The organism is Massilia sp. (assembly GCF_031995545.1).
GTDB lineage: Bacteria > Pseudomonadota > Gammaproteobacteria > Burkholderiales > Burkholderiaceae_D > Telluria.
Genome location: NZ_DAMAGA010000014.1, coordinates 65,961 through 117,575 on the forward strand (window position 1 = coordinate 65,961; position 51,615 = coordinate 117,575).

At 65.5% G+C, this 51,615-nt stretch carries 46 protein-coding genes and 1 riboswitch (1 of these 47 cut by a window edge); of the genes, 27 read left to right on the forward strand and 19 right to left on the reverse strand.

Annotation, left to right across the window (positions count from 1 at the left end):
• Positions 1-578, forward strand: partial view of an MBL fold metallo-hydrolase gene (locus RTQ83_RS12400; protein ID WP_312514808.1) — the 3' portion only. The gene continues 448 nt to the left of window position 1, outside the view; the window shows 578 of its 1,026 coding nt (coding positions 449-1,026); the start codon falls outside the window, past its left edge; its stop codon occupies positions 576-578.
• Between the two features lie 10 nt (positions 579-588).
• Here the strand turns inward: RTQ83_RS12400 and RTQ83_RS12405 are convergent, their stop codons facing one another.
• The 3 genes from RTQ83_RS12405 to RTQ83_RS12415 all read right to left on the reverse strand — a co-directional run bounded on the left by RTQ83_RS12405 (position 589) and on the right by RTQ83_RS12415 (position 4,577).
• Positions 589-999: a response regulator gene (locus tag RTQ83_RS12405; protein WP_312514810.1), complete on the reverse strand. Its 411-nt coding sequence runs from the start codon at positions 997-999 to the stop codon at positions 589-591.
• Positions 992-1,495, reverse strand: a complete 504-nt coding sequence (locus tag RTQ83_RS12410) for a GAF domain-containing protein (protein WP_312514812.1) — start codon at positions 1,493-1,495, stop codon at positions 992-994. Before RTQ83_RS12410 ends, RTQ83_RS12405 begins: the two co-directional genes overlap by 8 nt.
• A gap of 283 nt (positions 1,496-1,778) precedes the next feature.
• Positions 1,779-4,577, reverse strand: coding sequence for a valine--tRNA ligase (locus RTQ83_RS12415; protein WP_312514814.1), 2,799 nt, complete (start codon positions 4,575-4,577; stop codon positions 1,779-1,781).
• 350 nt (positions 4,578-4,927) lie between these two features.
• Here RTQ83_RS12415 and RTQ83_RS12420 point away from each other — a divergent pair, with 350 nt between their 5' ends.
• Entirely contained in the window at positions 4,928-7,114 is a 2,187-nt protein-coding gene (locus RTQ83_RS12420; protein ID WP_312514816.1) for a hypothetical protein, read from the forward strand.
• Here the strand turns inward: RTQ83_RS12420 and RTQ83_RS12425 are convergent.
• Positions 7,094-7,249, reverse strand: coding sequence for a hypothetical protein (locus RTQ83_RS12425; protein ID WP_312514818.1), 156 nt, complete (start codon positions 7,247-7,249; stop codon positions 7,094-7,096). The two genes, RTQ83_RS12420 and RTQ83_RS12425, sit on opposite strands and share 21 nt — an antisense overlap.
• Between RTQ83_RS12425 and RTQ83_RS12430 the strand changes: the two genes are divergently transcribed.
• From RTQ83_RS12430 to RTQ83_RS12465, 8 genes are all read left to right on the forward strand, one after another.
• Positions 7,248-7,541, forward strand: coding sequence for a hypothetical protein (locus RTQ83_RS12430; RefSeq protein ID WP_312514819.1), 294 nt, complete (start codon positions 7,248-7,250; stop codon positions 7,539-7,541). The genes RTQ83_RS12425 and RTQ83_RS12430 overlap by 2 nt on opposite strands.
• A 70-nt stretch (positions 7,542-7,611) precedes the next feature.
• Positions 7,612-7,713: riboswitch (TPP riboswitch) on the forward strand.
• 88 nt (positions 7,714-7,801) lie between these two features.
• The gene (thiC, locus tag RTQ83_RS12435) at positions 7,802-9,715 is read left to right on the forward strand and encodes a phosphomethylpyrimidine synthase ThiC (RefSeq protein ID WP_312514821.1); all 1,914 of its coding nucleotides are present in this window, start codon (positions 7,802-7,804) and stop codon (positions 9,713-9,715) included.
• The gene (thiS, locus tag RTQ83_RS12440) at positions 9,716-9,919 is read left to right on the forward strand and encodes a sulfur carrier protein ThiS (protein WP_312514823.1); all 204 of its coding nucleotides are present in this window, start codon (positions 9,716-9,718) and stop codon (positions 9,917-9,919) included.
• A gap of 15 nt (positions 9,920-9,934) precedes the next feature.
• On the forward strand, positions 9,935-10,741 hold the full coding sequence (locus tag RTQ83_RS12445; RefSeq protein WP_312514824.1) for a thiazole synthase: 807 nt from the start codon (positions 9,935-9,937) through the stop codon (positions 10,739-10,741).
• The gene (locus RTQ83_RS12450) at positions 10,738-11,496 is read left to right on the forward strand and encodes a bifunctional hydroxymethylpyrimidine kinase/phosphomethylpyrimidine kinase (protein WP_312514826.1); all 759 of its coding nucleotides are present in this window, start codon (positions 10,738-10,740) and stop codon (positions 11,494-11,496) included. Before RTQ83_RS12445 ends, RTQ83_RS12450 begins: the two co-directional genes overlap by 4 nt.
• Positions 11,497-11,507: 11 nt before the next feature.
• On the forward strand, positions 11,508-12,122 hold the full coding sequence (thiE, locus tag RTQ83_RS12455) for a thiamine phosphate synthase (protein WP_312514828.1): 615 nt from the start codon (positions 11,508-11,510) through the stop codon (positions 12,120-12,122).
• Between the two features lie 36 nt (positions 12,123-12,158).
• Entirely contained in the window at positions 12,159-12,875 is a 717-nt protein-coding gene (locus RTQ83_RS12460) for an ion channel (protein ID WP_312514830.1), read from the forward strand.
• Between the two features lie 56 nt (positions 12,876-12,931).
• The gene (locus tag RTQ83_RS12465; protein WP_312514832.1) at positions 12,932-13,459 is read left to right on the forward strand and encodes a GNAT family N-acetyltransferase; all 528 of its coding nucleotides are present in this window, start codon (positions 12,932-12,934) and stop codon (positions 13,457-13,459) included.
• Between the two features lie 16 nt (positions 13,460-13,475).
• Here RTQ83_RS12465 and RTQ83_RS12470 read toward each other — a convergent pair whose 3' ends face one another.
• Positions 13,476-14,093: a hypothetical protein gene (locus RTQ83_RS12470; RefSeq protein WP_312514834.1), complete on the reverse strand. Its 618-nt coding sequence runs from the start codon at positions 14,091-14,093 to the stop codon at positions 13,476-13,478.
• 210 nt (positions 14,094-14,303) lie between these two features.
• On the opposite strand from RTQ83_RS12470, the gene RTQ83_RS12475 reads away from it, so the two are divergent.
• The 3 genes from RTQ83_RS12475 to RTQ83_RS12485 all read left to right on the forward strand — a co-directional run bounded on the left by RTQ83_RS12475 (position 14,304) and on the right by RTQ83_RS12485 (position 17,171).
• Positions 14,304-14,951 (forward strand): response regulator, encoded by a 648-nt coding sequence (locus RTQ83_RS12475; protein WP_312514836.1) that lies wholly within the window; start codon positions 14,304-14,306, stop codon positions 14,949-14,951.
• Positions 14,952-15,040: 89 nt separating this feature from the next.
• Positions 15,041-16,147: an S-(hydroxymethyl)glutathione dehydrogenase/class III alcohol dehydrogenase gene (locus RTQ83_RS12480; protein WP_312514838.1), complete on the forward strand. Its 1,107-nt coding sequence runs from the start codon at positions 15,041-15,043 to the stop codon at positions 16,145-16,147.
• A gap of 178 nt (positions 16,148-16,325) precedes the next feature.
• The gene (locus RTQ83_RS12485; RefSeq protein ID WP_312514840.1) at positions 16,326-17,171 is read left to right on the forward strand and encodes a hypothetical protein; all 846 of its coding nucleotides are present in this window, start codon (positions 16,326-16,328) and stop codon (positions 17,169-17,171) included.
• Positions 17,172-17,174: 3 nt separating this feature from the next.
• Here RTQ83_RS12485 and RTQ83_RS12490 read toward each other — a convergent pair whose 3' ends face one another.
• Together RTQ83_RS12490 and RTQ83_RS12495 are read right to left on the reverse strand one after the other, a co-directional pair.
• Positions 17,175-18,686, reverse strand: a complete 1,512-nt coding sequence (locus tag RTQ83_RS12490; protein WP_312514842.1) for an acetyl-CoA hydrolase/transferase family protein — start codon at positions 18,684-18,686, stop codon at positions 17,175-17,177.
• Positions 18,687-18,697: 11 nt separating this feature from the next.
• On the reverse strand, positions 18,698-19,639 hold the full coding sequence (locus RTQ83_RS12495) for a bestrophin family protein (RefSeq protein WP_312514844.1): 942 nt from the start codon (positions 19,637-19,639) through the stop codon (positions 18,698-18,700).
• Between the two features lie 162 nt (positions 19,640-19,801).
• On the opposite strand from RTQ83_RS12495, the gene hpaR reads away from it, so the two are divergent.
• The 4 genes from hpaR to RTQ83_RS12515 all read left to right on the forward strand — a co-directional run bounded on the left by hpaR (position 19,802) and on the right by RTQ83_RS12515 (position 25,367).
• Positions 19,802-20,311 (forward strand): homoprotocatechuate degradation operon regulator HpaR, encoded by a 510-nt coding sequence (gene hpaR / locus RTQ83_RS12500; RefSeq protein WP_312514846.1) that lies wholly within the window; start codon positions 19,802-19,804, stop codon positions 20,309-20,311.
• A 210-nt stretch (positions 20,312-20,521) separates the two neighbouring features.
• The gene (locus RTQ83_RS12505; protein ID WP_312514848.1) at positions 20,522-22,774 is read left to right on the forward strand and encodes a trehalose-6-phosphate synthase; all 2,253 of its coding nucleotides are present in this window, start codon (positions 20,522-20,524) and stop codon (positions 22,772-22,774) included.
• On the forward strand, positions 22,771-23,529 hold the full coding sequence (gene otsB, locus RTQ83_RS12510; protein ID WP_312514850.1) for a trehalose-phosphatase: 759 nt from the start codon (positions 22,771-22,773) through the stop codon (positions 23,527-23,529). Before RTQ83_RS12505 ends, otsB begins: the two co-directional genes overlap by 4 nt.
• Before the next feature lie 11 nt (positions 23,530-23,540).
• Complete coding sequence (locus RTQ83_RS12515; RefSeq protein WP_312514852.1) at positions 23,541-25,367, forward strand: glycoside hydrolase family 15 protein; 1,827 nt, start codon at positions 23,541-23,543, stop codon at positions 25,365-25,367.
• A 69-nt stretch (positions 25,368-25,436) separates the two neighbouring features.
• Here the strand turns inward: RTQ83_RS12515 and RTQ83_RS12520 are convergent, their stop codons facing one another.
• Together RTQ83_RS12520 and RTQ83_RS12525 are read right to left on the reverse strand one after the other, a co-directional pair.
• Complete coding sequence (locus RTQ83_RS12520) at positions 25,437-26,525, reverse strand: S41 family peptidase (RefSeq protein ID WP_312514854.1); 1,089 nt, start codon at positions 26,523-26,525, stop codon at positions 25,437-25,439.
• A 327-nt stretch (positions 26,526-26,852) separates the two neighbouring features.
• Complete coding sequence (locus tag RTQ83_RS12525; RefSeq protein ID WP_312514856.1) at positions 26,853-27,398, reverse strand: SRPBCC family protein; 546 nt, start codon at positions 27,396-27,398, stop codon at positions 26,853-26,855.
• A gap of 273 nt (positions 27,399-27,671) precedes the next feature.
• Here RTQ83_RS12525 and RTQ83_RS12530 point away from each other — a divergent pair, with 273 nt between their 5' ends.
• Together RTQ83_RS12530 and RTQ83_RS12535 are read left to right on the forward strand one after the other, a co-directional pair.
• Positions 27,672-28,073, forward strand: coding sequence for a GFA family protein (locus RTQ83_RS12530; RefSeq protein WP_312514858.1), 402 nt, complete (start codon positions 27,672-27,674; stop codon positions 28,071-28,073).
• A gap of 286 nt (positions 28,074-28,359) precedes the next feature.
• Positions 28,360-30,672: a UvrD-helicase domain-containing protein gene (locus RTQ83_RS12535; protein WP_312514860.1), complete on the forward strand. Its 2,313-nt coding sequence runs from the start codon at positions 28,360-28,362 to the stop codon at positions 30,670-30,672.
• Positions 30,673-30,782: 110 nt separating this feature from the next.
• Here RTQ83_RS12535 and RTQ83_RS12540 read toward each other — a convergent pair whose 3' ends face one another.
• From RTQ83_RS12540 to pbpG, 4 genes are all read right to left on the reverse strand, one after another.
• Positions 30,783-31,568, reverse strand: coding sequence for a BPSS1780 family membrane protein (locus RTQ83_RS12540; protein WP_312514862.1), 786 nt, complete (start codon positions 31,566-31,568; stop codon positions 30,783-30,785).
• Positions 31,565-32,536, reverse strand: coding sequence for a homoserine kinase (locus tag RTQ83_RS12545; protein ID WP_312514864.1), 972 nt, complete (start codon positions 32,534-32,536; stop codon positions 31,565-31,567). The genes RTQ83_RS12540 and RTQ83_RS12545 overlap by 4 nt, the downstream gene beginning before the upstream one ends.
• Before the next feature lie 64 nt (positions 32,537-32,600).
• Entirely contained in the window at positions 32,601-33,143 is a 543-nt protein-coding gene (locus RTQ83_RS12550) for a hypothetical protein (protein ID WP_312514866.1), read from the reverse strand.
• Positions 33,144-33,237: 94 nt separating this feature from the next.
• Positions 33,238-34,089 carry a D-alanyl-D-alanine endopeptidase gene (gene pbpG, locus RTQ83_RS12555; protein WP_312514868.1) on the reverse strand — a complete coding sequence of 284 codons (852 nt, stop codon included), beginning with the start codon at positions 34,087-34,089 and terminating at the stop codon, positions 33,238-33,240.
• A 206-nt stretch (positions 34,090-34,295) separates the two neighbouring features.
• Here pbpG and RTQ83_RS12560 point away from each other — a divergent pair, with 206 nt between their 5' ends.
• From RTQ83_RS12560 to RTQ83_RS12575, 4 genes are all read left to right on the forward strand, one after another.
• Complete coding sequence (locus RTQ83_RS12560) at positions 34,296-34,958, forward strand: response regulator transcription factor (protein ID WP_312514869.1); 663 nt, start codon at positions 34,296-34,298, stop codon at positions 34,956-34,958.
• A complete protein-coding gene (locus RTQ83_RS12565; RefSeq protein ID WP_312514871.1) occupies positions 34,955-36,307 on the forward strand; it encodes a HAMP domain-containing sensor histidine kinase in 1,353 nt (450 codons plus the stop codon). The genes RTQ83_RS12560 and RTQ83_RS12565 overlap by 4 nt, the downstream gene beginning before the upstream one ends.
• 166 nt (positions 36,308-36,473) lie before the next feature.
• Entirely contained in the window at positions 36,474-39,248 is a 2,775-nt protein-coding gene (polA, locus tag RTQ83_RS12570; RefSeq protein WP_312514873.1) for a DNA polymerase I, read from the forward strand.
• Positions 39,249-39,742: 494 nt separating this feature from the next.
• Complete coding sequence (locus RTQ83_RS12575; RefSeq protein ID WP_312514875.1) at positions 39,743-41,221, forward strand: SulP family inorganic anion transporter; 1,479 nt, start codon at positions 39,743-39,745, stop codon at positions 41,219-41,221.
• 188 nt (positions 41,222-41,409) lie between these two features.
• On the opposite strand, the gene RTQ83_RS12580 is transcribed toward RTQ83_RS12575, so the two are convergent.
• Positions 41,410-42,138, reverse strand: a complete 729-nt coding sequence (locus RTQ83_RS12580; RefSeq protein ID WP_312514877.1) for an SDR family oxidoreductase — start codon at positions 42,136-42,138, stop codon at positions 41,410-41,412.
• Between the two features lie 100 nt (positions 42,139-42,238).
• On the opposite strand from RTQ83_RS12580, the gene RTQ83_RS12585 reads away from it, so the two are divergent.
• Positions 42,239-42,607: a helix-turn-helix domain-containing protein gene (locus RTQ83_RS12585; protein WP_312514879.1), complete on the forward strand. Its 369-nt coding sequence runs from the start codon at positions 42,239-42,241 to the stop codon at positions 42,605-42,607.
• Between the two features lie 37 nt (positions 42,608-42,644).
• On the opposite strand, the gene RTQ83_RS12590 is transcribed toward RTQ83_RS12585, so the two are convergent.
• The 3 genes from RTQ83_RS12590 to RTQ83_RS12600 form a co-directional block, all read right to left on the reverse strand.
• Positions 42,645-43,370, reverse strand: coding sequence for a LytTR family DNA-binding domain-containing protein (locus RTQ83_RS12590; RefSeq protein WP_312514881.1), 726 nt, complete (start codon positions 43,368-43,370; stop codon positions 42,645-42,647).
• Entirely contained in the window at positions 43,367-44,632 is a 1,266-nt protein-coding gene (locus RTQ83_RS12595) for a sensor histidine kinase (RefSeq protein WP_312514883.1), read from the reverse strand. The genes RTQ83_RS12590 and RTQ83_RS12595 overlap by 4 nt, the downstream gene beginning before the upstream one ends.
• 168 nt (positions 44,633-44,800) lie before the next feature.
• The gene (locus tag RTQ83_RS12600) at positions 44,801-46,420 is read right to left on the reverse strand and encodes a methyl-accepting chemotaxis protein (protein WP_312514885.1); all 1,620 of its coding nucleotides are present in this window, start codon (positions 46,418-46,420) and stop codon (positions 44,801-44,803) included.
• Between the two features lie 224 nt (positions 46,421-46,644).
• On the opposite strand from RTQ83_RS12600, the gene RTQ83_RS12605 reads away from it, so the two are divergent.
• The 3 genes from RTQ83_RS12605 (at position 46,645) to RTQ83_RS12615 (ending at position 49,676) form a co-directional block, all read left to right on the forward strand.
• A complete protein-coding gene (locus tag RTQ83_RS12605) occupies positions 46,645-47,529 on the forward strand; it encodes a dienelactone hydrolase family protein (RefSeq protein WP_312514887.1) in 885 nt (294 codons plus the stop codon).
• A 137-nt stretch (positions 47,530-47,666) separates the two neighbouring features.
• Positions 47,667-48,401 (forward strand): ZIP family metal transporter, encoded by a 735-nt coding sequence (locus tag RTQ83_RS12610; RefSeq protein WP_312514889.1) that lies wholly within the window; start codon positions 47,667-47,669, stop codon positions 48,399-48,401.
• 18 nt (positions 48,402-48,419) lie between these two features.
• Positions 48,420-49,676: a voltage-gated chloride channel family protein gene (locus tag RTQ83_RS12615; protein ID WP_312514891.1), complete on the forward strand. Its 1,257-nt coding sequence runs from the start codon at positions 48,420-48,422 to the stop codon at positions 49,674-49,676.
• Positions 49,677-49,708: 32 nt separating this feature from the next.
• Here the strand turns inward: RTQ83_RS12615 and RTQ83_RS12620 are convergent, their stop codons facing one another.
• The gene (locus RTQ83_RS12620) at positions 49,709-50,152 is read right to left on the reverse strand and encodes a phosphate ABC transporter substrate-binding protein (protein ID WP_312514893.1); all 444 of its coding nucleotides are present in this window, start codon (positions 50,150-50,152) and stop codon (positions 49,709-49,711) included.
• A gap of 5 nt (positions 50,153-50,157) precedes the next feature.
• A complete protein-coding gene (locus tag RTQ83_RS12625; RefSeq protein WP_312514895.1) occupies positions 50,158-51,357 on the reverse strand; it encodes a hypothetical protein in 1,200 nt (399 codons plus the stop codon).
• Positions 51,358-51,615 lie beyond the last annotated feature (258 nt).

Genomic DNA, 51,615 nt, shown 5'->3' on the forward strand with positions numbered 1-51,615 from the left:
CCGCCAAGACCGAAGTGTTCCTGACGCCGCTGGGCGTGGGCGACCGGCTGGTAGAGTGGGGCGTCGACGCGGCCAAGGTGCGCCAGTTCGACTGGTGGCAGGAAACCAAGGTCGGCGCGGTGCGCCTGGTGGCCACGCCGGCCCGCCACTTCTCGGGCCGCACGCCATTCGACCGCGACTCGACCCTGTGGGCTTCGTGGGTGATCTTGCACGACGACCTGCGCGTGTTCTTCAGCGGCGACAGCGGTTACTTCAAGGGCTTCAAGGAGATCGGCGCCAAGTACGGCCCGTTCGACGTAGCGCTGGTCGAGACCGGCGCCTACGACAAGATGTGGCCTGAGGTACATATGCAGCCGGAAGAAACCCTGCAGGCTTTCACTGATCTCAACGCCGGCTGGCTGCTGCCGATCCACAACGGCACCTTCGACCTCGGCCTGCACCGCTGGCAGGATCCGTTCGACCGCATCGCCGTGCTGGCGCAAGAGAAGAATGTGCGCCTGACTACGCCCGAGATGGGTGAAGCGCTTGACCTGAAGCGGCCGCATGCAGGGCAGGCGTGGTGGCGCAGCGTGGACTAAGCCGTGCAGATCACGCTGCAACCGGCTTCGGCGCGCCGAAGCCGGCAATCGTTTCCAGCAACACCTTGGCACGGAACGGTTTCAGGATCACGCGGCTGATCTTGCGGTCGCGCAGTTCGTTCAATAATTCGGGCGTAGCCTGGTCGGCCATGATCGCGATCGGGATGTCCTGCTTGCCGGCGTCGCCGAAGCGCAACTGGTCGATCAGACTCAGGTCGTAGCGCCGGCCGCCACCGCTGCCCAGGCAGTCGACCGCGATCACCGCGCCATGGTAGCTGCGCGAGCGCAGCATGCGTAGCGCGGCGTCGCTGCTGGCCGCTTCGTGCACCAGGCCCAGGTTCAGGCTGCGCGCCGTCATCACCACCGTGCGCCGCAGCAGCGCTTCCGGTTCCACCAGCAGGATGTTCATCGGTTCAGCCATCCTGCGCCTCCTCGACGCGTTTCATCTCCATCACCACCAGGTCGCGCAGCGTGCCCAGGATGCCCAGTTCCAGCGCATCGAGCGTGCGCGGGCGGCGGTCGATCAGGCACAGCGTACCGAGGCGGATGTCGGGCGCGGTCGCCAGCGGGGCGCCGGCGTAGAAGCGGATGTGCGGTGGGCCGACCACTATCGGGTTGTCGGCAAAGCGCACGTCATCCTGCGCATCGGGGATGACCAGGATCTCGTCGCGCAGGATCACGTGCGAGCAGAACGAGTATTCGCGCGCGGTCTCGCACAGGTCGGTGCCGACGCTGGCCTTGAACCACTGGCGGTTGGTATCGAGCAGGCTGACCAGCACGATCGGCACATCGAATTCATCCGCGGCGAAGCGGGCGATCTTGTCGTAGCGTTCTTCTGGAGGCGTGTCGAGGATCAGCAGTTCGTACAGCGCCGCCAGGCGTTCGGCTTCGTTGTCGGGGATGGGGGCTGCTTGCATCGGTGTGCGTGGCGCGATGGCCGGAGTACGGATGCGGGAAATATAGCAGACTGCGATTTGACGGAGCGAGTTGTCGGCTGACGCAGGGTGAAAGGTTTTCATTTACCAGCCTGAAAACGTCATCCCCGCGCAAGAGGGACCCACGTTTCTTCGCGTAGCCACCATGTGTGAAGTAAGTGGTACGCAATAAAATCGGGTCCCCGCCTGCGCGGGGATGACGTGCTACTGCCAGCGAAAGAACGGGAGCGGTGGGACGCTGATGAACGCAATCAGCGTCATCCCATCAAGCCGTTGCCAGCTTGCCCAACTGCTCCTGCATCTTCTCCAGCGTCGCCGAGAAGTTGGCCACGCGTTCCTTTTCCTGCGCCACCACGGCTGCCGGCGCGCGCGCGACGAAGCTCTCGTTCGACAGCTTGCCGTTGGCCTTGGCGATCTCGCCTTGCAGGCGCGCAATCTCTTTCGACAGGCGCTCGCGTTCGGCGGCGACGTCGATCTCGACCTTCAGCATCAGCTTGGTGGTGCCGACGATCGACACCGCGGCCGGCGACTCCGGCAGCGCATCGACGATCTGCACCTCGGCCAGCTTGCCCAGCAGCTGGATGTACGGTGCGAACACGGCCATGTTGGCGCGGTCCGCTTCGTTGCCCGGCTCGACGATCAGCGGCACGCGTACCGACGGCGACAGCGACATCTCGCCGCGCAGGTTGCGGGTGGCGTCGGTAAGAAGCTTGAACTGTTCCATCCAGGCTTCGGCCCCTTCGTCGATCAGCGACTCGTCGGCGATCGGATACGGCTGCAGCATGATGGTGTCGCCGGTTTTGCCGGCCAGCGGCGCGATGCTCTGCCACAGCGCTTCGGTCACGAACGGGATGATCGGATGCGCCAGGCGCAGGATCACTTCCAGCACGCGCAGCAGGGTGTGGCGGGTGGCGCGCTGCTGCGCTTCGCTGCCTTGCTGGACGCTGACCTTGGCCACTTCCAGGTACCAGTCGCAGTACTCGTCCCACACGAACTTGTAGATGCTGCTGGCGATGTTGTCGAAGCGGTAGTCGGCGAAGCCCTTGGCGATGTCGAGTTCGACGCGGTTCATCAGCGAGATGATCCAGCGGTCGGCCGGGGACAGGTCTTCCGGCTTCGGTGCGCCGCAATCCTTACCCTCGGTGTTCATCATCACGAAGCGGGTCGCGTTCCACAGCTTGTTGCAGAAGTTGCGGTAACCCTCGGCGCGGCCCAGGTCGAAGTTGATGTTGCGGCCCAGCGAAGCGTAGCTCGCCATCGTGAAGCGCACCGCGTCGGCGCCGAACGCCGGGATCCCGTCCGGGAATTCCTTGCGCGTGGCCTTGGCGATCTTCTCAGCCGCGCGCGGGTCCATCAGGCCGGTGGTGCGCTTGGCAACCAGCTGCTCGAGGTCGATGCCGTCGATCAGGTCGATCGGGTCGAGCGTGTTGCCCTTCGACTTCGACATCTTCTGGCCCTGCGAATCGCGCACCAGGCCATGCACGTACACGGTCTCGAACGGCACCTTGCCGGTGAAGTGGCTGGTCATCATGACCATGCGCGCCACCCAGAAGAAGATGATGTCGAAGCCCGTCACCAAGACCGACGACGGCAGGAACATCTTCATGTCCGGCGTTTCTTCCGGCCAGCCCATGGTCGAGAACGGGACCAGCGCCGACGAGAACCAGGTGTCCAGCACGTCGTTGTCGCGGGTCAGCTCACCCGTGATGCCTTGCTCGGCCGCCTTGGCCCTGGCTTCTTCTTCGCTGCGCGCGACCACGATGCGGCCGTCTTCGGCGAACCAGGCCGGGATCTGGTGGCCCCACCACAGCTGGCGCGAGATGCACCAGTCCTGGATGTTGCCCAGCCACTGGTTGTAGGTCGTGCTCCAGTTCTCGGGCACGAACTTGATCTCGCCGCTGGCGACTTTTTCCAGCGCCACTTCGGTGATCGACTTGCCCGGATTGAAGGTGCCTTCCGGTGCCGGCTTGGTCATGGCGACGAACCACTGGTCGGTCAGCATCGGCTCGATCACGACGCCGGTACGGTCGCCGCGCGGCACCATCAGTTTGTGCGGCTTGACCTGTTCCAGGAAGCCTTGCGCTTCCAGGTCGGCCACGATCTGCTTGCGCGCGGCGAAGCGGTCCAGGCCCTGGTACTGCGCGGGCGCATTCTCGTTGATCTTGGCGTCGAGCGTGAAGATGTTGATCGGCTCGAGGCCCGCGCGCTGGCCGACCGCGTAGTCGTTGAAGTCGTGCGCCGGCGTGATCTTGACGCAGCCGGTGCCGAATTCCTTGTCGACGTAGCTGTCGGCGATGATCGGCACCTGGCGGCCGGTCAGCGGCAGGGTCAGCATCTTGCCGTGCAAGTGGGTATAACGCTCGTCGGTCGGGTCGACCGCTACGGCGACGTCGCCCAGCATGGTTTCAGGACGGGTGGTGGCCACCGTCAGGCGTCCGCTGCCATCGCTCAAGGGGTACTGGATGTACCACATCGAGCCGTCTTCTTCCTGCGAATCGACTTCCAGGTCCGACACCGCGGTGCCCAGCTTCGGATCCCAGTTGACCAGGCGCTTGCCGCGGTAGATCAGGCCCTGCTCGTACAGGCGCACGAAGACCTCGACCACGGTCTTCGAGCGCGGTTCGTCCATGGTGAAGTATTCGCGCTTCCAGTCGGGCGAGGTGCCCAGGCGGCGCATCTGGCCGGTGATGGTGTTGCCCGACTGTTCCTTCCATTCCCAGACTTTTTCCAGGAACTTCTCGCGGCCGAGGTCGTGGCGCGAGATCTTCTGGGCGTCGAGCTGGCGCTCGACCACGATCTGGGTCGCGATGCCGGCGTGGTCGGTGCCCGGCACCCAGGCGGTGTTGTGGCCGCGCATGCGGTAGTAGCGGGTCAGGCCATCCATGACGGTCTGGTTGAACGCGTGGCCCATGTGCAGGGTGCCGGTCACGTTCGGCGGCGGCAGCTGGATGCTGAACGACGGCTTGCCCTCGTCCATGGTGGCGCTGTAGTAACCGCGCTTTTCCCACTCGGCGCGCCAGAATTGTTCAATGTCGGCTGGCTCGAAAGACTTGGCTAATTCCATGATGTGGTGGCGTTGAATTTTTGCGAAAAAAAACATTATAGGTCACCTTGCAGCGCCAGCCTATCTCGCCGGCATCGGTGCAACCCCTTGGCGCAGCATACCGACGCAATCCTGTTGGATTCCTTTGATTTGCCTCTAAACGACCCGTTTCGCGGGCCAAATTGAGACAGCCTCGACGAATCGCGTCCTGCCCGCGGCGGTCAAACCAGGACAAGGTTTTTTAGAGGAGGGGAACTATCTGTTGCTAAACAAGAGCGCGCAGCCGTGCAGGATGGCAGGCTTGTCCTCCAGACCTGTCTTCATTTCCGGCGGCGGCGCAGGCGATGAATGCTGTTGCAAGGAGAAACACCATGGCACCACTGGATCCTACCGGGCTCGAGTCCGTCATCGACGATGCGCAGGACGACATCAACCCGCAGCAGGGTAATGCGCAGGGCGCGCAGATGAGCTACGAGGAAATCTCGAACCTGACGAACGGCGAACTGGGACTGGGCGAGCACGACGAAGAAACGCCCGGCATCGCGGCTGAGGGCACGCCGTATCTACCGCCGCAGCCGCTACCGATTCCAACCCCGAAACCGCCGATCCCGATCCCGCCGATCCCGATCCCGGTCATCAAGAAAGCGGTCAGCGGCTGCTACAAGGGCGCGCTGGGCAGCTTCCAGGTCGAGCTGCGGGTCGACGTCGACCGCGGCCGCACCATGAAACGCGTCAGCGGCGACTTTTACCAGACGGTCGGCAAGACCACGACGTATTTCGGCTCGTTCACCGTGGACAGCCCGGCGATCACCGTCACCGCGACCCGCATCGTGGCGCGCGGCCTGGGCCGCTTCACGTTCTCGGCCGGCGCGCCGGTGGTGCAGGTCACCATCCCGCGCGTGAGCCTGTTCCTGCCGCAGGCGCCGGCCAGCCTGCAGTTCTATACCGTCACCAATGCGCCGGGCGCGAATTACCATTGTCCGTTCTCGACCACGCGCTACCGCAGCGTGCGCATCGAAACCGACCGCGTGTCGGATGTCACCACGCCGATGTTCAGCAGCTATAACACCGGTTCGCTGCCGTCGGGCGGTGCCGCGCGTTCGATCAGCGTGGTGAGCGCCTTCGGCGAAGCCGGCATCGGCATGTCCACCATCCCGGGCGGCATCGTCAACATCAGCGGTGCAGGCGCCGGCGCCAAGTGGAGCAATGCCGAGCTGCACGCCTCGATGCAGACCCAGTTTTCGCTATGGGCCGACGTGGCCCAGTGGTGCGTATGGGAGCTGGTGGCGCAGAACCACGACCTGGGCAGCGGCCTATACGGCATCATGTTCGACCAGCAGGGCAAGCAGCGACAAGGCTGCGCCGTGTTCCATGCCGGGATCGGCGGCACCTCGGCCGAGCAGCTGCGGCTGCAGCTGTACACCTATGTGCACGAACTGGGCCACTGCTTCAACCTGATGCACTCGTGGCAGAAATCGTATGCCTCGCCGCCCAAGGCCAACCGGCCCGACGCGCTGTCGTGGATGAACTACCCGTGGTCCTATCCGGGCGGCGGCGCGTCCGGATTCTGGAACAGCTTCGACTTCCGCTTCGACGATGAAGAGCTGATCCACCTGCGTCACGGCTTCCGCAACGACGTCATCATGGGCGGCAACAACTTCACGGTCGGCGCTTCGCTCGGCAGGGAAGTGATGGCCGATCCGCTCGAGGACGAATCGGGCCTCAGGTTCGAGATCTCGACGCACCAGAAGAGCTTTGCACTGGGCGAACCGGTGGTGCTCGAACTGAAGCTGCAGGCGAACGACATGCGCGGCCGCCGCGCCCACACCTGGCTGCATCCGAATTGCGGGCTGGTGAAAGTCATCGTGCAAAAACCGAGCGGCGAAGTGAAGGCCTATGAGCCGATGATCGACCACCTGGTGGGCGAGCGCACCACCGTGCTGAAAGCGAACGACGCGATCCGCGACAGCGCCTACATCGGCTACGGCAAGGACGGCTTCTATTTTGACCAGCCGGGCCAGTACCGGGTACGTGCGGCGTATGCGGCGCTGGACGGCTCGCAGGTGCTGTCCGACCTGATCACGATCCGGGTGCGCTATCCGGTCAGCGCCGAAGAAGACCGGATGGCCGAACTGTTCCTGGGCGACGACCAGGGCGCGCTGCTGTACCTGCAGGGGTCGGACAGCGAAGCGCTGCGCGCCGGTAACGAAGCGTTCGAGGAAGTGCTGGACCGCTTCGACACGCATCCGATGGCGACTTATGTGCGCATGATCAAGGGCGTCAACCTGGGCCGCACCTTCAAGACCGTGGGTGCGGGCGGGCAGGCCGCGGCCAGCGAAGGCAAGCCGCTCGGCGTGCGCGAAGCCAAGCCGCAGGAAAGCATCGCGCTGCTGTCGAACGTGACCGCGTCGCGCGTGCTCGATCCGGTGACCCAGGACCAGGCGCTCATGACGCTGTCGAGCGTGCAGAAGGCGATCGGCGACGACAAGGGCGCGAATGCGACCCTGAGCCAGTTGTCGGTATCGTCCGCGGCGCCGTCAACCGCGCGCAAGCCGTGATGCGATGATGGCGTGCAGGATGATGTGGAAAGTGATGGCCATGCTGGCGCCGCTGCTGTTATCGACAGCCGCGGTGCCGGCAGCGGCCTGGTCCGGGGTTCCTGTCGTAACAAGCGAGAAGGCGAGGGCGGTCATGACGTTACGCGTAAGGCTGGGCGAAGGCTTCCAGAACAATACCGTGAGCGTGCGGGTCGATGGCAAGGAGGTGTTCAGCAAATCGGGGGTGAGCACCGACTGGACCATCTCGCGCGCCGATGCGGTGGACGTGAAAACCGGGGCCGCCAGCGTGCAGCTCGAAGTGGCGGTCGAAGGCGGACCGCGGGTGACGCGCACGATCGAGCCGGCGCAGACGCCGTTCGTCGAAGTGCGGCTGGTGAACGAGGATCTGCAGTTGCTGCCGATGGGAGAGGAGCCGCCGATGCTGTAACAGTTGCGCTGCAATTGTTCTTGCAATCTGTATGAACAACGGGCCATAATCGGCCTGCTGCCATCTTGGCAGCAAACGCTAGGGGTCCTGCGTACCGACGGTACGCGGGTGAGAAATACCCTCCGAACCTGATCTGGATAATGCCAGCGAAGGGAAGCAGCCGATCTCGACGACCGGTGGCCGTGCGCACCCGCGCCCGTGCCGCATCACCGGACGATACCCGGCACCTCCTTTGCTGGCTCCGCAAGCAAGGGAGCCACATGAACGCACCTCTGAAATTCGATTCGGCCACCGCCATGGTGGACGACGCGGCCATCAAGCCGCTACCCAATTCCCGCAAGGTTTATATCGAAGGCAGCCGGCCCGACATCCGGGTGCCGATGCGCGAGATAGCGCAGTCACCCACACCCGACAGCTTCGGCGGCGAACCGAATCCGCCGCTGTACGTGTACGACACCTCCGGCCCCTACACCGACCCGGCGGCGGCGATCGATATCCGCAGCGGCCTGGGCACCCCGCGTGCGCTCTGGATCGCAGGCCGCGGCGACACCGAGCAGCTGGGTGGCCCGACCTCGGCCTACGGCCAGGCGCGCCTGGGCGATCCGGCGCTGGCGGCACTGCGCTTCAACCTGCAGCGCGCCCCGCGCCGTGCCCGTGCCGGCGCGAATGTCACGCAAATGCACTACGCGCGCCAGGGCATCGTGACGCCCGAGATGGAATTCATCGCCCTGCGCGAAAACATGCGGCGCAAGGAATACATCGCCTCGCTGCAGGCTTCCGGCCCGATGGGCCAGCGCGTGGCCGATCTGCTGGGCCGCCAGCATCCGGGCCAGTCGTTCGGCGCCAGCATCCCGAATGAAATCACGCCCGAATTCGTGCGCTCGGAAGTCGCGCGTGGACGCGCCGTAATCCCGGCCAACATCAACCACCCCGAACTGGAACCGATGATCATCGGCCGCAACTTCCTGGTGAAGGTCAACGCCAACATCGGCAATTCGGCCGTCACTTCGTCGATCGGCGAAGAAGTCGAGAAGATGACCTGGGCCATCCGCTGGGGCGCCGACACGGTGATGGACCTCTCCACCGGCAAGCATATCCACGAGACGCGCGAATGGATCATCCGTAACAGCCCGGTCCCGATCGGCACCGTGCCGATCTACCAGGCCCTGGAAAAGGTCAACGGCAAGGCCGAAGAGCTGAGCTGGGAGATCTTCCGCGACACGCTGATCGAACAGGCCGAGCAGGGCGTCGACTACTTCACCATCCACGCCGGCGTGCTTTTACGGTACGTGCCAATGACGGCGAAACGCCTGACCGGCATCGTCTCGCGCGGCGGCTCGATCATGGCCAAATGGTGCCTGGCGCACCACCGCGAATCGTTCCTGTACACGCACTTCGAAGACATCTGCGCCATCATGAAAGCCTACGATGTCTCGTTCAGCCTGGGTGACGGCCTGCGTCCCGGCTCGATCTACGACGCCAACGACGAAGCCCAGCTGGCCGAACTCAAAACCCTGGGCGAGCTGACCCGGATCGCATGGCAGCACGACGTACAGACCATCATCGAAGGCCCGGGCCACGTGCCGCTGCACCTGATCAAGGAGAACATGGATCTGCAGCTGGAGCAGTGCCACGAGGCGCCGTTCTACACGCTGGGGCCACTGACCACCGACATCGCACCCGGCTACGACCACATCACCTCGGGCATCGGCGCCGCCAACATCGGCTGGTACGGCACCGCCATGCTGTGCTACGTCACGCCCAAGGAACACCTGGGCCTGCCCGACAAGGACGACGTCAAGGACGGCATCATCACGTACAAGATTGCGGCTCATGCCGCCGACCTGGCCAAGGGCCATCCTGGCGCCCAGCTGCGCGACAACGCCTTGTCCAAGGCGCGCTTCGAGTTCCGCTGGGAAGACCAGTTCAACCTGGGCCTGGACCCGGACAAGGCGCGCGAATTCCACGACGAGACCTTGCCGAAGGACTCGGCCAAGGTGGCGCACTTCTGCTCGATGTGCGGTCCGCATTTCTGCTCGATGAAGATCACCCAGGAAGTGCGCGAGTACGCCGCCGCGAATGGCGTGCAGGGCGACGCGGCGCTGCATCAGGGGATGCAGGAAAAGGCGATCGAGTTCGTCAGGAACGGCGCCCAACTGTATCGCGAGGTCTGAATGACGCAGATCGACGTCAACGGCGCGCCGTGCAGCGTGCCGGCCGGGCAGACCTTGTCCGGCTTGCTCGAGCAACTGGGCCTGGACGGACAGGGCATGGCGCTGGCGGTGAACCGCGAGGTGGTGCCGCGCCAGCAATGGCCGGCGCGGCGCCTGCAGCAGAACGACAGGGTGGATATCGTGCGCGCCATCGGTGGCGGCTGAAAGGGAGACAACAACATGAACGCAATGACTGAACTGAACAACGACGACGTGCTCACCATCGCCGGCCGTCCTTATCGATCGCGCCTGCTGGTCGGCAGCGGCAAGTACCGCGACCTGGAACAGACCCGGGAAGCGACGCTGGCCGCCGGTGCCGAAATCATCACGGTCGCGATCCGCCGCGTGAACATCGGCCAGGACCCGAACGCACCGAGCCTGCTGGACGTGCTGCCGCCGTCCGAATTCACCATTCTGCCGAATACCGCCGGCTGCTATACGGCCAAGGACGCGGTCTACACGCTGCAGATGGCGCGCGAACTGCTGGGTGGGCACAAGCTGGTCAAGCTCGAAGTGCTGGGCGACCAGAAGACGCTGTTCCCGCACATGCCCGAAACGTTGAAAGCGGCGGAAACGCTGGTGCGCGACGGCTTCGACGTGATGGTCTATTGCAGCGACGACCCGATCCAGGCGCGCATCCTGCAGGAGATCGGCTGCGTGGCGGTGATGCCGCTGGCGTCGCTGATCGGCTCGGGCATGGGCATCCTCAATCCCTGGAACCTGTCGTTGATCATCGAGCAGGCCACGGTGCCGGTGCTGGTCGACGCCGGCGTCGGCACCGCGTCGGATGCGGCGATCGCGATGGAGCTGGGCTGCGACGGCGTGTTGATGAACACCGCCATCGCCGCCGCGCAAGACCCGGTGCGCATGGCGCGCGCCATGAAGCACGCGGTGCTGGCCGGGCGCGACGCGTATCTCGCCGGACGCATGCCGAAGCGCTTCGCGGCCTCGCCCTCGTCGCCGACTGAAGGAAAGATCACGCCATGAGCGGCGCCACCAACCCGCCGGCCGTGCTGGTCCTGGCCGGGCTCGACCCCGGCGGCGGCGCCGGATTGGCGGCCGACATCCTGGCCATCGCCGCGCAGGGTGCGCACGCGCTGCCGGTGGCGACCGCGCTCACCGCGCAGGACAACAACCGCGTGTTCGGCGCGATGCCGGTCGAGACGCGCCTGATCGCCGAGCAGGCGGCGCCGCTGCTGGCGGCATTCGACATCAAGGCGGTCAAGATCGGCATCCCCGGCAACGGCGCGAATGCCGCCGCCGTCGCGGAGATCGTGCGTGGGTTGCGCGAGCGCCAGCCCGATTTGCCGGTGGTGCTCGACCCGGTGCTGTTCAGCGGCCATGGCTACGCGCTGGGGCAGGGCGACGCCATTGCTGCCGTGCGTGCGCTGCTGCCGCTGGCGACGATCGCGCTGCCCAATCTGCACGAAGCGTCGCTGCTGGGTGAGCTGGAATGCGAGCACGTGCTGGTCACCGGTGGCGATACCACCGACGACATCGTGCGCAATACCTGGCTGCATCATGGCCGCGAGGTACGCAGCTGGAAGTGGCCGAAGCTGCAGGCCACCTACCACGGCAGCGGCTGCACGCTGGCGGCCGCCGTGGTCGCGCGCCTGGCGCTGGGCCAGGAACTGGAACAGGCACTCGACGGCGCCCAGGCCTATACCTACCGCGCGCTGGTCGAGTCGTTCACGCTGGCGCCGGGGCAGCGCATTCCGCGCCGCATATTGCAGTCATCATGAAAGGAGCCGACATGCGAGGCTTGTACCTGGTCACCCCCAACTGGGACGACACCGAACGATTGCTGGCCGCCACCGACGCCGCGCTGGCAGGCGGCGCCGCGCTGGTGCAGTACCGCCACAAGGACGCCGGCGCCGACCTGCGCGCCGAGCAGGCCGGCGCTTTGCTGGCGCTGTGCCGCCGCCATGGCACGCCGCTGGTGATCAACGACCACATCGACCTGTGCCAGGCGCTCGACGCCGACGGCGTGCACCTGGGAGAAAGCGACGAGGGCATTGCCGCTACGCGTGCACTGCTCGGCCGCGACAAGATCGTCGGCGCCTCGTGCTACGGCGAACTGGCGCTGGCGCGCGCGGCGCAGGCGGCCGGCGCCAGCTACGTCGCCTTCGGCGGCTTCTATCCGTCGCCGGTCAAGAAGTACACCTTCGTCACGCCGCCCGAACGCCTGAGCGAAGCGAAGGCCGGGATTACGCTGCCGGTGGTGGTCATCGGCGGCATGACACCAAGCAACGCCGCGCCGCTGGTGGCGCGCGGGGCCGACATGGTGGCGGCGATCACGGGCGTGTATGGCCAGCCCGACCCGGCCGCGGCGGCGCGCGCATTCGGAGCGCTGTTCGGGCCCCCTTGATCCTACAATGGCGCATCATCGTTCCGGTTTTGCGCCATGTCGCCACTGCGCCTGTTCATCCATACCCGTCGCCATCCGTCCGCCATCCTGCTGCTGGTGCAGCTGATCGGGATGCTGGCGTATCCCTTCATCGAAGGCACCCCGGCCGGCCGGGTGGCCTTCAATGTGTTCGGCATCGTGGTGCTGGCCTTTACCATCCGCATGGTGCGGCGCACGCCGGGCGAGGTGCGGGTGAGCTGGGCGCTGGCGGTGCCGATCATCGGCCTGCTGCTGACCCAGATCCTGTTCGGCAAAGGTGAACTGCTGGCCTGGTCGTCCGGGCTGGAAGCGCTGTTCTATTTCTATGCGGCTGGCAGCCTGATCGCCTACATGATGGACGACGAACTGGCCACCACCGACGAGCTGTTCGCGGCCGGCGCCACGTTCACCCTGCTGGCCTGGGCCTTCACCCACCTGTACGTGCTGCTGCAGGAAGTCCACCCCGGCACCTTCGCCGCCGCCATCAACCCGGACGCGCCGCGTACCTGGACCGAACTGAATTACCTGAGCTTCGCGCTGCTGTCGAGTACCGGCATCGGCGACGTGATCCCGCTTACCGTGCATGCGCGCGCGCTGGCCAGCGTCGAGATGCTGATCGGCCTGATGTACCTGGCGGTGGTGGTGGCGCGCCTGATCGCGTTCACCACGCGCACCCGGATCGCGGTGGGCCGCGCGCGCCGGCGGCGCGAGGAAGACCAGTGGGAGCAGGATTGAAGCCGGCGCGGCTTGTTGCTTGCTAGAATCGACACTCCAACCCTTCCGGAGTCGCCATGGTGCACCAGCTCGCCGCGTTTTCGATCCGTCCCTTTACTGCCGATGAATGGCCGGCCTACCGCGCCATCCGCCTGCGCGCGCTGGCCGATGCGCCGGACGCATTCAGCACCACGCTCGACACCCAGCAGGTGCTGCCGCCCGAAACGTGGGCCGCGCGCCTGAGCGCTGCTGCAGCGTCCGGCAAGGACTATCCACTGGTGGCCGAGCTGCAGGGCCAGGCGGTAGGCATGGCCTGGGCCAAGGTCGATGCCGACGATGCCTCCATCGTCAATCTGTTCCAGATGTGGGTCGCGCCCGAAGCGCGCGACCAGGGCGTGGCCGGCGCCTTGCTGGAAGAAGCGATCCGCTGGGCCGGCGCGCGCGGCGCCCAGGCGCTGCAGCTGGGCGTGAACTGCGCCAACCTGCCCGCGGTGCGTCTGTACGAACGCACCGGCTTTCTTGACACCGGCTGGCGCGAGCCGTTCCGTCCCGGTTCGGCGATCACCGAGCAGCGCATGCGGCTGGCGCTGACACCTGCTGCCTGAACCCCAGCCGTCGACATCAGTCCGAATGCGTCTGTTCCTGCGCCATGGCGCGTAGCCGGGCTACTGCCAGCGCTCCCGGATAGGAGGCACGGTCCGGATACTGACCGCGATAGTAGTATGACCAGTAGCTGATGACCCGGCGTTCGATCGTGTCCAGGTGGCGGGGATTTTCTCTGACAAACCCAGCCAGCGCCGCACGCAGCCGCGGGTCGGGAGCAGCCAGCGCAGCAGCGATCGGCTGCACGATCTCGACCACGTACTCGCCGATCAGTTGGACTATGAACGGTGTCATCCAGGCCTGCGGTGCACTCAGCAGATGGCGCAGGCATCCCTCGCGTACGTAGCCGCTGTGATGACGGGTGCCGATGCACCAGGCGATGCCGTTGTCGAGCGCAGTGCGCTCATCGCCGATACCCCACAATACGCGCTGGAAGAAATACACGCGATTCGGAATCCACACCTGCTCGCCGCAGAGCATGACTTCGAAGGTGCCGACATTGTGTCCCGGATTCCAGGCGGCCGAAGTCGTCAGCGCGGTGACCGCAGGTCTGAGTGCGGTAGGGAAGGCGAGGGAAAAGTCGACCGGGGGATACGGTCTGGCGTGGTGCGGCGGCACCTTCGCGCAATCGGGCATGGTAGTTCTCCAATAGGCCCTGCAAAGGTGCAGGGAACGATGCTATCGCATTCGTCACGGCAACGCCAGCCCCGTTTTGCATCTGACAGACGGCCGTTCCCGATTGGCGCCGCATGGCAGGCACATGCTATATTTTTCGCGTGTTCCGCACGTGTCCGGCAACATCGCCGGCACGGCCGGCGCCATCGCATCATCCACCCAGGAGGCCGCATGAATCCGCCCACCACTTCCCGCCGCCTGGTCCTGATCGTCGACGACGACGCGCTGCTGCGCGAATACCTGGGCGAAGTGCTGCGCCACGCCGGCCACGATACGCTCGACGCCGGCACCTCGGCTCAGGCCCTGCGCGTGATCGAGGAACGCGGCGCCGACATCGCGCTGGTGCTGCTCGACATCGAGATGCCCGGCATGTCGGGCCTGGACCTGGCGCGCCTGCTGCGCGAAGAAAGCACGCTTCCCTTCATGTTCCTGTCCGCCAGCGACGACGCCGCCAGTTCGCGCGCCGCGGCCGACGCCGGCGCGGTCGGCTACGTCGTGAAGCCGGTGGACGCCGCGCGCCTGCTGCCGGCGTTCGAGGCGGCGCTGGCGCGCGGTGACGACATCCGGCGCCTGCAGCGCAGCGAAGCCAGCCTGACCTCGGCGCTGGCGGCCGGGCGCGAGACCAGCATCGCGGTCGGCATCCTGATGGCGCGCTTCCACATCGACCGCCATACCGCGTTCGATGCGATGCGCGACCAGGCCCGGTCGCAGCGGCGCAAGCTGGGCGACGTGGCCGAGCAGATCCTGACGGCGGAAGAGACGTTGAGCGCCATGCATCTGACCATCGGGGAGCGCATCCGGTGGCGTGGGCGTACGTGATTTTCTGAGCTTGCTATCATGTCACCCTTGCGACGCGCGCGCTGGTCAATACAGCAACGCGGATTATCATCAAGCAATAGGATTACGACATGAAAACCAAGGCAGCAATTGCATGGAAGGCGGGCCACCCGCTCACGATCGAAGAAGTCGAGCTGGAAGGCCCGAAGGCCGGCGAAGTGCTGGTCGAAGTCAAGGCCACCGGCATCTGCCACACCGATTACTACACCCTGTCGGGCGCCGATCCTGAAGGCATCTTCCCGGCCATCCTGGGCCACGAAGGCGCCGGCGTGGTGGTCGATGTCGGCCCGGGCGTGACCAGCCTGCGCAAGGACGACCACGTCATTCCGCTGTACACCCCGGAATGCCGCCAGTGCAAATTCTGCCTGTCGCAAAAGACCAACCTGTGCCAGGCGATCCGCTCGACCCAGGGCCGCGGCCTGATGCCCGACGCTACCTCGCGCTTCTCGATTGACGGCCAGCCGATCTACCACTACATGGGCACCTCGACCTTCTCGAACTACATCGTGGTTCCCGAGATCGCGCTGGCCAAGGTGCGCAATGATGCGCCGTTCGACAAGATCTGCTATATCGGTTGCGGCGTGACCACCGGCATCGGCGCCGTGATCTTCACCGCCAAGGTGGAAGCGGGCGCCAACGTGGTCGTGTTCGGCCTGGGCGGCATCGGCCTGAACGTGATCCAGGCGGCCAAGATGGTGGGCGCCGACAAGATCATCGGCGTCGACCTGAACCCGGAACGCGAAGCCATGGCGCGCAAGTTCGGCATGACCCATTTCATCAACCCGACCAAGGTCGAGAACGTGGTCGACAGCATTATCCAGCTGACCGACGGCGGCGCCGACTACTCGTTCGAGTGCGTCGGCAACGTCAACACCATGCGCCAGGCGCTGGAGTGCTGCCACAAGGGCTGGGGCCAGTCGATCATCATCGGCGTGGCGGCGGCGGGCCAGGAAATCTCGACCCGTCCGTTCCAGCTGGTGACCGGGCGCGAGTGGAAGGGGTCGGCGTTCGGCGGCGCGCGCGGCCGTACCGACGTGCCGAAGATCGTGGATTGGTATATGGAAAACAAGATCAATATCGATGATCTGATTACCCATCATCTGCCGCTGGATCGGATCAATGAAGGCTTCGATCTGATGAAGTCGGGCGAGTCGATCCGGTCGGTGGTGGTCTACTAACTCGGAACGTAAAACGGAAGCGTCGCTCGCGGCGCTTCCTCCGTTTCACCCGGCTACTCCGCATTTTCTACCGTCCGTCGCACCCCGCTGGTCCCCCATCCCCGCTTTCCCTACAGTGCTTCCATCGGCAGCGCCGCCTGCCCAACCAGCCGCCGCAACGGCGCAAGGAGGAAAGCCCATGTCCCGCACCCGTCCATCCATCTGGAAACTGGCCCTGCCGATGCTCGGCCTGGCTACCAGCGCCGCGCTGGCCACGTTCACCATCCCGGCCCAGGCCGCAGGCGAGGGCGCACGCGTCACGCGGGTGGCGGCCGCGAGCGAACCGTATGCGCTGGTGCGGTCCGACGGCAAGGGCTTCAACATCAGCGGCAGCAGCGACGACTGGGACGACGTGCGCGCCGCCCAGCGTAGCATCAAGGGCGAATTCATCTGGTTCCGCGAGGGCAGCCGTGCATACGTGATCCAGGCCCCCGAGGTGATGGCCAGGGCGCGCGCCGCCTGGGCGCCGCTCGACCGCCTGGGCGCGCAGATGGATGGCTACGGCAAGGAAATGGACGTCCACAGCAAGAAGATGGATGCCCTCGGCCGCGACATGGACCGCGCCAGCGCCGGCATGCAGGCATTGCCGAAGCAGGGCGACATGGACGGCGTCGAGGACGGCATGGAAGCACTCGGCCGCAAGATGGATGCGCTGGGCCGCAAGATGGCGGTCACGCGCGACGACGCCGAACGCGAGCGCATCGGGCGCGAGATGGAAGACACCGGCGCGCGCATGCAGGCGGCCGGCCGGCGCATCGAGCAGGCCTATGACGCGCCGCAGGTGCGCCAGGCCCAGGCATCGATGAAGGAGATCGGCGAGCAGATGAAGCAGGCCGGCCAGCCGATGGATGCGGTCGGCAAGAAGATGGGCGCGCTCGGTAAGGAGATGGAGCGCGAAAGCAAGGCCGCCGACCGCAGCGTGCGCGCCCTGATCCGCGACGCGCATGCGAAAGGGCTGGCGCGCCCGGCGCCTGGCGTCAGCTAAGGTTTATTCCGGCAGCATCGAACCGGTATCCCGGTAGCGCACGTGCCACGAGAACGCCTTCTCAAGCACGTGCGGCGTCTGCCCGCCGCCGCGTTTGGCTTCGTCGACATAGGCGCGCAGCATGCCTTTATACGGCTCGGCCACGCAATGCTCGATGATACGCTCGGCCCGCTCGCGCGGCGCCAGCCCGCGCAGGTCGGCCAGGCCGATCTCGGTCACCACGATGTCGACGTCGTGCTCGGTATGGTCGACGTGCGACACCATCGGCACGATGCTCGAGATCTTGCCGCCCTTGGCCGTGGACTTGGTGGCGAACACCGATAAATAAGCGTTGCGCGCGAAGTCGCCCGAGCCGCCGATACCGTTCATCATGTGCGTGCCCAGCACGTGGGTCGAGTTGACGTTGCCGTAGATATCGAACTCGAGCGCGGTGTTGATGGCGATGATGCCCAGCCGCCGGATCACTTCCGGATGGTTGCTCACCTCTTGCGGGCGCAGCACCAGGCGGTCCTTGTAGCGCTCCAGTTCGCCGAACACCTGCTTGCCCTTGTCTTCGGACAGCGTGATCGACGAGCCCGAGGCGAAGTCGAGCTTGCCCGCGTCGAACAGGTCGAAGGTCGAATCCTGCAGCACTTCCGAGTACATGCTCAAGCCGCTGAACGGTCCGTCGATCAGGCCGCTCACCACGGCATTGGCGATGGTGCCGATGCCGGCCTGGATCGGCATCAGGCGTTCGGTCAGGCGCCCGGCAGCGATCTCGCTGTTGAAGAAGTCGATCAGGTGGCCGGCGATGGCCGCGGTCTCGTCGTCCGGCGGCAGGATGGTCGAGGCGCTGTCGCATTTCTCGGTCAGCACGATGGCGACGATTTTTTCCGGCGGGATGTCGATGGTGCGGGTGCCGATGCGGTCGCTCACGTTCATCAAGGGCATCGGTTCGCGCGCCGGGCGGTGCTTGGGGATGAATATGTCGTGCAGGCCTTCCAGTGCCGGCGACTGGCTCAGGTTGATCTCGACGATCACCTTCTCGGCCAGGATCGCGAAGCTGGCGCTGTTGCCGACCGAGGTGGTGGGCACGATGGCGCCGTCTTCCGTGATGGCGATCGCTTCCACGATGGCGACGTCGACCGGCGCGATCTGGCGCGTGCGCAGCAATTCGACCGTCTCGGACAGATGCTGGTCGATGAACATCACTTCGCCGGCATTGATCGCACGGCGCAACTTGGGATCGGCCTGGAACGGCATGCGCCGCGCCAGCACGCCGGACTCGGCCAGCGTGGCATCGATATCGCTTCCTAACGAGGCGCCGGTGATCAGGGTGATGCTCAGCGGATCGCTCCGCGCGCGTTCGGCCAGCGCCAGCGGCACCGCCTTGGCGTCGCCGGCGCGGGTGAAGCCGCTCATGCCGACGGTCATGCCGTCATGGATCCATTCGGCGGCCGCGGCCGGCGTGGTAATGCGTTCGCGCAGCGCGGGCAGGCGGATGCGCTCGTGGGCAAGCTGGTGATCCTGGTGCATGGTTCCCTTGTTTAGGTCAGGCAATAGTCAACCGGCGCCAGCGGCGGCGGCACTTCCTCGGCGCGCAGCGCGCTCAGCAAATCAATTTCGATGGCGCGGCACATCGCGTCCAGCGGCAGGTCGTTCGGTTCCAGGCCGAACGGTTCTTCCAGCTCGTCGCCCAGCGCATCGAGGCCGAAGAAGGTGTAGGCCACGATCGCCACCACGAACGGCGTCATGAAGCCGATCGAATCGACCAGGCCGAACGGCAGCAGGAAGCAATAAATGTAGGCGGTGCGGTGCAGCAGCAGCGTGTACGAATACGGAATCGGCGTATTCTTGATGCGCTCGCACGAGGCGGCGGCGGCAGTGAAGGCCGACATCGTGTTGTCGATGTTCGCCGCCAGGCACGGCGCGATGCGTTGTTCGCGCAGGCAGCGCTGCAGGTCGGCGCCCATCTCCAGCATCAGGAAGTCAGGCTTGTTGGCGGCGCGCTGCATCGCGTCGTATTCGGCCGGCAGCAGCTGCGCGGCGATGCCGGCATCGGTCGGCTGGTTGCGCAGGCAGTCGCGCAGCACGTGCACGAACGCGATCGCGCGCCGGATCATGCGCACCCGCGTATCCTGCAAACCATTGCTGGCCAAAGCAGGCTGGGAATCTTCGATCAGCCCGGTACACTGGCGCCCGAAGTTACGGCAGCGCAGCACCAGCTCGCCCCACAGCTTGCGGCCTTCCCAGAAGCGGTCGTAGGCCGAGTTGTTGCGAAAACCGAGGAAGATCGAGATCGGCAGGCCGATCAGTGTAAAGGGGATGGTGGTGAGCGTGATCTTGAGGTCCCACAGGTCGCCGTGCGACCAGGTAACGAAAGTGGCGACCGCGATATTGACCAGCAGGGCGGGCAAGATGCGCGGCAGGACCGAACCACGCAACAGAAGGAACAACTTGAGCCCGGAGGGGCGCTCTCGGATAATCACGCTGAAATATGCGCTGGACGCGCATTCACAAGTTAATGAATGAAGCTGAGCGACAGCGTGTAGCAGCTGCCATTACCGCAGTAAATCACTAATATATTAACCAGTCAAGCTGTCTTTACTGATGGCAACGCTCATCATACAGTTCCTTTTCACGGAGAAGTCTTGGCCCGCCGTATCACCCACCACAATCTGCCGCAGGTATTCCTGAAGGCGCGCGACGCCCTGATGTCGCATTTCCGCCCGATCCTCAACCATTTCGGTGTGACCGAACAGCAGTGGCGCATCCTGCGCGTGCTGGACGAACACGGCCAGCTCGAGCCACGCGTGATGTGCGAGCTGTGCCAGATCCTCAGCCCCAGCATGACCGGCGTGCTGTCGCGCATGGAAGACCTCGGCCTGATCGAGCGCGAGCGCGTGGTCAGCGACCAGCGCCGCGTGCTGGTGCGCCTGGCTGCCAAGGGCGACCGCCTGATCGATGAGATCGCGCCGCTGATCGAGCGCCAGTACGTGCTGATCGAGCAGGCCTACGGCAAGCAGCTGGTGGATGACCTGGCCACGGCGATGGATGGCTTCATCCGGGCTCAGGAGAAACCGGTGGAGCGGGTGGAATTGCCGGCCAACGCGCTGGTGGTAACCAGCCGCCGGCCGCAGCCGCCGGTCGACGAGGACTGAATCCGCACTCAGCTGGCGCATCCAGCAGGACGCCGGCTTCTTCAATACTCGCGTATCGTGTTGATAACTGCCGTGTTCGGCGGGGATCGCACATGCAACACACTTCTTTTTTCACGATGTTGCCGCGCACAATAGTGCAATTTCAACAATATTTTTTGTGCAAAGATATAATGGACTGATCGACACAATCGTCGCTACATAAGGATTTACATGCAGTTGAAATCGGCAAAATTATCGTTGCGCTTTCTGCTTCCACTGGCCTGCGTACTGATCCTGTTCGGCGCCATTGCGATTCCTTATCTGGAAAGCGCCATCGAACGCTGGTTCGTACGCGACCTCGACATGCGGGCGCGACTGGTCTCCACCACGCTCGAGCAGCCGCTGCTGAACTACCTCGACGAGCAGTCTCCCCAACGTATCACCGACATGTTCGACCGCGCGATCCAGGACGAGCGCCTGTTCGCGCTGGCTTTCTGTACGCCCGATGGCCAACTGGCTTACAAGACCGCGACCTATCCGGCCTCGCTCGGCTGCCGCCAGGGCAGCGGCGACGACGCCAATCCGGTCGAGCGACTGCCGCAGGGGCCGGTCCACGTGTCGGTCAAGACGCTGAACCAGAACGGCGCCGTGGCCGGGCGCCTGATCCTGGTGCACGACATGAGCTTCATCGAGCGCCGCAGCGCCAACACCAAGAAATACATCATCGGCCTGTTCGCGCTGCTGGCGGTCGCGGTATCGGCGATTACCATCCTGGTCGCGCACATGAGCTGGCGCGGCTGGATCGACAGCGTGCGCGAGATGCTGCGCGGCGAACTGCTGTTCCGCTCGGGCAGGCGCGCGCCGCCGCCCGAGATGGCGCCGCTGGCCAGCGACCTGCGCAGCCTGCTATACGAATACCACCGCGAGCAGAAAGAGGCCGGTGCGGTCGACGGCCGCACCTGGAATCCCGACACCCTCAAATCGCTGCTGCAGCGCGACTTGGCCGGCGACCAGATCCTGGTGGTGTCGAACCGCGAACCATACATCCACGTCGCCACGCCAGACGGGGTCAAGGTGCAGCGCCCGGCCAGCGGCCTGGTCACCGCGGTGGAAGCCGTGATGCGCGCCTGCTCCGGCACCTGGATCGCGCACGGCGCCGGCTCGGCCGACCGCGCCACCGTCGACCAGGAAGACCACGTGCCGGTGCCGCCCGACAATCCGAGCTACACGCTGCGCCGCGTCTGGCTGTCGAAAGAAGAAGAAGCCGGCTACTACTACGGCTTCGCCAACGAAGGCCTGTGGCCGCTGTGCCATATCGCCCACGTGCGGCCGGTATTCCGCTCGTCCGACTGGGCCGAGTACGTCAAGGTCAACCAGCGCTTCGCCGACGCCGTGATCCGCGAAGCCCACTCGGACAACCCGGTGGTGCTGATCCAGGATTACCACTTCGCGCTGCTGCCGCGCATGATCCGCGCCGTGTTGCCGAAGGCGACCATCATCACCTTCTGGCACATCCCGTGGCCGAATCCGGAATCGTTCGGTATCTGCCCATGGCGCGAAGAAATCCTGGACGGCATGCTGGGCAGTACGATCCTCGGCTTCCATACGCCGTTCCACCGCAAGAACTTCCTCGACACGGTCGACCGCTACCTGGAAACCCGGATCGAGACCGAAGCCTCGACCGTCAGCTATGGCGGCCAGCTGACCCAGGTCGAGCACTACCCGATCTCGATCGCGTGGCCGGAACCGGTGCCGGGCGAACCGGACCCGGCCGCCAGCCGCGCGCAGATCCGCCATGCGCTGGGCTTGCCGGAAGACCACCTGCTGGGCATCGGCGTCGACCGTTTCGACTACACCAAGGGCATCGTCGAACGCTTCCAGGCGGTCGAGCGCATGCTCGAGCTGCATCCGGAAATGGTCGGCAAGTTCACCTTCGTGCAGATCGCGGCGCCGACCCGTTCTTCGCTCGACGAATACCAGAACTTCGAGGCGCGCGTGCGCGCCCTGGTGCAGCGCATCAACCAGCGCTTCTCTAGCGGCAGCTACCAGCCGATCGTGCTCAAGGCCGAGCACCATGGCCAGGACCAGCTGCGCACCTACTTCCGCGCCGCCGAGGTGTGCAGCGTGACCAGCCTGCATGACGGCATGAACCTGGTGGCCAAGGAATTCATCGCCGCCCGCGACGACGAGCAGGGCGTGCTGATCCTGAGCCAGTTCACCGGCGCCGCGCGCGAGCTGCACGAAGCGCTGATCGTCAACCCGTACCACATCGAGCAGGGCGCCGAGGAACTGTATCGCGCGCTCACCATGCCGGACGTCGAGCAGCGCGAACGGATGCGCAGCATGCGCAGCCGGGTGCGCGACTTCAACGTGTATCGCTGGGCCGGCCGCATGCTGCAGGACGCGGCGCGCCTGCGCCAGCGCGAGCGCGTGATGTCCAAGATTGGCAAGCTCAGCAAGGACGGGCTCGGGAGGCCGACATGAGCCCCGTCGACTGCACCATCGATGAGCTGGCCGGCTTCCTGGGCGCGCCCGACTGTGCGCTGTTCCTCGATTTCGACGGCACCCTGGTCGACATCGCGCCGCATCCGGACCAGGTGGTGGTCGAGCCCGGCATGCTGGCGGCGCTGACTGCTTTGCAGCAGCGCCTGCAGGGCCGGCTGGCAGTGGTCTCGGGCCGCCCGATTGCCGAACTCGACCGGATGCTGGCGCCGCTGGTGCTGCCGGCGGCGGGCGTGCACGGCATGGAGCGTCGCGCTCCGGGTGGCGCCATCGAGCGCCTGCCGGCACCCGATTTCACGGGTGTGCGCGCTGCGGCGCAAGCACTGGCGGAACTTCACCCCGGCTTGTGGGTCGAGGAAAAATATGGTGCACTGGCATTGCACTATCGCCAGGCGCCGCAGCTGGAAGACGCCTGCCGTACGGCGATCGCTGCCGTCGTGGAAGGCAATCCCGATCTGCTGGTGATGCCGGGCAAGATGATCGTCGAGGTCAAGGCCGCCGGCATCGGCAAGGGCACCGCGATCCGCGACCTCATGGCGCAGGCGCCGTTCGCCGGCCACCAACCCGTGTTCGCCGGCGACGACACCACCGACGAGGCCGGTTTCGAATATCTGCAAGGCATCGGCGGCGTCGGCGTCAAGATCGGGCCGGGTCCGAGCGCGGCGCGCTACCGTATCGCGTCGGCGGCCGACCTGCGCGCGGCGCTGGCGCTGGCCGCCGCCATGCCAACCACCTGAAAGGATTCAGCATGAACGATGTCTCCCGCAAGCCTGCAGCACAGGAACACCAGGAAACGCCGAACTCGCTCGATTGCGGCGTGATCGGCAACTGCGCCTTCAGCGCCATGATCGACAAGATGGGGCGCCTGGTCTGGTGCTGCCTGCCGCGCTTCGACGGCGACCCGGTGTTCAACGCCTTGCTCGACCCGAGCGCCAACGGCAGCCTGTGGAGCATCGAGATCGAAGACTTCGCGCGCAGCGAGCAGGTTTATGAACCGAACACTGCGGTGCTGCGCACGCGCCTGTATGACGCCGCCGGCAACGGCGTCGAACTCACCGACTTCGCGCCGCGCTTCCTCAGCCGCGACCGCATGTTCCGCCCGCTGATGCTGGTGCGCCGCGTGCGTCCGATCGGCAGCGGGGTGCGCGTGCGCGTGAAACTGCGCCCGCGTTTCGAGTACGGCGCCAGGCTGCCGACCATCACCCAGGGCAGCCACCACATCCGCTACGTCGGGCCGACCCAGACCCTGCGCCTGAACACCGACGCTTCGCTCGACTATGTGCTGTCGGAATCGTTCTTCCTGCTCGACCGGCCGCTCGACTTCATGCTGGGCCCGGACGAAACGCTCAACGGCGGCATCGAAGAAACCGCGCACCGCTTCGAGAAGGACACCATCGCCTACTGGCGCACCTGGTCGCGCCGCCTGGCGCTGCCGCTCGAATGGCAGGACGTGGTGATCCGCGCCGCGATCACCCTCAAAATGTCGCTGTATGAAGACACCGGCGCCATCATCGCCGCCATGACCACCAGCGTGCCGGAAGCGCCGGGAAGCGAGCGCAACTGGGACTACCGCTATTGCTGGCTGCGCGACGCCTTCTTCGTGATCCGCGCGCTGAACAGCCTGTCCGAAGTCGGCACCATGGAAGACTATCTGCGCTGGCTGAGCAATGTGGTGGCGCGCGCCAAGGGCGGCCACATCCAGCCGCTGTACGGCATCGGGCTGGAAGAGCAGTTGCCGGAGTCGATCGTCGAGCACTTGCCCGGCTACCGCAACAACGGCCCGGTGCGGATCGGCAACCAGGCGCAGGAACACTTCCAGCACGACGTGTACGGCAATATCGTGCTCGGCGCGGCGCAGGCCTTCTTCGACCACCGCCTGTTCCGGCGCGCAGGCCTGGCCGAATTCGCGCAGCTGGAAGCGGTCGGCGAGCAAGCCTGGCGTGTGCATGCCGAACCGGATGCCGGCATGTGGGAACTGCGCACCCGCGCCCGCGTGCACACCTCGTCGGTGCTGATGAACTGGGCCGCCTGCGACCGCCTGGCCAAGATCGCCGCCGAGCTCGAGCTGCCGGAACGTGCCGGCTACTGGGGCGAGCGCGCCGAGATCATCCGCAATCGTTTGCTGGAAGAGTCCTGGAGCGAAGAGCGCCAGGCCTTTGCCGAAAGCCTCGGCGGGCGCGACCTTGATGCCAGCGTGCTGCTGATGGCAGAGATCAATTTCATCGACCCGAAAGATCCGCGCTTCGTCGCCACCGTCGATGCGCTGGAAAAATCCTTGTGCGACGGCCCGTACATGCGCCGCTATGAGGCGCCGGACGATTTCGGCAAGCCGGAGACCGCCTTCAATATCTGCACTTTCTGGCGCATCGACGCGCTGGCGCGCATTGGGCGCGAGAAGGAAGCGCGCGAAGTGTTCGAGGCGATGCTGGCGGCGCGCAACCACCTGGGACTGCTGTCGGAAGATACCCATCCGGTCACCGGCGAGATGTGGGGCAATTTCCCGCAGACCTATTCGATGGTGGGCCTGATCAATTGCGCGATGCGGCTGTCGAAGTCGTGGAATAGCGTGGTGTGAAGCCGCGCGCCGGGCCGGCCGGAGGATGGCCGGCAAGTTCCGGGCGCGGCGCCAGACAATGCCGCGGCGTCAGTGTCCTGCGGCGGCAAGCACAGCGGGTTTCTGAAGCCGGCGCAGCAGCACATCCTCGGCCACTGCCATCGCATTGTCCGGCGCCGTTGCGATATCCGGAATCACCCCCACGCCTTCCCAGTTGGAACCGGTAATCGGACTGATCGAGCGGCGAGACGGTATCGCGGCAGCAAAGTGGTCGCTGAGACGAAAGCCGCGGGTGGGATGGGCGCCGCCCCAGGTCTCTTCGCCAACGATCGTGGCGCGCTTGAGCGCCTGCATCGTATAGGCGAAGTCTTCACCGGCGGACATCGTCTCGCGGCTGACCAGGATGACGACAGGCTTCCTGCTGCCATAGCGCTTGCCTTCGAGTCGGTCGACCGTCCACTGCTGGATGGTGGCGCCGGTCGTACGATCCCAGAGATCGTTGACACGTGTGCGTTCATCGACGAAATAACTGACCAGCAAGGCGACCGTTTGCGGGCTGCCGCCGCGGTGATCGCGCAAGTCGATGATGAGGCGGTCGGTGTCGGCGATCTCGTCCATCACTGTCGCGTATCTTTCCGTCATGATGAAATCGGGCGGAAAGTCCGTCAGTTTCAGGTAACCAATGTTGTGATCGAGGTGATCGACATCCGGCGTACCTACTTTCCCCATCAGGAGGCCAAGCTCCAGGAGCATGCGTCTGGAGAACGGGGTGCGTCGTTCCCACTCCGCTTTCGATGCCGGTGGAGGCGGGATGTCACGGTCGTAGGGAACGGGAGTGGCGCTGGAGCGAACTGCCATATGCAGGTCACGGGTGACGCCGTGCAGATCGATCGTGAGTTGATGGGCAAACTGCAGGCCGTCCGTGATCTGGTCGTATCTGCCGTCTTTCAGGTGCTGACGCAACAGCGTTTCGATTTGTTTGGCCTTATCGGGAAAGACATAGTGCTCGTTCAGCTTCGCGATCAGCGTCTCGACCACTTCCTTGCGCGTCGGTTTGTCGATGACGATTTCAGGTTTCGGCATATTTCTCTGGATGAAAGGAATCCAGATGTCGATCGTGTAGATCGCGCAGCACAACGTTAGTACCAAAGACGGTATGACAATCCATTTCTTTTTCATTGTTTTCCTTTGATTGTGGTACGCGATTATTCATGCTTGGCAGATATTGCGCGAAACGTTCACTTCATCAATGAGGCAACAAACTAAATGAAGACTAGCATATTTATTTCTACGTAATAGCAATATTATCTACTTTGTAGATGCAATATTCATGGTGTATGGAAAGGCCCGATCTTGTAGAGAGACTCGCTACGAGCCATTATCAAACGCTGCCCGTAATAAAAAAAGGGTTACAGCCTGAGGCATGTAACCCTTTCGATTGCGATGCGATCCCGGTGTTGGCGCCGATCCGGGATGGCCGGCTTTCAGCCGGCCGGGTGCGACCGATCAGTGCTGATCGATCTTGCCGCGCCAGGCGCCGGTTTCGCTACCGCGTTTTTCCAGCAGTTCCTTGAAGTTCGACAGGTTCGAACGCGCTTCCATGCGCACTGCGCCCAAGGCGTCGCCCAGCGATTCCAGCGCGCCTTCCGGCTCGTAGTCCATCTGCAGCGCGATGCGGGTCACGGTATCGGAGATCTTGTGGAAGGTGACAACGCCGCCGTTCTTGACGCCGGTGACGCTGCGCCATGCGATGCGGTTGTCAGGAATCTGCTCGGTGATTTCGGCATCCCATTCCTTGTCTTCGCCGGCCACGTTGGCTTTCCAGTGCAGGTGCTTGTCGTCCAGCTGGCGGATTTCCTTGACGCTCTTCATGAACTGCGGGAAGTCTTCGAACTGGGTGAACTGGTTGTACGCGGTGCGCACCGGGACATTGACTTCGATCGTTTCGACGATCGACGAGCTGGCGCCAAAGCCACGGGTTCCTTTAAATTTTTTCGACAGCAGCACGCCGCCATAGGCCAGTGCGGCCACGGTAATTACTCGACTCAGCATATTCGTTCTCCTTGGGTGGATGTCGCGCCGCATGCTTGAAACTTACCGGCCCGTCCAGTGCATGCGGATGGTGCGACTCGATCAGTGCTCGATACGACGGGCCCCGCGATCTGTCGCGAATCTGTCATTAAAATAAGCGAAAAGACAATGAAGCGGCGCGCGAAAGGATGGGATTTCCGCGCTGCAGCATTAGCGGCCTGAGCGCAATGTGGTGAGGGGTTTCAGGCGATTCCACGATGCAATCAAAGACGATCGGAGAACGAGGAGAATGCGATGAAATTGCAGGGAGGATGTTTTTGCGGTGCCGTGCGTTACGAGACCGAAGGCGAGCCTTTCAACAGCACGCTGTGCCATTGCACGGATTGCCGCAAGACCTCGGGCGCACCGGCACTGGCCTGGTTCAGCGTCATGCGAAGCGCGCTGCGCTGGATCAGTGCCGAGCCGCAGCTGTTCCGTTCCAGCGCGCATGCGTTGCGTGGGTTTTGTCCGTCGTGCGGCGCCAGCCTGGCTTTCCTGGATGAAGACTGGCCGGAGGAAATCGATATCGCCACTGCCAGCCTGGACGATCCGGAGCAGGCGGCGCCGCGCGACCATACTTTTGTTCACAGCCGCCTGAGCTGGATGAACTTGCGCGACGGCTTGCCCGAATACCAGCGCACACGCAGCGAAGGGTAGCGTTGGCGGCTTCGCCGCCGACGCGTCGATTGTTGGCGGTGCCGATCTCGCGCCGGATGATCTTGCTTTCAACCATCACCGCGTCGGCGGCATAGCCGCCAACCCTACGGCGCGAACACTTCATTCAGCATCGACGCGTCGGAGGGCGGCCAGATCGCCTTCTCCAACTTCAGCATTCGCGGACGGGGGCGGTGTGAGCTAGACTGGGAGCGAGACCCGTGGTGGCGCGGCACAGCTTGACGTGAACTGGATGGGCATACAGTAGGCCCGGCGGTATAATGGCCGGATGCAGAATCTCCTCCATAACCTCAATCCCGAACAGCTCGCCGCCGTCACCCTGCCGTCGCAGAGCGCCCTGATCCTGGCCGGCGCCGGTTCCGGCAAGACGCGCGTACTGACCACGCGCATCGCCTGGCTGATCCAGACCAACCAGGTGTCGCCTGCCGGCATCATGGCGGTGACGTTCACGAACAAGGCGGCGAAGGAGATGCTGACCCGTCTGTCGGCGATGCTGCCGGTAAATACGCGCGGCATGTGGATCGGTACCTTCCACGGCCTGTGCAACCGCCTGCTGCGCACCCATTACCGCGACGCCGCACTGCCGCAGACGTTCCAGATCCTGGATTCGCAAGACCAGATCTCGCTGATCAAGCGCATGCTCAAGGCGCACAACGTCGACGATGAAAAATATCCGGCCAAGAACCTGATGTATTTCATCAATAACGCCAAGGACCAGGGCATGCGCGCCGGGCAGCTCGAGGCGCACGATCCGATCGAGCGTCGCATGGTCGAGCTGTATGAACTGTACGACCAGCAATGCCAGCGCGAAGGCGTGGTCGATTTCGCCGAGCTGCTGCTGCGCTCGTACGAACTGCTGGCGCGCAACGCGCCGTTGCGCCACCACTACCAGATGCGCTTCCGCCACATCCTGGTCGACGAGTTCCAGGATACCAATGACCTGCAATACAACCTGCTGAAGCTGCTGGCCGGGCAGGGCGAAGAGGGCGGCGGCGCCATCTTCGCGGTGGGTGACGACGACCAGAGCATCTACGCCTTCCGCGGCGCGAATGTCGGCAATATGTCGGCCTTCGAGCGCGACTACCAGGTCAAGAACCTGATCAAGCTCGAGCAGAACTACCGCTCGCACGGTCACATCCTCGATAGCGCCAACGTGCTGATCTCGAACAACGCCAAGCGCCTGGGCAAGAACCTGCGCACCGACGCCGGCCAGGGCGAGCAGGTGCGGGTGTACGAAGCCTCGTCCGACCTCGAAGAAGCGCAGTGGATCATCGAGGAAGCCAAGAGCCTGATCAAGGACGGCTTCACGCGCAACGAGATCGCGATCCTGTACCGCTCGAATGCCCAGAGCCGGGTGATCGAGCACGCGCTGTTCGCGGCCGGCCTGCCGTACACCGTGTACGGCGGCCTGCGCTACTTCCAGCGCGCCGAGGTCAAGCACGCGATCGCCTACCTGCAGCTGATGGACAACCCGCACAACGATTCGGCCTTCCTGCGCGTGGTGAACTTCCCGACGCGCGGCATCGGCGTGCGCACCATCGAGCAACTGCAGATGGCGGCCGACAGCTATGGCATCTCGCTGTACGCGGCAGTGCCGTACATGACTGGCAAGGCCGGCACCTCGCTGGGCGGCTTCGTGAAACTGATCGAAAGCGCGCGCTTCGAGACCCAGCAATTGCCGCTGCCGGAACTGGTGCGCGTGGTGCTGGAGCGCAGTACGCTGCTGAGCCATTACGCCAACGAAAAAGAAGGCGCCGACCGCATCGAGAACCTGGAGCAGATGGTCAACGCCGCCACCCAGTTCGTGCAGGAAGAAGGTTTCGGCACCCAGGCCCCGGCCCATCTCGGACCGCCGGCCCTGCCACAGGCGGGCGACGCGCTGCTCGACGCCGACGGCATCGAGGTGATCGATGGCGGTGCTCCGCTGCCGTCGGTGATGTCGCCGCTGTCGGCCTTCCTGTCGCATGCCTCGCTGGAAGCGGGCGACGCCCAGGCCCAGGCCGGGCAGGAAGCGCTGCAGCTGATGACGGTGCACTCGGCCAAGGGTCTGGAATTCGACGCGGTGTTCATCACCGGGCTGGAAGAAGGCCTGTTCCCGCACGAAAGCAGCTCGCGCGAACTCGATGGCGTGGATGAAGAGCGGCGCCTGATGTACGTGGCGATCACGCGCGCGCGCCGTCGTTTATATATGAGCTTTACCCAGCAGCGCATGCTGCACGGCCAGACCCGCTTCAACATGAAGTCGCGCTTCTTCGACGAGCTGCCGGAAGAATCGCTGAAGTGGCTGTCGCCGCGCGTGCAGAGCAACTGGTTCGCCGGCCGAAAGTCGACCACGGCCTGGGATGATGCGCAATTCCGCGAAGGCAGCGACAACAAGATCGCGCAGCAGATCACGCAGAAGTCGGGCGGCGGCAGCGGCTGGCGCGTGGGCGAGACGGTGGCGCATGCCAAGTTCGGCGAAGGCGTGATCGTGAATATCGAAGGCGGGGCCGGTGCGGCGCGCGCGCAGATCAATTTCGGCGCGGCGGGGATGAAGGTGCTGGATCTGTCGATCGCGAAGCTGGAGCGGGTCGGACGTTAAAGCGGGCGTTAAACATCGTTTGCCCTTCAACACCGTCATTCATTCGTTACCCTTAAAACCGTCATCGCTGCCAGTGGCAGGGATGACGGTTTTGAGTGTAACTTACTTGCTTACTTGTCGAGACTAACCTTGCCCTCGACCCCCGCCACATCCTGCGGCTTGCCGAAAATCTCGCGATACCCCACATACATCGAGCACTGCAGCAGCAGCACGAACAGGAAGATCAGCCACATGATCGCCACCCGCGCGATGCTGCTGCCGCCCAGCAGCATGGTCAGCACGAAGCAGATCGCGAAGAACAGGCCGAACCACGCCAGCAGCAGCACGAGAAAGACGCGCGCGCTGCGGACCACGGCAAAGAAGCTGTAGAACACCGCCTTGAACGGCGGCATCTTCTGCCAATAGGTCAGCGGCGGTGCGAAGCATAGCGCGATCAGCGTCAATACATTCACCGCGATGAACACGAACAGCGCCAGGATGTCGCCGCCCTGGACCTGGGCCGGGGTGCCGGTGCGGCCCTGGGCCGCGACCTGTTCCCAGAACTCTTCGCTGATCGCGAAGCGCGCCACCACGGTCAGCACCAGCGACACGCCCAGGTAGATCAGGCCGATCTTGCACAGTTGCGGCAACAGCGGCTTACGAAAGCCGGTCAGGGCCACCGCCGGCGTCACGCGCTGGCCGCTGTCGATCATCAGGCAAGCCTGCATGAACGCCATCGAGAACGACGGAATCAAAATCACCGCCACCATCGCGCCCAGCAAGGGCACGGCGCTGATCAGGATGCTGAACAGGATGTTGACGAACAGCAGCGTGGTGAGCGCCGCCGGTTGTTGGCGAAACAGGCTGGCGCCGCGCTTGAGCCAGGTCCAGCCGGTCATTGCAGGCATATTGTTCATACAGGGCTAGTGGTAGGCAGCGGCGGGGCCGGGTGGGCGATGCGCTCGCGCAGGATGCGTTCGAAATGGGTCGGATCGTGCGGCGTTAAGAGTTCGGCGGCACGGGGCAGATGCAGGTCATACAGGCGCGACAGCCAGAAGCGTAGCGCGCCGGCGCGCAGCAGCGGCTGCCAGGCCTCGGCTTCGGCGGCCGTGAACGGACGCACCGCGTGGTAAGCGTCGAGCAGGGCGCGCACGCGCTCCACATCCAGCACGCCGGTGGCGAGGTCGATGCACCAGTCGTTGACGGTGACGGCGACGTCGTACAGCCAGGTGTCGACGCCGGCGAAATAAAAGTCGAAGCAGCCGCTCAGGCGCTCGCCCTCGAACATCACGTTATTGCGGAACAGGTCGGCATGCACCGGTCCGCGCGGCAACGCGCCGTACGTGCTGCCGGCCGCGAAATCGCGCTGGTAGGCCACTTCACTGTTCAGCAGCGCAGCTTCGTCGGGGTTCAGGTGCGGAATGACCGCGGGCGCGGTCGCCGCCCACCAGTCCAGGCCGCGCAGGTTCGGCTGCTGCAGCGCGAAGTCCTGCGCCGCCAGGTGCATGCGCGCCAGCATGCGGCCGACGTCGGCGCAATGCACCGGCTGCGGATCGAGCTGCGATGCCCCCTTCAGGCGGCTGACGATGATGGCCGGCTTGCCGTGCAGCGGCACCACCATCGCGCCATCGTTGTTGGCGACCGGCGCCGGCACCGGAATGCCGCGCTCGGCCAGGTGCGCCATCAGGCCGACGTAGAACGGCAGCTGCTCGAAGCGCAGGTTCTCGAAGATGGTCAGTACATACTGGCCGACTTCGGTAGTCAGAAAGAAATTGCTGTTGTCGATGCCAGAGGAAATGCCTTCGAGCCCGACGGCCTGGCCGAGCGGGAACTGCTTGATCCACTGGTGAAGGTCATCCAGCGAGACCGCGGTGAAAACTGCCATGTGCTAGCGAAAAAGGTGGAGGGTCGGATGCGCCCCGCGCAGCAAAGGCAGCGGGGCGGAACGGTCATTGTTTGGTGGTCGGCTCCAGCGCCGGCGGCGGCGGCACGTCGGCGCGCGCCGGCACGCCCGGACGCGCCGGGGCCGGGTTGACCGGTTCCGCCGCTTCCTGCTTCTTGGGATTGCCGAAATCAAATTCCATCACCTGCCACTGCGGTGCGCGGATGCCGCTGCTCTGGGCGTCGCCCGGTTGAGCGTTCCCGGCTGCAACGTTGGGTTTCATGATGTAGCGGCTCGGGCCGCTTTGTACTTCGACTTCGGTGACCTGGCCGTCGTTACTGCGCTTTTCGGTGATGCGGGTGCGCGGACGCGGCTCGATGGTGGTGGTCGGCACGTCGCTGCCCGGCTCGATGCGCTCGAGCTGCGGCGGTTCCTGCAGCGAACGCTGCGGCTGCGCCGGCTGCGCTCCCTGCTGAGTTGCCTGCGCGGCCGGCTGCGAGCGTTGCTGCTGCTGCGCGGCTGGCGTGGTTTGTTGCTGGGCGGCGGCAAAGCCGGCATGGGCGAACAGGCACAGGGTCAGGAGGGCGAGGCGGGGAGTCGTGCGCAGCATGTTGGTCACCTAATGTCGTTTAGACCATTGTAGCAAACAGCGCAGCTTCACTGTGAACTGTGTTTGCCTTCCTCCCCGGCCGGCCGGCGCCGGCTCACTGCCGCGCCAGCTTGCGAAATCCTGCCAGCCAGGTGCGCACCCGGTTGGCGTCGGCCGTGTGCGAGAGCTTGCCCTGGGCGTCGAGGAACACCATGACCGTCGGACGCTTGCGGACCGTCGCATACATCACCAGGCAGCGCCCGGCTTCCGAGATATAGCCGGTCTTCTGCAGCCGGATCCCCCAGCTGGTGCTGGCCGTGAGGCGGTTGGTGTTGCGGTACACGGTGCGCGCCTTGCCCTGGCGGATCACATAGCGGCGGTCGGTCGAATAGCGCCGTATCAGCGGTTTTTTCTCGGCCGCGATCACCAGCCTGGCCAGGTCGCTCGGCGTCGACACGTTGGCGCTCGACAGGCCGGTCGGTTCGACGTAGCGGGTGTTCTTCATGCCAAGCGCGCGCGCCTTGGCATTCATCGCCTTCACGAATTTGCGCGCGCCGCCGGGATAGTTGCGGCCGAGGGCCGATGCCGCGCGGTTTTCGGAGCTCATCAGCGCAATGTGCAGCATGGCCGCCCGCGTCAGCCGCGTGCCCACCTTCAGCCGCGACGATGAGTACTTCAGGCGGTCGACGTCGGCGCTGGTCACCTGCAGCACCTCTTTCATGTCCTGCTTCGCTTCCAGCACCACCAGGGCCGTCATCAGCTTGGTCAGCGACGCGATCGGCATGACGGTATCGGCATTCTTCTGGTACAGCACATCCTTCGACCTGGCGTCGAGGATCATCACGGCGCCCGAATTCAGGCTCGCCGGCGCGACCAGGGCGGCCGCCCCGGCACTGCGCGCGGGCGTGGTGGCGAACAGCATGCTCAGACAGGCGATGAACAGGGCAGGGAAGACGAGACGTTTCATGGATCGGGAGTGCGGTTCGCGGCGGGGGAAATCTGTAGGCTCGGCAATACTAGAGATCGACACTTAGCGTGCACTTAGCATGGATATGCTGCGCGTCCGGCCATGTTTGGACGGACTTGGACACTCCGGCACGCGCGCCGCCCTTCCGTGGCGCCGTCCGATGCGGTAAGGTGCGGGCCAGTACTGAAGGTGATGCGGGGAATGGAATGCGGGTATTGCTGGTGGAAGACGACCGGATGATCGGGGAAGCGGTGCGGCAGGCGCTGCGCGACGCCAGCTATGGCGTGGACTGGGTCGCCGACGGCGAGGCCGCACTGACCTCGCTGGCCTGCGAAGAATACGAGATGGTGCTGCTCGATCTCGGCCTGCCGCGGAGCGACGGCATGGCGGTGCTGCGCGCGATCCGCGCCGGCGGCAACCGGGTGCCGGTGCTGCTGGTGACCGCGCGCGATGCGACCGAAGACCTGGTGGCGGGCCTGGACGAAGGCGCCGACGACTACGTGGTCAAGCCATTCCAGCTGAGCGAACTGCTGGCGCGCATGCGCGCGGTGACGCGGCGCCAGGGACCGTCGGTGGGGCCGGCGCTGTCGAACGGCGTGCTGGAACTCGACCCGGCCACCCACGAGGCATCCGCGCACGGGCGCCAGGTGCGCCTGACCGGACGCGAGTTCGCGTTGCTGCACGCGCTGCTGGTGCGGCCGGGCGCGATCCTGTCGCGCGCCGATCTCGAACGCCGCATCTATGGCTGGAACGAAGAAGTGGAAAGCAACGCCGTCGAATTCCTGATCCACGCGCTGCGCAAGAAACTGGGCAGCGACGCGATCAGGAACGTGCGCGGGGTGGGCTGGATGGTGGCGCGGCCGGCATGAAGACCTCGCTGCAATTTCGCCTGTCGGCATCGATCTCGCTGGCGGTGGTGCTCGTCGCCGGCAGCGCCGCGGCCTACACCTTCGGCGCCGCCATGAGCGAAGCGCACCTGGCCCAGGACAAGCAGCTGCGCCAGACCGCGCATGCGATCTCGCGCCTGCAGACCGGGCCGGTGACGCTGGCCGGGTGGCGCAAGATCAAGGGCATCGGCGACGAAGAACGGCTGGTGGTGCGCTTCCTGGGCAGCCGCGAAGGCGCCGAGTACCACCGCGCGCCGCTGTTTTCGAACGCCATGCCGGACGGGCTGCAGACCGTGCGCGTCGGCGCCGAGGCCTGGCGCGTGTACGTGCGTAGCGGGGATGACGGCGTACGGCTGGCGGTGGCGCAGCAGACCGCGGTGCGCGACGCTGCGGCGGCCAGGACCGCGCTGCGCTCGCTGGCGCCGTTCGCCTTGCTGGGTTTGCTGCTGCCGCTGCTGGTGCACATCCTGGTGCGCAGGCTGTTCGGCCCGTTGCGCGCGCTGGCCGCCGACGTGCGCCGCCGCGGCCACGGCGACCTGGGCCAGCTCGACGCCGCCGGCCTGCCGGACGAGGTCCAGCCCTTCGTGGCCGAGATCAACCGCCTGCTGATGCGCATCGACCGTGCCATGCATGCGCAGCGCCGCTTCGTCGCCGATGCCGCCCACGAATTGCGCACGCCGCTGACCGCCCTCGGCCTGCAGAGCGAGCGCCTGGCGGCGGCCGAGATGCCGGCCGAGGCGCGCCGCCGCATGGCCGTGCTGGCCGACGGCCTGGGGCGTACGCGCCTTATGCTCGACCAGCTGCTCGCGCTCGCCCGTTCGCAGCAGGGCGGCGCCGGTGGCGCGCCCGCGGCCAGTGCCGCCCTGCAGCAGACCATCCGCGCCGTGATCGAGGACTTGTATCCGCTGGCCGAACAGCGTGCGATCGACCTCGGCGTGGTCGGCGCCGACGATGCACGGGTCGCGCTGGCCGCGCTCGACCTGCGCATGCTGGTCAAGAACCTGATCGACAATGCGATCAGGTATTCGCCGCCCGGCGCGCGGGTCGACGTGGCGGTGCGCTGCCGTGCGGACGGCGTCGAGCTGGTGGTCGACGATGCCGGCCCCGGCATCCCGGAAGGCGAGCGCGAACGCGTTTTCGACGCCTTCTACCGGGTGCTGGGCAACGGCGAAGCGTCCGGCTCCGGCCTGGGGCTGGCGATCGTCAAGGCCGTCGCCGACAAGGCCGGCGCGACGGTGACCCTGGGCCCGGTGCCGTCGTCCGCAAGCGGGCTGCGCGTGGCGGTGGTGTTTCCGGCTGCAATTCCTGGCGAACCCCCGGCGCTGCGCTAGCGGGCCGCCGCAGCCGCCTGAGGCAGGAAGACGGGCCCGGGCCTGACGTGCTTCCTGTTATCCGGTTTCTGCGATAATGATGGCTACTCCGGCGCACGGTTCTCGTTCCCGACGGCACTCCCTGCGCTCCCCATGCCGGCCTCGTTTTCTACCCAAGTTTCGCCCTATGGACAATACCCTGCTGCTCGTTGACGGTTCCAGTTATCTCTATCGCGCCTTCCACGCGCTGCCCGACCTGCGCAGCCCGGACGGCTACCCCACCGGCGCCATGCACGGCATGGTCAACATGCTGCGCCGCCTGCGCGCCGACTATCCGGCGGCCTACATCGCCTGCGTGTTCGACGCCAAGGGCAAGACCTTCCGCGACGACCTGTACCCCGAGTACAAGGCCACGCGCGCCTCGATGCCGGAAGACCTGGGCAAGCAGATCGGACCGATCCACGAAGTGGTGCGCCACCTGGGCTGGCCGATCCTGACCGTCGAAGGGGTGGAAGCGGATGACGTGATCGGCACGCTGTCGGTGCAGGCCACCAAGCGCGGCATGAACACCGTGATCTCCACCGGCGACAAGGACCTGGCGCAGCTGGTCAACGACAAGGTCATGCTCATCAATACCATGAGCAACGAAAAGCTCGACGAAGCCGGCGTCATCGCCAAGTTCGGCGTGCCGCCGAACCGCATCATCGACTACCTGACCCTGATCGGCGACACCGTCGACAACGTGCCGGGCGTGGCCAAGTGCGGCCCCAAGACCGCGCTCAAATGGCTGGCGCTGCACGACTCGCTCGATGGCGTGATGGCGAATGCCGCCAGCATCGGCGGCGCGGTCGGCGAGAACCTGCGCAATGCGCTGGAATGGCTGCCGAAGGGCCGCGAACTGATCACCGTGAAGACCGACTGCGACCTGGTCAAGCACGTGGTCTCGTTCGACGAGTCGCTGGTCGGCCGTCCGGAAGACGCCGAAGCGCTGCGCGAATTCTTCAGCCGCTACGGTTTCAAGACCATGCTGCGCGACCTGGGCGGCGCGCGTCCGGGCGACGGCAGCGTGCGTCCCGCCGCCGGCAGCGCGCCGGGCGGCGGTCCACTGAACTCGCCGGAGGGTCCGCAAGGCACGCTCGATGGCATGCCGGTCATCAAGGGCGAATACGAGACCATCCTCACCGACGAACAATTGGATAAATGGCTGGCGCTGATCGACGCCGCGCCACTGACCTCGGTCGACACCGAAACCACGTCACTCGACCCGATGACCGCAGAAATGGTTGGCATCTCGCTGTCGGTGGAAGCGGGCAAGGGCGCCTACATTCCGGTGGCGCACCGCTACGCCGGCGCGCCGGACCAGCTGACGCGCGAGCACGTGCTGGAAAAGATGCGTCCATGGCTGGAAAATCCCGCCAAGCCGAAGCTGGGCCAGAACCTGAAGTACGACATGCACATCTTCGCCAACCATGGCGTGACCTTGAAGGGCATCGTGCACGACACGCTGCTGCAATCGTACGTGTTCGAGTCGCACAAGCCGCACGACATGGACACGATGGCGATGCGCCACCTGGGCTACACCACGATTCCGTACGTGGACGTGTGCGGGAAGGGCGTCAACCAGATCTGCTTCGACCAGGTCGAACTGGCGCGCGCCACCGAATACGCGGGTGAGGATTCCGACATCACATTGCGATTGCACCAGACCATGCTGCCGCACGTCGAAGAAAACGAAGGCCTCACGCGCATCTACCGCGAGATCGAGATGCCGACCATGGAAGTGCTGCACAAGATCGAGCGCAACGGCGTCCTGATCGACAGCGAGCTGCTGGGCGTGCAGTCGGGTGAACTGGGCAAGCGCATGCAGGAACTCGAGCAGCAGGCGTATGAACTGGCCGGCGGCCCGTTCAACCTCGGCTCGCCCAAGCAGATCGGCGAGATCTTCTTCACCAAGCTGGGCCTGCCGGTGATCAAGAAGACCGCCACCGGCGCGCCGTCCACCGACGAGGAAGTGCTGCAGAAGCTGGCCGAGGATTATCCGCTGCCGAAGATCCTGCTCGAGCACCGCGGCATGTCGAAGCTGAAGTCGACCTACACCGACAAGCTGCCGAAGATGGTCAACCCGAACACCGGCCGCGTGCACACCAATTATGCGCAGGCGGTGGCGATCACCGGCCGCCTGTCGTCGAACGAGCCGAACCTCCAGAACATCCCGGTGCGCAACGCCGAGGGCCGCCGCATCCGCGAAGCCTTCATCGCGCCGCCAGGCAGCGTGATCGTCTCGGCCGACTATTCGCAGATCGAGCTGCGCATCATGGCGCACATCTCGGGCGACGCGGCGATGCTGAAAGCCTTCGCCGAGGGCGAGGACATCCACCGCGCTACCGCCGCCGAGATCTTCGGCATCCCGGGCGAAGAAGTGCAGAGCGAACAGCGCCGCTACGCCAAGGTCATCAACTTCGGCCTGATCTACGGCATGAGCGCCTTCGGCCTGGCCCAGAACCTGGGCATCGAGCGCGGCGCCGCCGGCAACTACATCGAACGCTACTTCGCGCGCTTCTCGGGCGTGAAGCAGTATATGGATGAAACCCGTTTGCAGGCAAAGGCGCGCGGCTATGTGGAGACCGTGTTCGGCCGCCGCCTGTGGCTGCCGGAGATTAACTCCCCGAACGGCCCGCGCCGCGCCGGCGCCGAACGCGCGGCGATCAATGCGCCGATGCAGGGCACGGCGGCCGACCTGATCAAGCTGGCGATGATCGCGGTGCAAAACTGGATCGAGAGCGAAAGGCTCGGCACGCGCATGATCATGCAGGTGCACGACGAATTGGTGCTCGAAGTGCCGGACGCCGAACTGGAACTGGTGCGCGTCAAGCTGCCGGAGCTGATGGCGGGCGTGGCCAGGCTGAACGTGCCGCTGCTGGCGGAGACTGGCGTGGGCAAGAACTGGGAGGAAGCGCACTAAGGATAGGGGCTGGCCGCTCTCTCCATCAATTACCGGTGCGCCTTCGCTAGATAGCGGTCAGCCCAGATCTTTGCTTGTGCGTCGAGCGCGCTTCGCCGCCGGAAGGCAATGCGGCGCGCCTGCACGCGCTGCCGGACGGCGCCGCCGCGCCTTGACGCGTTCTCGTGTTGCACTGCAAAATACCGCCCATGATCGCATCGCGCACCACGTCCGGACCGCAAGTCCATGCCCCCGCCGGCATGGCGTGGACGCGCTTTGTCCAGAACGCCCTGGAAGCGGTTTCCTTCCCCGGCGCCGGGCTGCCGCGCGGTTACTTCTGCTCGGTCACTCCGCCCTGATTCCTCCCGTCCTGCGCTGAACGCGTACCCGATGTCCGCCATGCGACATCGGCTGCATCGCCATTGCCTTGCCGTGCAGCGCACCGCCGCACGGCCCGCACATTCATCTGAATTCCGCCCGTCGATCCGATGGATCCGGGCCGGGAAGGACTCTTCATGCATCTACCAACGATTCGCCAGGAATGGCTTTCGAATATCCGTCACGATCTGCTGGCCGGCCTCGTCGTCGCCCTGGCCCTGATTCCCGAAGCGATCGCGTTTTCCATCATCGCCGGCGTCGACCCCAGGGTCGGCCTGTACGCCTCGTTTTCCATCGCGGTCCTGACCGCATTCTTCGGCGGCCGGCCGGGCATGATCTCGGCCGCCACCGGCGCGATGGCGCTGGTCATGGTCAGCCTGGTGCGCGAACACGGCCTCGACTACCTGCTGGCCGCCACCATCCTGGCCGGCGCGCTGCAGGTGCTTGCCGGCCGGGTCGGGCTGGGCCGCCTGATGCGCTTCGTCTCGCGCTCGGTGGTCACCGGCTTCGTCAACGCACTGGCGATCCTGATCTTCCTGGCCCAGCTGCCCGAGCTGACGGGCGTGACCTGGCACGTGTATGCGCTGACCGGCGCGGGCCTCGCCATCATCTACGGCCTGCCGCGCCTGACGCGCGCGGTGCCGTCGCCGCTGGTGGCGATCGTGGTGCTGACTGCCGTCTCGATCGCGCTCGGACTGGACGTGCGCACCGTGGGCGACATGGGTCAGCTGCCCGACAGCCTGCCGTCGTTCCTGCTGCCCGACGTGCCGTTTACGCTCGATACCTTGCAGATCATCCTGCCGTACTCGGTTACCTTGACGTTGGTGGGCCTGCTCGAATCGCTGATGACGGCCACCATCGTCGACGACATGACCGACACCCCGAGCGACAAGAACCGCGAATGCGTGGGCCAGGGCCTGGCCAATATCGTCACCGGCTTCATCGGCGGCATGGCCGGCTGCGCCATGATCGGCCAGCCGATGATCAACGTGAAGTCGGGTGGGCGCACGCGCCTGTCGACGCTGACCGCCGGCGTGGTGCTGCTGGTGCTGGTGGTGTTCCTGGGCGACTGGGTGCGGCGCATCCCGATGGCGGCACTGGTGGCGGTGATGATCATGGTCTCGGTCGGCACCTTCAGCTGGGCCTCGCTGCGCGGCCTGCGCAGCAATCCCCGCAGTTCGAGCGTGGTGATGCTGGCGACCGTCGTCGTCACCGTCGCCACCCACGACCTGGCCAAGGGCGTGCTCACCGGGGTGCTGCTGTCGGGCGTGTTCTTCGCGCAGAAGGTCGGACGCATGCTCGTAGTGAGCGTGCGCGACGAGGAGGGCGGACGCGTGCGCCGCTACCAGGTCGCCGGCCAGGTGTTCTTCGCCTCGTCCGACCAGCTGTTCCACGCATTCGACTATGGCGCCGTGGCGCCGCAGGTGCACATCGACGTCAGCCAGGCCCACTTCTGGGACATCACCGCCGTCGGCGCGCTGGACAAGGTGGTGCTCAAGCTGCGCCGCGCCGGCGCGATGGTCGAGGTGCATGGATTGAACCAGGCCAGCGCTACCATGATCGACCGGTTCGGCGTGCATGACAAGGAAGGTGCCATGCTCTCCCACGGGCATTGAAGGCTCGCCAGCATTGCAGGCAGGACCAGGCGCGATCCGCATCAACAGCATCTACCGAGGCATCACCGACATCCCGATGCTCCACCGCCTGGGCGACGAGGCGCGCTTCGTCACCGGGTAGAGCGTGATGGCCGATGGCGGCTTCACGCTGGCTTCGATGTCATGCCTGCGGCCGGCCTGGCGCTCGTTCAGGCGATCATGCCGCCGTCGATCACGAGTTCGGCGCCGCCGACATAGCGGCTGTCGTCGCTGGCCAGGAACAGGGCCGCATCCGCCACTTCCTGCGGCAGCCCCATGCGGCCGAAGGGAATCCGGCCCGTCAGCACGGACCGCACCTCGTCGCTGGCCCGGGCGAACATCGGCGTGTCGGTCGGTCCAGGACTCAGGGTGTTGACCCGGATGCGGCGTGGCGCGAGTTCGGCCGTCCAGGTGCGCGCATAGGAGCGCACCGCTGCCTTGGTCGCGGAATAGGTGCCGTAACCGGGATTGGCGATCGATCCCGCGACCGACCCCACCAGCACGATGGCGCCGCCGTTGGTCATGCGCCGTACCGCGCGCTGGACGGTAAACAGCATGCCGCTCACGTTCAGCCCGAATGCGGCGTCGACGTGTTCCGGAGTGGTTTCGTCCAGCGTGGAAAATTCGGAAATCCCGGCCGAGGTGACCAGGATGTCGAGTCCGGCGCCGGCGGCGTCGATCGCGTCGAACAGGCGGTCGAGATCCCCGCTGTTCGTCACGTCCCCGAGAATCGCCGTGCAGCGCGTCCCGAGCGCCGCGGCGGCCGTGTCGAGCTGCGCCTGGCGCCGCCCGATGATAAACACGCGTGCGCCTTCATCCGCGAAACGCTGCGCGATCGCGAGGCCGATGCCGCTGCTGCTGCCGGTCACCAGGGCCGTCTTTCCTTCGAGTTTCAACATGGTCGTTCCTTGTGGGGGGATGGACAATGGATGATACATTTCGTATATTTGGTGTCAATTACGCACCAGATATAGATTAGATATACGAAAGGAAACCGTCATGACTGTGCCACTCGAAACGATACTGTTGGAAATTAACGGCACCAGGCCGGTGCTGGAGCAGGTCGCCAACAAGTGGTCGGTGCTGATCCTTGCCGTCCTGTGCACCCAGCCATCGCGCTTCAATGCGATCAAGCGGCGCCTCGACCCGATCACGCACAAGGCGCTGACCGAGGCGTTGCGCCGGCTGGAGCGAAACGGCCTGGTCCACCGCAACGTGATCGCGACGTCGCCGGTGGCGGTGGAGTATTCGATCACGCCGCTGGGACGTACGCTGCAGGAGCCGTTTGTCGCGCTGATCGCATGGGCCAAGGAGTACGGCCCCGCGCTGGCCTCGGCGCGCGCCGATGCCGAGGCGGACAAGAACTAATCCCGCTCCTTGCGACGTGTGGCGCGCGCCGGACGACCTACATCTGCCTGAACTGGCGCGCGAACGCTTCGCTCACCGGATAGGTCTCGCGCCGTCCACGCAGGTGCAGCAGCATGGCGGCGCCTTGCCGCTCGATGCGGTCGATTTCGCGCAGGTTAACGATGGTGCTGCGGTGGATCTGCGTGAACTGCTGCGGGTCTAGCTGTTCGATCAGCGTCTTGAGCGGGGTGCGGATCAGCGCTTCGCCGGCGCCGCTGACCACGCGCGTGCATTTGCCGTCGGCCTGGAACAGCACCACGTCGTCGACCATGATCAGGCGCACCGTGTCGCCCAGCGAGGCCTTGATCCACTTGATGTGGCGCGGCGTCTGTGGTGCCTCCGGAACCGGCACCGGGCGCCGGGCCGCCGAGCGGGTGCGCAGCCGGTTCACCGTGGCCGCCAGCCGCGCCATCGTGATCGGCTTGACCAGGTAGTCGACCGCGCCGGCATCGAACGCCTGCAATGCGTGGCTGCCGAAGGCGGTCACGAACACGATCTGGCTCGACGGCGGCGCTTGGCGCGCGACCTCGATGCCGTCGATGCCGGGCATCTGGATGTCGAGGAACAGCACGTCCGGCTGCAGCGCGTGCAACATGCGCAGCGCTTCGACGCCGTCGGCGGCTTCGCCCACCAGCGTCAGTTCGGGCCACAGGTCGGCCAGCTTGTCGCGCAGTTCGGCGCGCAGCAGCGGTTCGTCTTCGACGATCAGGGCGGTTGGATTCAAACCGGTTCTTTCCGTGGAATGCGCAGGGTTGCCAGGACGCCGCCGTGTGCGCCCGGTTCGACGCGCAGCGCCGCCGCCGGGCCATACAGCAGTTGCAGGCGCTGGTGGATGTTGGCCAGGCCGACGCCATCGCCCGCTGCCGCCTCGCCCAGGCCGGCGCCGTCGTCGCGCACCGACAGCTCGATCCAGCGTTCGGCGCCGCGGCAAGCCACCACGATGGTGCCGGGCCGCGCGGCGCGCTCCAGGCCATGCTTGACCGCGTTCTCGACCAGCGAGACCAGCATCGCCGGCGGCACCGGACAATCCAGCAGCGCCGGATCGACCTCGATACCGAAACGCAGGCGCTCGCCCATGCGGATCTGCATCAGGCTCAGGTAATGCTCGGCCAGCTCGATCTCGCGCCCCACGGTGGACGATTCGGTGCGCATGTCCGGCAGCGCCGCCTGCAGGTATCCGACCAGGTGGTCGACCATGGTCTGGGCGCGTTCGGCATCGGTACGGATCAGGTATTTCAGGTTGGCCAGCGTGTTGTACAGGAAGTGTGGCTCGACCTGGGCCTGCATCGCGTGCAGCCTGGCCTGCAACGCGCTGCGTTCCAGCTCGCGGGTGCGCACGGCGGCATCCATCGATGCGCGCCGCGTATGCAGGGCGCGTTCGAGTTCGGCGCATACCTTGTCGACCAGGGCCAGGCCTTGGCCCAGCTGCAGCGCCAGGCGGGTGAGGCCGGGCCGGCGCTGCACATGGACCCGCGTCAGGCCGCTGCCGTGCTGTTCGACCGTGATGCGCAGCGCGCCTTCGTACCAGAACGGCCGCACACGCCCGATGGTGATGCGGCCGGTGAACGGGTTGTGGCGGAATGCGGCCGGGCGCGCGTAGCCGAGCGTTTCGGCCATGCCGATGCTCGACAGCCGGTCGGCGCACAGGTCGAAGGTGGAGATCGGATCGAGCGGCGAGGTGAAGTCTCGCGCCGGCGCGGACGAGATCATCGCTTCGCTCAGGACGCCGCCTGCTTCGCGCAGTTCGGCCAGCTGGTGGCGTGCACGCGCGACCGCCACCAGGGCCAGCATGCAGCAGGTGACGATGCCGCTGAACGCGGCCGGGCGCGCCGACGCCTTCATCCACGGATCGAGCAGCGAATCGATCACGATCAGGATCGGCAGGCCACACAGCAGCGCGACCGGCCACGAAGCGCGCCAGATGAAGCGTCGCGCCAGGACGCGTTGGGCCGGCGTATCGGGCAGTTCGCTATAACTGATGTCCATGCTCGCCTCGTGATGTGTCGTTCGAGGCATTGTAAGGCAAGCAGGCAGGCTGTTTTCCGGGATGCGACGAATGCCGGGAAACAGCGCCGTTCTGGGCCGCCGGCGCGGATGAATGCCCGCCGGCCCGGGTGTGAAAACGATCGTTACCGTTCCGACGACACTGCTTGACTAGGCCATTTCCAGCGCAGCGCGCGGCGCCGGGGCCGGCCGGGCCAGGCTGCGGCGGCCAGCAGCATCATCGTGCTGCGCCAGCTTGAATGCCGCCGCCACCTGCGCCAGGCGCGCTGCCTGCTCCTGCATGCTGGCCGCCGCAGCCGCCGCCTGCTCGACCAGCGCCGCGTTCTGCTGCGTCATCTGGTCCATCTGGGTCACGGCCACGTTCACCTGATCGATGCCGGCGCGCTGTTCCTGGCTGGCGCTGGTGATCTCGGACATCATGTCGGTCACGCGCGCCACGCTTGACACCACATCGGTCATGGTGGCGCCGGCCTGCTGCACCAGCGTCGTGCCGGCGTTCACCTGGGTCATCGAGTCGCCGATCAGGGTCTTGATTTCCTTGGCCGCGCTAGCCGAGCGCTGCGCCAGGTTGCGCACTTCGGCCGCCACCACGGCGAAGCCGCGACCCTGTTCGCCGGCGCGCGCCGCTTCCACCGCCGCGTTCAGCGCCAGGATATTGGTCTGGAAGGCGATGCCGTCGATGACGCCGGTGATGTCGGCGATCTTGCGCGCCGAGGCGTCGATCGAGCCCATCGTGTTGACCACCTGGCCGACGATGGCGCCGCCACGCTCGGCCACTTCGGAGGCCGCCTGCGCCAGGCCGTTGGCCTGCAGCGCGTTGTCGGCGTTCTGGCGCACGGTGGAAGTCAGTTCTTCGATCGAGGCCGCGGTTTCTTCGAGCGAGCTGGCTTGCTGCTCGGTGCGCGCCGACAGGTCGAGGTTGCCGGCGGCGATCTCGGTGGAGGCGGTGGAAATCGCGGTGGTGCCGTGCTGGACCTGCGACACCACCGACACCAGGGCGTCGTTCATGGTGTGCAGGGCGCGCATCAGGTCGCCCACTTCGTCTTTCGGGTAGTTGCCGAAGTGGTTGCCCAGGTTGCCCGAAGCGACGGTCTCGGCCACCGACACGGCCGAGCCGAGCGGGGCGGTGATGCTGCGCGTGATCAGGAAGGCGCCGACCGAACCCAGCGCCACCGTCAGCAGGCCGAGCGCGATCACCAGGCGGGTGCTTCGCGCGTTGGCCGCTTCGATCCGGTGCGCGGTGTCGTCGATCGCCTTGCGCTGCAGTTGCAGCAGGCTCAGCACTTTGGCGCCGTAGTTGGCGGCGGCCGGCGCGAACACCTCGTCGTACTGGCGTTCGGCGGCGGGACCATCGCCGGCCTTGCGCGCATCCATGACGGCGACCTTGCCATCCTGATACTTCTTGCGCAGGCCAAGGATTGCCTGCAGCGTCTCTTTTTCTTCCGGCGAATCCAGCAAGGCCTCGACCTTTTTCAGGATCACGGTGGTGTCGGCCACGCTGTCGGCGATCGGCTTGGCGAACACGGTGGACAGGGTGCTGTCGGTGCTGCGCGCGATCAGCGAGGTGCGCGCGATGGCGGAATAGGTCAGCACGTACCAGTCCGAGACCAGGCGTTCCTTGGCCAGCGGCTTGTCCATCATCTGCTTGGTGGCAGCGGCGCTGGAGTAGGTGGTGTAGAGGGCGGTGGCCGTGCCGGCAAGCGCCAGAATCAGGATGACGGCGAAGCCGACGGCGAGACGGGAGCCGATGCGCATGTTCGTTAACAGCATGTCGTTAATCCGTTGAAACGGGAAATTCCGCAAAGCAAGTATCTATGCTTTAAGTCTGAAAGGAAACGAAAAAAAGTGTGGCTGTTGTAATGACGCAGCATCTCGGCCATTGCCTGAAATATAACGACCGATGGCAAAAATTTACTCATCCGTGCGCATGGTGTGCGCCCTGTTCCGCGATGCTAAACTGGCAAGCCTGTTCAATACCGATCAAGGGGATGACCATGAAAGACCTCGTCAACGACGGCAACAGCCTGCTCGGCGCCAGCACCTACAACGACGGCATCAAGCGCCGCGACTTCCTGAAAGCGTCGCTCGGCGCCGGTTTCGCCAGCGCGGCGCTGCCGGTGGTAGCGCAAACCGTGATCCAGACCGACACCGAAGGCCTGGACGCGTCCGACAGCATCCTCGTCATCAACGGCCAGGACGTGCCGGTGTACCGCGCCCAGCCGCGCGGCAAGACCGACGTTCCGGTGATCCTAGTGATCTCCGAGATCTTCGGTGTGCACGAGCACATCAAGGACGTGGCGCGCCGCTTCGCCAAGCAGGGCTACATGGCGATCGCGCCGGACCTGTTCGTGCGCCAGGGCGACCCGACCAAGGTGGCGAACATCGCCGACCTGATGAAGGACATCATCGCCAAGACCCCGGATGCGCAGGTCATGTCCGACCTCGACACCGTGGTGGCCTGGGCCAAGCAGCGCGGCGGCAATACCGAGAAGCTGGCCATCACCGGTTTCTGCTGGGGCGGCCGCATCACCTGGCTGTACGCGGCGCACAACCTGAACGTGAAAGCCGGCGTGGCCTGGTACGGCCGCCTGGTGGGCGAGTCGACCGCCAATTCGCCCAAGCACCCGATCGACGTGGCGCAGAACCTGAAGGTGCCGGTGCTCGGCCTGTACGGCGGCAAGGACACCGGTATTCCGCTCGATTCGGTCGAGCGCATGCGCGCCGCGCTGGACAAGGGCAACAGCCGTTCGAGCATCCATGTGTACCCGAATTCGGGCCACGCCTTCCACGCCGACTACCGTCCGAGCTACAACGAAGCGGATGCGAAGGACGGCTGGAACCGGGCGTTGGCCTGGTTCCGCCAGCACGGCGTGTCCTGACGCCCACGCGCTCTGCACGGCGGCGGGCCGGGGACGGTACAATGTCCGGTTTTGCGGCTCGTCGCAAGTAAAGAACAAGAGGCTTTGAAATCGACCCGCTTTTAGACCCGACACTGGGCTCCATCCTGCTGGCGACCGTGGTCGCCGGCGTCGTCAGCATCTCCGGGGCGGCCTTCTTCTCGTTCACGCTGCTCTCGAAAGCGGTGGAGAAGATGGTCAGCCTGTCGGTCGGCATCATGCTGGCGACCTCGCTGCTGCACGCGCTGCCGGAAGCCTTCGACTCCGGCGCCGACACGCACAGCCTGTTCGCCACCTTGCTGGGCGGGCTGCTGGCGTTCTTCCTGCTCGAGAAGGTGGCGCTGCTGCGCCACTCGCACCACCACGAGGGCGACGGCCACCACCACGCCCATGGCCACGACGCGCGCGAAGCCGGCAAGTCGGGCTGGATGATCCTGCTCGGCGACGGCATGCACAACTTCACCGACGGCATCCTGATCGCGGCGGCGTTCCTGGCCAATCCCGAGCTGGGCATCGTCACCGCGCTGGCGATCGTGGCGCACGAGATTCCGCAGGAGATCGGCGACTTCATCGTGCTGCTCAACGCCGGCTTCTCGCGCCTGCGCGCGTATGTGTTCAACCTGCTGTGCAGCCTGATGGCGGTGGCGGGCGGCTTGCTCGGCTATTTCACGCTGGACCGGGCCAGCGGGCTGATTCCGTATGTGCTGGTGTTCGCGTCGTCGGGCTTCATCTATATCGCGGTGAGCGACCTGATGCCGCAGATGCAGCGCCGTGCGACGGTGCGCGAATCGGTGCCGCAGGTGGCGCTGATCGCGCTGGGCGTGGCGGCGGTGGTGGCGCTGCACGCGTTTTAAGATAACGACGGGGCCAGCATGCATCGTCCACGCCGCCCCGCGCTGTTCGACCTGCTGGCCCATATGGCAAAGTGGATCCTGCTGTCGCTGGCGGTGGCGATCCTGGCCGGCACCGCTTCCGCCTTGTTCCTGTTCGCCCTTGACTGGGCCACCAGCACCCGCACCGCGCATCCCTGGCTGATCTGGTTTCTGCCCATCGCCGGCTTCGTGGTCGGCTGGATCTACCTGCGCTTCGCCGGCCGCGCCGAATCCGGCAACAACCTGCTGATCGACGAGATCCACGACCCCAAGCAAACCATCCCGCTGCGCATGGCCCCCCTGGTGCTGGCCGGCACCGTCGTCTCGCACCTGTTCGGCGCCTCGGTCGGCCGCGAGGGCACCGCCGTGCAGATGGGTGGCGCCCTGGCCGACCAGATCACGCACCGCCTCAAGCTGTCGATGGACGACCGCCGCATCGTCCTGATGGCCGGCATCGCCGCCGGTTTCGCCTCGGTGTTCGGCACGCCCCTGGCCAGCGCCGTGTTCGCGCTCGAAGTGCTGGTCATCGGCCGCCTGCGCTACGATGCCATGCTGCCGTGCCTGGTGGCCGCTGTCGTGGCCGATGCGGTCGGCCTGTGGTGGGGCGTGCGCCATACCCACTATCCGCTGGGCGCCATTGCGCCGCTGTCGGCATGGGGCGTCGCCGCCATGATGCTGGCCGGCGCCCTGTTCGGGCTGGCGGCCCGCGCGTTCGCTGCATCGACCCATGCGCTGGGCGGCTGGATGCGCCGCCGCATTGGCTACGCGCCGCTGCGTCCATTCGTGGGTGGCCTGGTAGTCGCGGTTGCGGTGTGGCTGATCGGCAGCGATCGTTATATCGGGTTGGGCATCCCGGTGATCGTCGAATCGTTCCAGCACCCGGTCGCCTGGTACGACTCGCTGGCCAAGATGGCGTTCACCGTGCTTTCGCTCGGGACCGGCTTCAAGGGCGGGGAGGTGACGCCGCTGTTCTACATCGGCGCCACGCTGGGCAATGCGCTGGCGCCGCTGCTGCACATGCCGTTCGCGCTGCTGGCCGCGATCGGCTTCGTGGCGGTGTTCGCAGGGGCGGCCAATGTGCCGCTGGCGTCGACCCTGATGGCGATGGAACTGTTCGGCGCCGACATCGGCGTGTATGCGATGGTGGCCTGCGTTGTCAGCTACCTCGTCTCGGGCCATGCGGGTATCTACAGTGCGCAACGTACCGGCCGCGCCAAGCCGGGCTGGCGGCAGTCGGGACGCGACGGAGCGGAGTAAGCACGGCAAGCAGCAGCCCGGCAGCGGCGCCGTCAGCGCACCGTCAGCACTTCACGCACGCTGGAATCCATCGCCGAGCGCTCGACATACCCGATCATGCCCGGGTTCTCGGCGATCAGCTTGCGCATGGCGGCGCTGCCGTTTACCTCGGCGGGCGGCTGGCCGCGGCCGGTGAAAATCAGCCTGCTCCAGTAGGCCTTCATCAGCGCCGGCGAGCGGTTCACCAGGGTGCCGTAAAAGCGGTCGCGCAGTGGCGAACCGAGATTCTGATCGATCGCCACCACCTCGCTGCCGTCGGGGAAGCGCCGGCTTTGCGCCAGGAAGATCTCGGCGACCTGCTCGGGGCTCAGCGCGACGACTGTGCTGCGCGCCGAGACGATCACCGCCAGATCGGATGCCCGGGCATGCATGAACGGCAGCGGCAGCGCCAGGCCGAGGGCGATACCGAGCAGCAAAGCAGTTGGCAAACGGTTCATCGTGTTCAAAATACGACATCCATGCCCAGGCTGACCACGCCGAAGGCATGGCCCGAACGAAAGCCCGGCTGTACATTGATCAGGGTGCCGATCGAACCACCACGCGGCGTGACGCGATCGACCTGCGCCTTGAGCGCGATGTTCGGCGCGACGTCCCAGCGCACGCCGATGCTGGCCGTGTCCTGGACACCGATCTGGCTCAGCTGGAAATTCAAGGCCTGGTTCAGGAAGCCGGCGGCGCCCGCGGCGTCGGGCGGCAAATCGTCGAGCGCCAGTCCGGCGATCCGGGTCGGCATGTTCGCGACCAGGCGCGCATAGGTCGCATACGGCGCCAGGTTGCCGAAGCGGTAGCCGGCCGACAGATAGGATGCGGTCTGGTCGCCCAGCAGCGAACCGGTGTTGACGCGGCCGCTTTCGCCGATGACGAACAGGTCGCCCGTGTCGTAATTGAACCCGGCGCTGAAGACACGCACATGGCGCTTGCCGAAATCGTAGCGGTTGGCCAGCGCCTGGCCTTGCGCGCCGAACTCGCGCAAGCCGTCGAACAGCGCTTCCGCCCCGGGCACGACCAGCAGCGACTGGGCCGCCGTGAAGCGCAGCGTCAATGCGCCGATGCTGGCGCTTTCGGTGATGCCGACGATATTGCGCGCCTTGCCCTTGATGTCCTTGTTCAGCTGCGCCGTGGCGCGTCCGAGCGATACCGTGGTTTCATGCTTGACCGCCCCGGTGTGCCAGCGATAGGAGGCATCCACGCCATCGCTGTTCGAGATCGGTATCAGGCTGTACAACTCGACCGGCGCGCGCAGCCACGGCAAGGCATAGCCGACCTTGCGGTAGTCGGCCGCCACGAACAGGGGCAGCGCGATGCGGCCAACGCGCAGCGACAGGTCGGGCGTGGCCTGGAACTTGACGTTGGCCCAGGTGAGGTAAGTCCTGTACGAACCACCGATGCTTTTTTCCTGTGTCGCCTGGACCACCGCCGACCAGCGCTTGTCGAACTGCGCGTCCAGCTGCGCGCCGGCGCGGCTGTCCACATCGAACGCCCATGCCTTGGAGTGGCCGGCCTGGCCAGGGGAATTCGGGTTGACCGTATAGTCGCCCTGGTCCTCGGTCGAATGGGCAGCAGCGACTGTGCCGAATCCGCTCAGTTTCCATGTGGCCTGCGCTTGTGCGTTGCCAGCTCCCCAGACAAGCAGGCAAGACATCAGCGCTGAACGCATGACGTTGCGTGCGAGACGAGGAAGGGGCGGGAATGGCATCTTGATCGATCGGGATTGACAACGTTGACAGCAATGGCCGGCAGCAACGCGCGCTATCGCAAGCAATTGCATATCGGAGGAACGGGCCAGGCCTGCAGCGTCGACGGTACAACGCGCGCCGCTCGATGGGCGCGCCGTGCACTTCGAAATAGGGATTTGAACACCTGGAAAGCGCCTGTGTGAAGGCCAGCGGAAGGCAGTATT

Bases quoted from the DNA above. Each gene is read 5' to 3' on its own strand.
- RTQ83_RS12575 (WP_312514875.1), top strand. From the start codon at position 39,743: ATGCATCTACCAACGATTCGCCAGGAATGGCTTTCGAATATCCGTCAC.
- RTQ83_RS12625 (WP_312514895.1), bottom strand. From the start codon at position 51,357: ATGTCTTGCCTGCTTGTCTGGGGAGCTGGCAACGCACAAGCGCAGGCC.
- RTQ83_RS12605 (WP_312514887.1), top strand. From the start codon at position 46,645: ATGAAAGACCTCGTCAACGACGGCAACAGCCTGCTCGGCGCCAGCACC.
- RTQ83_RS12460 (WP_312514830.1), top strand. From the start codon at position 12,159: ATGTCGCCACTGCGCCTGTTCATCCATACCCGTCGCCATCCGTCCGCC.
- RTQ83_RS12445 (WP_312514824.1), top strand. From the start codon at position 9,935: ATGAACGCAATGACTGAACTGAACAACGACGACGTGCTCACCATCGCC.
- RTQ83_RS12425 (WP_312514818.1), bottom strand. From the start codon at position 7,249: ATGACCGCCCTCGCCTTCTCGCTTGTTACGACAGGAACCCCGGACCAG.
- thiC (WP_312514821.1), top strand. From the start codon at position 7,802: ATGAACGCACCTCTGAAATTCGATTCGGCCACCGCCATGGTGGACGAC.
- otsB (WP_312514850.1), top strand. From the start codon at position 22,771: ATGAGCCCCGTCGACTGCACCATCGATGAGCTGGCCGGCTTCCTGGGC.
- RTQ83_RS12520 (WP_312514854.1), bottom strand. From the start codon at position 26,525: ATGAAAAAGAAATGGATTGTCATACCGTCTTTGGTACTAACGTTGTGC.
- RTQ83_RS12580 (WP_312514877.1), bottom strand. From the start codon at position 42,138: ATGTTGAAACTCGAAGGAAAGACGGCCCTGGTGACCGGCAGCAGCAGC.
- pbpG (WP_312514868.1), bottom strand. From the start codon at position 34,089: ATGAAACGTCTCGTCTTCCCTGCCCTGTTCATCGCCTGTCTGAGCATG.
- RTQ83_RS12565 (WP_312514871.1), top strand. From the start codon at position 34,955: ATGAAGACCTCGCTGCAATTTCGCCTGTCGGCATCGATCTCGCTGGCG.
- RTQ83_RS12480 (WP_312514838.1), top strand. From the start codon at position 15,041: ATGAAAACCAAGGCAGCAATTGCATGGAAGGCGGGCCACCCGCTCACG.
- RTQ83_RS12505 (WP_312514848.1), top strand. From the start codon at position 20,522: ATGCAGTTGAAATCGGCAAAATTATCGTTGCGCTTTCTGCTTCCACTG.
- RTQ83_RS12600 (WP_312514885.1), bottom strand. From the start codon at position 46,420: ATGCTGTTAACGAACATGCGCATCGGCTCCCGTCTCGCCGTCGGCTTC.
- RTQ83_RS12475 (WP_312514836.1), top strand. From the start codon at position 14,304: ATGAATCCGCCCACCACTTCCCGCCGCCTGGTCCTGATCGTCGACGAC.
- RTQ83_RS12585 (WP_312514879.1), top strand. From the start codon at position 42,239: ATGACTGTGCCACTCGAAACGATACTGTTGGAAATTAACGGCACCAGG.
- RTQ83_RS12450 (WP_312514826.1), top strand. From the start codon at position 10,738: ATGAGCGGCGCCACCAACCCGCCGGCCGTGCTGGTCCTGGCCGGGCTC.
- polA (WP_312514873.1), top strand. From the start codon at position 36,474: ATGGACAATACCCTGCTGCTCGTTGACGGTTCCAGTTATCTCTATCGC.
- RTQ83_RS12515 (WP_312514852.1), top strand. From the start codon at position 23,541: ATGAACGATGTCTCCCGCAAGCCTGCAGCACAGGAACACCAGGAAACG.
- RTQ83_RS12560 (WP_312514869.1), top strand. From the start codon at position 34,296: ATGCGGGTATTGCTGGTGGAAGACGACCGGATGATCGGGGAAGCGGTG.
- RTQ83_RS12465 (WP_312514832.1), top strand. From the start codon at position 12,932: ATGGTGCACCAGCTCGCCGCGTTTTCGATCCGTCCCTTTACTGCCGAT.
- thiE (WP_312514828.1), top strand. From the start codon at position 11,508: ATGCGAGGCTTGTACCTGGTCACCCCCAACTGGGACGACACCGAACGA.
- RTQ83_RS12615 (WP_312514891.1), top strand. From the start codon at position 48,420: ATGCATCGTCCACGCCGCCCCGCGCTGTTCGACCTGCTGGCCCATATG.
- RTQ83_RS12540 (WP_312514862.1), bottom strand. From the start codon at position 31,568: ATGAACAATATGCCTGCAATGACCGGCTGGACCTGGCTCAAGCGCGGC.
- RTQ83_RS12490 (WP_312514842.1), bottom strand. From the start codon at position 18,686: ATGCACCAGGATCACCAGCTTGCCCACGAGCGCATCCGCCTGCCCGCG.
- RTQ83_RS12415 (WP_312514814.1), bottom strand. From the start codon at position 4,577: ATGGAATTAGCCAAGTCTTTCGAGCCAGCCGACATTGAACAATTCTGG.
- RTQ83_RS12550 (WP_312514866.1), bottom strand. From the start codon at position 33,143: ATGCTGCGCACGACTCCCCGCCTCGCCCTCCTGACCCTGTGCCTGTTC.
- RTQ83_RS12525 (WP_312514856.1), bottom strand. From the start codon at position 27,398: ATGCTGAGTCGAGTAATTACCGTGGCCGCACTGGCCTATGGCGGCGTG.
- RTQ83_RS12470 (WP_312514834.1), bottom strand. From the start codon at position 14,093: ATGCCCGATTGCGCGAAGGTGCCGCCGCACCACGCCAGACCGTATCCC.
- RTQ83_RS12595 (WP_312514883.1), bottom strand. From the start codon at position 44,632: ATGGACATCAGTTATAGCGAACTGCCCGATACGCCGGCCCAACGCGTC.
- RTQ83_RS12535 (WP_312514860.1), top strand. From the start codon at position 28,360: ATGCAGAATCTCCTCCATAACCTCAATCCCGAACAGCTCGCCGCCGTC.
- RTQ83_RS12485 (WP_312514840.1), top strand. From the start codon at position 16,326: ATGTCCCGCACCCGTCCATCCATCTGGAAACTGGCCCTGCCGATGCTC.
- thiS (WP_312514823.1), top strand. From the start codon at position 9,716: ATGACGCAGATCGACGTCAACGGCGCGCCGTGCAGCGTGCCGGCCGGG.
- RTQ83_RS12405 (WP_312514810.1), bottom strand. From the start codon at position 999: ATGGCTGAACCGATGAACATCCTGCTGGTGGAACCGGAAGCGCTGCTG.
- RTQ83_RS12545 (WP_312514864.1), bottom strand. From the start codon at position 32,536: ATGGCAGTTTTCACCGCGGTCTCGCTGGATGACCTTCACCAGTGGATC.
- RTQ83_RS12410 (WP_312514812.1), bottom strand. From the start codon at position 1,495: ATGCAAGCAGCCCCCATCCCCGACAACGAAGCCGAACGCCTGGCGGCG.
- RTQ83_RS12620 (WP_312514893.1), bottom strand. From the start codon at position 50,152: ATGAACCGTTTGCCAACTGCTTTGCTGCTCGGTATCGCCCTCGGCCTG.
- RTQ83_RS12420 (WP_312514816.1), top strand. From the start codon at position 4,928: ATGGCACCACTGGATCCTACCGGGCTCGAGTCCGTCATCGACGATGCG.
- RTQ83_RS12430 (WP_312514819.1), top strand. From the start codon at position 7,248: ATGACGTTACGCGTAAGGCTGGGCGAAGGCTTCCAGAACAATACCGTG.
- RTQ83_RS12530 (WP_312514858.1), top strand. From the start codon at position 27,672: ATGAAATTGCAGGGAGGATGTTTTTGCGGTGCCGTGCGTTACGAGACC.